The sequence below is a fragment of the Paenibacillus sp. MABNR03 genome (assembly GCF_050455445.1).
Lineage (GTDB): Bacteria > Bacillota > Bacilli > Paenibacillales > Paenibacillaceae > Paenibacillus > Paenibacillus xylanilyticus.
In genome coordinates, this window is record NZ_JBCIYR010000002.1 from 1326443 (window position 1) to 1384113 (window position 57671).

A 57671-nucleotide genomic window follows, 5' to 3' on the forward strand; every position below is an offset into this window, starting at 1 on the left:
AATTTCCTATCACAACAGAGTCAATATGGTGTATAATCTAATGTTATGTGAACGTTGTCACAAAGTTTTAAGTATTTTACATCATAGGAGGCTTAAAATACATCATGAGTAAGTGGGCTTTATTTAAAAATATGACCCGACTGTATTCGGTAACGGTAATGGTTGTTCCAGTAATACTAGGTACCATTGCAGCCTACGCTATGCAGAAGGAATTTCATTTTCTTTTGTTTTTGCTGACGCTAGTGGGCGCGGTGTCAGCTCATATTTTTTCCAATATGGTAAACGATTTATGGGATTATCGCAACGGAACCGATACCCAAGCAACGGAGACAGAAGATGCGATTTCGACGCACTCCGGGTTTCTGACTTCAGGAACCATGACCGAGAAGAGATTTGCGGCAATTACCTGGGGATTCCTAGTGCTGGCTGGGGCTTGCGGTCTCATTCTTACAATTGTCAGCGGTTGGCCGATACTGGCTATTGCGCTGATCGGTGCTTTGATCGCTTATTTCTATGTTGCACCGCCAATTAAATTCGGGTACCGGGGGAAAGGCTATAGTGAAATCGGGATATTTATTTCCTTTGGTATTCTGCCGGTTCTGGGTGCCTACTATGTACAGACAGGAGAGTTTGCGCTTGCGCCGCTGCTGCTGTCCTTACCGGTCGGCATGCTGACCACCATGCTGCTATTTAACCATCATTTTCTGCACTGGCGTGCGGACCGTGAAATCGGCAAGAAGACGCTGGTTGTCATGTGGGGGGAAGAGCGGGCGCTTCGTCTATCCAAGCTGATGACGATCCTTGCTTACATCCTTTTGATCGTAAGTGTGGTGTTCCATGCTCTGCCCGTTTATGGTCTTGTCGCGATTCTTTCCGTTATTCCAATGTACAAGGTTTATAAATCACTGGGCAAAGTTAATCCGTCTGAGACGTATCTGCCGCTTATGGGAGCTTCCCAGCAATCATCTGTGCTCTGCGGCCTGATTATGTGTATAGGGCTGCTGCTCTAGTAGAGTGTATAAATAGGGTCCGGTTCTGCATTAGGCAGGTCGGGCAAGGTCTTCATACTTGTACGAAAATTTGATGAGTTGAGGTATAAGTTGAAAAAAGCAGCAGGTTCAGGGGATACCCTTGCTCCTGCTGCTTTTATGTTATTTGGATTGATTATCGGATTGCGGCACTTCGCATCCATCGTCCGTGCATACACCGCCTGCGTCCGCATTAGGTGCGCTGGACTCAACCATCGTGAATGGGGAGCGATCGTCCCATGCTTTCTGAATGGCATCCCGGAACACGTCATCCGGCTGCGCGCCAGATACGGCAAATTTACGATCGAATACAAAGAAGGGTACGCCGCGAATGCCTAATTGCTCGCCTTCAGCCTGGTCGGCACGAACCTGATCGGCGAATTGATTGCTGGCCAATACCTCGGTGGCTGCATTCGGGTCCAGACCCACTTCCTCAGCCAGTTGAATCAGTACATTGGTGTCACCAGCGTGTTTGCCTTCAATGAAAATAGCCTGGAACAATCGCTCGCTTAATTCAAGCATCTTGCCTTGTGTATCTGCCCAATGGGTCAGACGGTGAGCTGAGAAGGAGTTGGTAGGGATCATCGCATCGATGTTGTATTCCAGTCCGGCCGTGCGAGCATTGGCATTCATCTGAGCATTCATGCCCCGAGCCTGTTCTACACTCATATTGTATTTTGCGGCCAGGTATTCCGCGTTGGTTTTGCCGCTGTTCAATTCAGCATTTGAATCAAGTTCGAAACTTTTGAATTGCAGCTTCACTTCATTACGATGTGGGAACTGGGCGAGTACATTTTCCAAACGGCGTTTGCCAATATAACAGAAAGGACACATAAAGTCGGACCATATTTCAATATTCATCTTGTAAAAACCCCCATCAATATAAATGAAACTAGTTTGGTTACAATTATAAAGCGACTTTCGAATTAACGCAAGCAGGGCTTCGGCATGCCTGAACATAGAAGTGCTACACATGCAGCAGGCTGCTTGTGTAGCACTTTGAGGGTAAATGAATAACGGGATCATGGCTTCAAAGTTATCTGGATGCTTACATGTTTAACACGTAAATACTCATCTTATTTGCCCCGATAAGCCTTGGACCAGTGGTAAGGCTGGATCTCGTCCAGTCTCTTATAGATTAATTTTCCTTCCGGATCATATACGGCGGCTTTGACATCTTCACCCCAGAAAAACAATCTTTCCTGACACACTCCGCAAGGGGCGAGAACCTTGAATTCCGAATTTTCGTCATCACGTGCCACGCAGATCGAATGGGTGACCCGCTCGTTTAATTTGTGTGCTTCCAGATAAGCTCCCGTTTCCATGCATAGATGCGTAGCATCATTAATCACTTCTGGAGCAACGCTGATTAACAGCGAACCGGCCTCGGTATAAACAGCCGCTGCGCCACCCCAGCCTTGAGGGTAGCGATGTTTCACAAAGTTCGCAGCTGCATCGTATAACTTTTGTTCAATCGGCAGATGATCTGGTTGAGTTGTCATTGTACATATCTTCTCCTTTTCATTCCGTTACTTAGGTTAGACATTAGCAGCGGTATCATCTAGGATGCAGGTTCTCCATTGTTCTCTTCGCGGAAGCGCGGAATGAGGTCATACGTAATGACCGTGTCGGAAACATGCAGTCTCTTTGAGGCTTCGTCATGCCCGGAATTGCAGGCGTTAATGTCTGTCTTGGAATGGGTGGACAGATCATAACATGACCCATTCTCATAGATGTAATCGTCCGAGGGAATATAAAATACGGAACCGTCGGTGAATGCACCGCTGCGCAAAACTACTGTTCGGGGAGATCCGTCATAGATGTCGTTCCCCATATGATAGTAGGACTCATCTGTTATACCCAGCAAATGAAGTACGGATGGAGTAATATCCAGTTGTCCTGCAGGTTGATCCAAAGTCCCAGCTTCGGCTCCGTCTGGCAGATGCACCAGTAGGGGCACCTCATTCATGATTTGCTCCAGATCGAGTTCATTTAGAGATCTTCCAAGAAATTGCTCATATTGAGCCTGCTCCTTAATGGAATTATCGTGATCCCCATAAAACATGAAAATGGTATTGTCCCATAATCCCCGGTTTTTCAGATCTTCTACCATGCTGCCCAGCGCAGAGTCTACATAATGAACGGACTGCAGATAGTCGCCAAACATCGTCCCTTCAAACTCGTCCACATCAAGCTGCTGTTTATCCTGCGGGAGTGCATATGGATGATGACTGCTGAGTGTAATGAGGAAGGAATAAAAAGGTTCTGTCACCTCACTGTCCATCTTCTCAACGGATTGTCGGAAAAACGACTTATCGGACAGGGACCAGCCGAGTGGATCATCCTGCTCAAAATCATTTTTACTGTAAAACTTGTCGTAGTTCATGTTCTGATACATGGTGTAACGGTTCCAGAATCCACTCTCGTATGCATGAAATACATTTGTGCTGTATCCATTATCTTTCAGGATTGACGGTAAAGAGTCATACGTATGGTCTGCGTACCGAACGAATGCTGATCCGACGGGCAGTGGATGCAATGAAATATTGGCTCCAAAATCGGCATCCGATGTTCTGCCTTGGCCAGTTTGATGATAAAAATGACTGTAATACTGACTTTCCTTCATCAGTTCGTTAAAATGAGGCGTGATTTCCTGACCGCCAATGCTCTGTCCAATCATAAAATTCATGAAGGCTTCGCCTTGAACGATGATGACATTGCTGTCCTTATACTTACCAAAAAGTGCATCATCACTCGAAGAATTTTTCTGTCTGTCAGCGAAAAAGGACTTGGCCTGCTCGACATCTGCGGGGTCAGCCTCTGGGCCAGAACCGATGTGATCCTTGGCATAGTTGTACAGATCGTATCCGTGAAAAGCGAGAAGCCCGGTGACATTGTACATGGATACGTTCCACCAATTATTATCGAACAGTCCTTTGGCCCACGTTTTGCTGTAAAAATAGATAGGTCCTACGGCAAGGCAAAGTCCCAACACTAGGGCGATGCTGCCGGCAGTGAGTCTGCGCATGCCTTTTTTGCCGCCGCGATCAGAATAACTTCCTAACCTGTTACTATACGGAGTCGCACGTGAAACGCGATATCGTCTGCTGAATAGCAAAATGACCCCATACGGAATAATGGCTATCCAGTCTGCGAAGAACCACAAGTCGCTGACGTGTAAGAGGGTGGCAATGCTGTCTCCCAGAGCGTCAACTTGTCTGGCCTGCATCAATACAGGGATCGTCAGAAAATCCTGAAAGTATCGATAATAAACCATATCGGCATAGATCAGCGCTGTAAGCAGCAGATTAAGCACGACAAGGGACAGAATCATGCCCCGCCGAGGCAGCCACCAGGTCCAAAAGGACAGAAGCAGCAAAGAACCAATGGCAATGACTTTATCCAAGAGCCCCATCGTAATGTTGTAGGCATGCAGGTTGTGATGAAGCCACATGAGTTTAAGCAGCATAAGCACAAGGAAAATAAGATATAACGTAAGTGGATGATTTAGAAGCCTGCGCGGCGTCATGCGGCGTGTAGGCTGTGAGATGACCATCTAGGTTCCCTCCTGGTTGCAGTGTTTTGTTCGAATATTGTTAACGGAATGTAAAATAGGGCTCCATTCATTATAGCGTGGCTTCATGGCATTTCAACTATGCCCAGAGCAGAAGTGCTTCATGCAGGGCAGCAGCTGCAAAACTGGCGCAAAAAAGAGCGCCCCCGCCATGGGAGGCAGGAGCACTCTTTTGTGAACGTTGTGATTATTGTTGTGGTGATTGATTCCGTGGAGGTAATGGTCCCAAATACTGATAGTACTGGGTTTCAATTCGTCCATTAAACAATTTGCGACGCTTGTCTGCTTTGCGGCCGAAAGCATCTTCGAAGGATTTGGTTGAAGTGATGGCAAAAAAGGACCAGGTTGGCATTTCAAGGTAACTGCGTCCTAAGGAACGAATCAGCTTCTGAACTTCCTTCTCTTCGCTCAAACGTTCACCGTATGGCGGATTGGTAATGATCACACCATATTCTCCTTGAGGTCTGGCACGGTGTGCAGGCAGGACGCTTACTTCAATGTCCTTGGCGAAGCCGGCACTTTTGATCGCTGCCTGTGCTACCTCAATCGCTTCCGGATCGATGTCGCTACCCGAAATCTGCAATGGAACGTCGTCACGTACAGCATCGAATGCTTCCTCGCGAGCCTGTTCCCACAGTTCATGGGGGATGACATCCCAGTTCTCAGAGTTGAAGGAGCGACGCAGTCCCGGTGCAATGTTCCAACCGATCATGGCTGCTTCAATCAGCATGGTGCCTGAACCGCAGCACGGATCATAGAAGGGACGGGATACGTTCCAGCGGCTGAGCTGAATAAGGGCTGCCGCAAGTGTTTCTTTCAGCGGAGCCTCGGTTACCAGTTTACGATAACCCCGTTTGTGAAGGCCTGGTCCGGTCGTATCCAGCGTAAGCAGGGCGCGGTCATTCAGCAAAATCACTTCAACGACATATCGGGCCCCGTTTTCCGGGAACCACTCCGTGTTATGTGTAAGCTTCAGTTTCTCAACGATCGCCTTTTTTACGATTCCCTGAGAGGCAGGCACGCTGCTCAGCTGGGATTTGTGAGAGCGGCCCTCGACAGGGAATTCACCGTTGGCCGGAATCCATTCTTCCCAAGGAAGTGCTTTGGTCCCCTCAAATAATTCGTCGAATGTCGTCGCAGGGAACTCACCCATTTTGATAAGAACCCGATCTGAACTTCTCAGCCACAGGTTACAGCGGCAAATATCAATGTAATCTCCAGTAAAAAACACTCGGCCATTCTCGACCGTAACATCCTCATATCCCAGCTGTTTCAGTTCCCGGGCTACGACAGCCTCAAGTCCCATTGCTGAAGTGGCAATCAATTGCAATTGAGCCATGTGTTTCATTTCAACTCCATTTCATGCAGGAGAGGCATGTGCCTTCTTCCAGCTGTATAGTGACGGCGCGGCCTTGCCGCATTCCGTGAAAAAACTTACAATGAGAAATGCGGTAGGCATTCTGCGTTCATCAAGCAGGTTAATGCATCAGTCAAACCGCCTGTGTTGATAACAAACATTCATTATAGAACATTGGCATCCATAAGGAAAGCAGTCCAAGTGTCCAAGGAGGATAACGTGGTGAATCTTACCCCTGACGAATATGTAAATCAATTATTTCAAGAAGATGATCTGTTATTAAAGGTAAAAGAGGCCATTCGTTCAAACGATATGCCTGAAGTTTCGGTTGCGCCGGCTTATGGCCGTCTGCTCACTTTTCTCGCCAAGACATCACGGGCAGAGGCCGTGCTTGAGATTGGTGTACTGGGTGGTTACAGCGGGATTTGTCTAGCGCGCGGATTGGAGGAGGGAGGAACCCTCACTTCATTGGAATTGAAAGAGGAGTATGCAGCAATGGCACGTGGTCACTTGGAGGAAGGCGGCTTTGGGGATAAAGTTGAATATCGAATCGGCCCGGCAGCTGCCAGCCTCGAACAGCTTGAGCAGGAAGGTCGAACATTTGATTTCTTCTTCATTGATGCAGACAAAGAGAACTATCCGGTGTATCTCGACTATGCCATTCGGTTAGCGCGCCCTGGAGCTGTTATTGTGGGAGATAACTGTTTCCTGCGTGGACGTACGCTTAATCCGGACAAGCAGGGGCCGGCAGTACTTGCCGTTCGCCGATTCAACGAACAGATAGCGAGTGATCCGCGCCTCGTAACAACAATGCTGCCCGACTATGATGGTCTTGCACTGGCCTGGGTGAAGTAATTAAGCATACGTATAGCATACAAAAAAAGAGATGAACTCATCCCTCATTCTAGGGGGGCGGTGTTCATCTCTTTTTTTCATATTATAAATGTATAAGAGCTTGATTAAACTTCAGGTGTGCCGTAAGTCTCGAACCATGTTTTGATCGTTTCGAAATCATCACTGAACGACAAGCCAAGCATTAACAAAATGCGTGCTTGTTGAGGGCTGAGGTTGTCCCCCGCAATAACGCCGTTTCCGCCGCCATACACGCTTCCCGAACCTGTACGGGTGGTGGTCACGAAAATAACGCCCTCTTCAACGGCTTTCGTGCGGGCTTGTCCCATTGCTCTGGAGATACCGCCCGCTCCGGTACCGGAAGTTACAATCCCTTTGGCTCCGCCATTTACGAAACCTTCAATTGCTTCCCCGCCTGCTTCTTGATAGGAGATTGCAATTTCGACTTTTGCCAGATCTGCCTTCGTAATTTTGCTCAGATCAAATGCTGGCTTCGCTGTGCCTTCAGGTTTCAATGCACGCGCAGGAGCGCGATAGATTCGAATATTCTCTTCATCAATATAACCCACTGCCCCAAGCATTGGCGTCTCGAATGTATCAGTCCGATAGTCATTCGTTTTGGTTACACCGCGTGCGAGCTGAATCGTGTCATTCAGCATCAATACCGTTCCGAATGAAGTGGTGCGTCCGCTTCCTGCTAGTTTAATGGCATTATACAGATTGGCCTGGGCGTCTGAGCCAATTACAGTCCATGGGCGCATGGAGCCGGTAATGACAACAGGTTTATCACTCTGCACCGTCATGTCAAGGAAATAGGCAATCTCCTCCATGGTATCAGTACCTGTCGTAACGACGACACTATCGTACTGTGCAAGAGCCTTGTCTACGGTCAGGGAAAGATCATAGAGGTCGGCCATGGTATAAGAACCTGAACCGGAGTTTCCGAATTGGAGCGTGCTAACATCTGCAATCTTCTGTTTGTCCGGTAAAGCATCGACCATTTCCTCAATCGGAAGTGTACCTGCTCTGTAATTCTGGAAGCTGGTCGCATCCTCGGACTGGCCGGCAATCGTTCCGCCTGTTCCGATGACGAGCACATTAGGCAATGCGGATTGCTTGGATGATTCCGACACGGCAGGAATGGATGTATTTCGGGCTGGTGCAGACGATGTGGTCTGTACTGCACCTGTTGTTCCGCTCACTTCTACCGTTGCCGCTTGAGCGGCGTAGGTTCCAATTGGGGATAAAGAGATGGTCAGAGCAGTTAGTGCTGCAGTGCTCCATACTGCCCAGGGACGAAGATTTGACTGTTTACTCATGATTAGCACTCTCCTTCAGGTTAGTAGCGTGTGATGTTTGTTTAGAAGAATATGTATCTGATTTCAAAATGATTGTATTTCATGTTAACTAATATGACAACAGAGGAATAATATAGAGTAAACGGTTACAATAGTAGAATTATGGAGTAAACAAACTATTTATGAGGTTTTATGAATAAATATAAAGTGTGAAACGATGTGAAAAAGCGGGGATAGAAAGGTTTACATATTTTTTATGTTATTAAACTTTACATATAAGTCTTTTATCCTGTTTGAAAATAGAATTTTTTAGGATTCATACTGTACTCCCTAGGAAATGAGGCTCAATTATTGCCAAATATTTGTATAACCAGACAGGCGAGTCTATAATATACGGTGTTCCAATATGTAAATAAATATATATTAACGATTGGAGGAAATACGATGAACCAAGCACCCAGAAAGTATGCCAATTACATTCCGATCCGGGAACTGAAAGCGGTGGAGCAGCAATTATTTCCGTTCCAGGTGTACGCTGAACTTCGTTCGAATACTCCAGTCCGATATGATGAGCACCGCAAATGTTGGGATGTTTTTCGTTATGAGGATGTGCAATACGTATTGAAAAATCCGAAGCTGTTTTCTTCTGCACGTGATCGTGCGAATACCAGCATGCTCACGACAGACCCGCCCAAACACAAGCAGCTAAGGGATTTGGTTAATCAGGCGTTCACGCCCAGAGCCATTGAGGCGCTGGCCCCCCGCATCCAGGAAATTGCCGATGAGTTGATTACTCCGCATCTGCAGCAGGGTCAGATGAACCTGGTCGATGATCTGGCGACCCCGCTGCCTGTCATCGTGATCGCAGAACTCCTTGGAGTCCCTGCAGAAGATCGGCAGAAGTTCAAGGACTGGTCTGACGCCTTGGTAAAAGGAGCGCGCGATGACAGTGATGAAGCTTTTCAGGAACTTATGGAAGAGAAGAAGCGAAATCAACAGGAACTGGCTGTCTATTTCAGAGCCATTATGGAAGAACGGCGGCAACAACCGCAGGATGATCTAATCTCTTTGCTGCTCGCGGCTGAGATCGAAGGTCAGAAGCTGAGCGAGGAGGAGCTGGTCGGTTTCTGCATTTTGTTGCTTGCTGCAGGCAATGAAACAACCACCAACCTGATTACCAATGCGGTACGAATTCTGGCAGAACAACCCGAGCTGCAGCAGCGGCTGCGCGAACATCCGGAACATATTGCGTCAGCAGTGGAAGAAACGCTGCGCTATTATCCACCGATTGTTGCGATTGGACGCTTAGCCAGAGAAACGGTCGAGTTGAGTGGGCAGACGATTCAGGAAGGGGAGCAGGTCATTTCGTGGGTTGGCTCAGCCAATCGGGACGGCCAGGTATTTGAGCATGCCGAACAATTTATAGAGGATCGCAAACCAAATCGGCATATGGGGTTTGGCTTTGGCATTCACTTCTGCCTGGGTGCACCACTTGCTCGTTTGGAGGCCAGGGTCGTGCTCAATACTATTCTGCAGCAGATGCAGGGGATCAAACTGGTTTCGGAAACGAAACTGCAGCCAATCCAGAGTGCTTTCGTATTTGGTGTGAAGGAGTATCCAATACAATTTGAGAGTCTTGTGCAGCATTGAGAATGGAATGCCAAAAGCCGCTTTCTTTGTCCCGTGGGGCAATGAAGGCGGCTTTTGTTATCCGTTTTAAATTGGAGGGGGGTCGTATTAGGACTCCCTGATTAGAGCAGGCTTTTTATACAGTTTAAATCGAACCCAAACCATATTGATTAGCAGCAGGCCGCCGGAGACGATAAACAGTCCCTCAATGCCGATGAATCCTGCCATAAAACCACCGATTACGGCTCCAAGCATGTTTCCCAAGGCAAGCGTACTGGTATTGAAACTGAATGCACGGCTGATCATGCCATCTGGGGTGTAGGTTCGGATCAGGGCGTTGACGCTGGGCAGCAGACCACCCATAAACACACCCATGGCGAAACGCACCAGAATGAGCTGCCATACCGTTTGTACGAAGGCTTGTGGTATCAGCAGAAGCCCGGTTCCTATAAGAGAGAAGGTAAGCACCTTGTGTGCGCCTATGCGGTCGCTGAGTTTGCCAAGGATTGGGGACATGGCCATGTTGGATAGTCCTGTGACGGCACCGACCAATCCGGCCCAGAATGCCACGTTTACATCCGATGCATGCAGTTTTTGCACATACAGCGGCAAGAGTGACATGGGGCTTATCATTGCAAACTGCAACAGGAACGTCACGGCAAACAGCGCGGGCAGCTGTGATGACTTGTTCAATTCCTTCAAACCGGACAATACCGATTGTTCCGGCAATTTAGCCGCTTCCTTGCGGTCAAATGTTTCTCTAACCAGGAACATCGCGAGCATGGATGCAGCAAAGATCAAACCGCCAGTAATGTAGAAAATGGGTCGGAAGCCAACGGCATCGGCAAGCAATCCACCAATGAGTGGACCGAGAATCGTGCCGGCTACCTGTCCGGACTGACTGATCCCCATGGCGAAACCCATGCGATCCTTGGGTGTTGTTCCGGAAATCAGGGAGACGGCTGCCGGGTTGAAACCGGAGATCGTCCCGTTGAGCAAACGTAATAAAAGGAGCTGCCATGGGCTTTGTGCAAACCCCATCAGCGCGATTACAATTGCCATCCCGAATCCGGAGCGCAGCAGCATAATTTTACGTCCATACTTGTCGGACAGCTTGCCCCACAAGGGCTGGAACAAAAATGAAGTGAGGAAATTGGCAGCAAATATAAATCCCGCCCATATGCCAATCTCATGCTCACCGACGACGCCTAGATCCTTGGCGAGGTATAGGGACAAAAAAGGCGTGATCATGGTCATACCCGAATTGACCAAGAACTGTCCAAACCAAAGCACAATGAGATTCACTTTCCAAGTTTTCAAAGTGCTTTCACTTCCTTTCTGTAATTCGTGGAAAAAACACCATTCTTTCATTATATCATAATTGGCATATGGATGAGGGGGTGTAAGGAATGTCATAGTATTGTCATCGGAACAGATCTGTACGTGGTTGTTACAGCTCTTCAAAAAGGGCATAATGAGAGTTATGAGTCCAAAAACTATTGGAGGCTTCTTACATGAGCTATAATGATCGTTTGATTCGAGCCAGTTTCAAACAGCAAGTGGACCGTGTTCCCGTGTGGTACATGCGTCAGGCTGGGCGTTATGATCCTGAATATCGCAAAATTAAGGAAAAGTATTCTTTGCTCGAAATTTGCCGTCAACCTGAGCTAGCCGCTGAAGTTACACTCATGCCGGTACGTAAACTCGGTGTGGATGCGGCTATTTTGTACTCGGATATTATGAATCCGGTTGCGTCCTTGGGCATTGATTTTGATATTGTAAAAAACATTGGTCCGGTGATAGATAATCCCATTCGTTCTGCTGCAGATGTGGACCGTCTCCGTCCCATTGACGTTGAAGGCGACCTGCCGCACATTCTGGAAACCATTCGCATTCTGGACAAGGAATTGGACGTGCCGCTCATTACTTTTGCCGGTGCACCATTTACAATTGCCAGCTATCTGATTGAAGGTCGACCATCAAAAGGTTATATTCGCACTAAAACGATGATGTACAGTGAGCCTGAGGTATGGCACAAGCTCATGCAAAAGTTAGGTGACATGGTAATTACATATGTCCGTGCACACATTGCTAACGGGGGCAAGGCATTCCAGCTGTTTGACAGCTGGGTAGGAGCGCTTTCTCCGAATGATTTCAAAACATATGTGCTGCCGACGATTACCCGTATCTTTACCGAATTATCCGATTTGAATGTACCGAAAATTTATTTCCCTGGTGTAGCCTCTGGTGAACTGCTGCCAACCCTGACGGATCTGCAAGCCAATGTCATCGGATTGGATTGGAGAGTTTCCATCACAGAAGGTCGTAAAAGACTGGGTGGCCAATTTGCCGTACAAGGGAATCTTGATCCCTATGTGCTGACGGCACCAATGGATCTGATTAAGCAGCAGGCAAAAGTAATTATTGATGAAGGCATTAAAGAGCCAGGTTATATTTTCAATTTGGGGCATGGTTTGTTCCCGGAAGCTTCTCTGGAGAAGTTGAGAGAACTCACGGCATATATCCATGAATATTCTGCAGAAGTTTTAAAGACGGGGGTGACGGTTAGCAATGACTAATACCGTAGGTGTACTGGTGATGTCTTATGGCACACCTGAAAATATGGAAAGTATTGAAGCGTACTACACACATATTCGGAGAGGCCGACCGCCTGAGCCGGAACAACTGAAGGAACTGACGGATCGTTATGAAGCGATCGTTGGGGGAGTTTTCCCTCTACGTGAGAATACAGATAATCAGGTTAAAGCTCTTCAGGAGACGTTGAGTAAGGATGACCGTGCAAACGGGGTGGAGTTTCGTTGTTATCAAGGACTGAAGCATGCACATCCGTTCATAGAGGATGGCGTGGAACAGATGGCCAAGGACGGGATTCAGACAGCGATTGGTATCGTGCTCGCTCCCCACTATTCAACCATGAGTGTAGGCAGCTATATTAAGCGTGCTCGTGAGAAAGCGGAGGAATTGGGAATTCAGATGTTCTTTGTCGAGAGTTACCATTTGCATCCGAAGCTGATTCTGGCCCTTTCTTCCCGCGTTAGTGCCAAGCTGGATGAATTCGAAGAAGCTGGGGCTAAGCGCGGTGATGTACGGGTGCTGTTCAGTGCTCACAGTCTGCCGGAGCGAATCGTGGGATTGGGTGATCCATATCCACAGCAATTGCTCGAAACCTCTGAAGTCATTGCATCACGTGTAGGCATCAGCAACTGGCAGTTTACATGGCAAAGTGCAGGACGTACAGCTGAGCCTTGGCTCGGGCCCGATATTCTGGATACGCTTCAGGATTTGTCCCGCGAACAGGTTGAGGACGTGTTGGTCGCACCGATTGGGTTTGTATCTGACCACCTTGAAGTTTTGTATGATTTGGATATCGAAGCCAAATCGATTGCCAAAGAGATCGACATGCGTCTGATGCGGATTGATTCGCTCAACAGTGATCCTCTCTACATGGAGACGTTGAGTGACGTCATTATCAGCAAATGGCAGCAAGGGTCGGAAGTCTAATGGAAGACCAGAAACGTCGTGTCGTAGTCGTAGGCGGAGGTCTGACCGGCCTTAGCGCGGCATTTTATATTCGAAAACACTACCGGGAAGCCGGGATTGAACCGCAGATTACCCTAGTTGAGAAAACTTCGTCCATGGGCGGCATGATTGAAACGCTGCACCGGGATGGATTTGTTATCGAAAAGGGACCGGATTCTTTTCTGGCTCGCAAAACCGCAATGATTGATCTGGCGAAAGAACTGGAAATCGATCATGAACTGGTTAGCCAAAATCCGGAATCGAAGAAAACGTATATCATGCAGCGCGGCAAGCTTCATCCAATGCCTGCCGGACTCGTTCTGGGTATCCCGACAGAGTTAAAGCCGTTTCTGAGAAGCGGACTGGTTTCTCCTGCGGGCAAGCTGCGTGCGTTGATGGATTTTTTGATCCCACCTCGTCGTTCAACGGAGGATGAATCCCTTGGTTACATGATTGAACGCCGTCTCGGTCCGGAAGTGCTGGAAAACCTGACAGAGCCCCTGCTCGCCGGAATCTATGCTGGAGATATGCGGCGTCTGAGCCTTCAGGCGACATTCCCGCAATTTGGTGAAGTGGAACGGGATTATGGCAGTCTGATCCGCGGCATGATGACAGGTCGGAAACCTGCTGAGACGCATACGGGAACGAAGAAAAGCGCGTTTTTGAATTTTCGTCAGGGACTTCAAAGCCTTGTTCATGCGCTTGTCCACGATATGCAGGATGTGGATCAGCGACTGAATACATCTGTACAATCGCTGGATGTTCAGACGGGTGACCACGCCAGATACAGTGTGCAGCTCAGTAGCGGTGAGCGAATGGATGCGGATGACGTGATCATTACAGTCCCAACGTATGTAGCATCTGAACTGTTGAAACCCCATGTGGACACATCCGCGCTGGACGCAATAAATTACGTGTCCGTAGCCAATGTGGTATTAGCTTTTGAGAAAAAGGATATTGAACATGTATTTGATGGATCTGGTTTCCTTGTTCCGCGTAAGGAAGGCCGGAATATTACAGCCTGTACCTGGACATCGACCAAATGGCTGCACACCAGTCCGGACGACAAGGTGCTGCTGCGTTGTTATGTCGGTCGTTCGGGAGATGAGCAGAACGTGGAACTTCCCGATGATGCACTGACGGATTTGGTGCTCAAGGATTTGCGGGAAACCATGGGTGTGGAAGCCGTTCCGATCTTCTCGGAGATTACCCGTCTTCGCAAATCCATGCCGCAGTATCCGGTAGGCCATCTTCAGCATATTGCGGCACTGCGTGAGGAACTTGGCAGCAAGCTGCCGGGCGTCTACATTGCAGGTGCTGGTTATGAAGGTGTCGGATTACCGGACTGTATCAAACAGGCAAAAGAAATGTCACTTCAGGCGGTGCAAAAGCTGGCTGCACAACAATTCAATTAACTTAAGGCTGTCTTGATTGCGGATAAACTTTATCTGCAGGAGAGGCAGTCTTTTTTTATGCGGGGAAGCATCCATTGGTGATGCAGGAAATTTGGTTTCATGTGAATTGAGTGATGGAAATCCAGGATATGCCTGATATAATGATAAAGGATTGCTGTAGAAGAAGAGGAGCTGCCTATGTATCCCCCAAGATCGAATCGAAGTAATCAAAAGAAAAAAGAAAAACGTGCTCGCAGACGAATCATCTGGATGATCAATCTGTTTCTGATTGCTGCAATCGGAGGGGTAGGCATATTTTACGCAGCAGGGATACAGAAACAGCAAGCGGAGCCAGCGACGAATGAAGCTGTAGTGGAGCAACAACCGGCTGATCGCGAGGATGCCAAGGGCGGAGAGCAGGTTGAATCTCCTGAAGCGGATTCGGATGTGAAACCGGAAGACTCCGGATTGAACAGCCCCGAGACCGGAACACCTGAAGATGAGAGCGTTTCATCCGGCAGTGAACCGACAGGTTCGGGTGGAAAGAAATCGGAACAGGAGTCAAAATCCGGGTCGAAAGGAACGGAAACGGCCAAACCCTCCGATCCGAAGGAGAATGACAGTTCGGACAATAAGACGACAGTACCGCTGCCTACAGGTTCAGGGAAGAATGTGACCATTAATTTTGTTGGTGATATTCAATTCTCTGGTAAAGTGGCCGAATTGCTGGATAAGAACGGCTACGAGTATCCTTTTGCGAAGCTTGGCAGTCTGTTCAACAACGACGATTTGACCGTAGGCAACCTGGAGACACCCATAACTCTGGGCGGGACGGCTGCCGCAGACAAGACTTATGTTTACAAATCTTCGCCAAAAGCACTGGCAGCAATGGCTGATGCTGGATTTGACGCTGTAAATCTGGCCAACAATCATATTTTGGATCAGGGCGTTGAAGGTCTTGTGGATACGCTAACTTATCTTCAGGAATATGGCATGGCTCATACTGGAGCTGGTATGAACAAGGAAGAGGCCTATGCACCAGCGTATCTGGAACGGAAAGGCATCAAGATTGCGCTGCTTGGCTTCAGCCGGGTTGTGCCTGAAGCGAGCTGGAAGGCAGAAGGCAACCGAGCGGGAGTGGCCGAAGCCTACAATTCCACAGGAGCGGTAAGTGCGATTCAGGAAGCTCGTCAGAAGGCGGATCTCGTCATCGTGATAGCGCATTGGGGAGAGGAACGTGTAAGCACACCCAATGAAGATCAGACCCGGCTGGCACATGAGTTTGTGGATGGGGGAGCGGATCTCGTTATTGGTGGACATCCGCACGTGCTGCAGGGAGTGGAGTTTTACAAGGGCAAGTGGATCGCGTACAGCACAGGGAATTTTATTTTCTCAAAATCAACAACAGAAGAAACCTGGAAAACTGCTGTTTTCCAGGCAGAATGCAGCGCGGAAGCGAAATGCAGCATGAAAGTCATCCCGTATGAGGCGGGACTCGGCCAGGCGATTCCAATGTTAGGTGAAGCCAACAAGCTGTTATTGGAGCAAATGACTCGGCTTTCACCGGGCATTCGTTTTGATGCGGATGGTGTGGCCTCAACAAGCTGATACAAGAATGAAAACGTCTAAGGAGTGGGAAATAAATGAGCAACCTATGTGTAGCGCACCGTGGATTTTCTTCCACAGCACCTGAGAATACAATGGCAGCCTTTCGGCTTGCCATGGAACAGCCCTATGTAACGTGGATCGAACTGGACGTACAATTGTCTCGTGATGGTGTGCCTGTGGTCATTCACGACTTCTCGTTTAACCGGACGACCAATGGAGAAGGGCTTGTACGAGAGACGAATTGGTCTGATATCCAGAAGCTGGATGCAGGGAGCTGGAAGTCCAAGGAGTATACGGGGGAGCGCGTTCCAGCTTTAAGTGAAGTCCTGGACAGCTGCAAGGGGAAGGTACGTCTGAATATTGAGTTGAAAACTCAAGGAGACATGTATCCGGGCTTGCCGGCAGCCGTAATTGAGGAAGTACGAAAAAGAAATATGCAGGATGAAGTCGTCTTTACTTCATTTGAACCTGCTGCGCTCGCCGAAGCCAAGAAACTTGCACCCGAGATCACTACCGGTCTCATCATTGATGCACGCCCGGGAGATCTTTTAGCCAGACTGCGTCAATTGGGTTGTGGCTTCCTCTCCATCGGTTACACGAATGTGGATAAATCGCTGATGCGTGAAATGAAGAACGATGGCATTCAGGTTATGGCCTGGACTGTAGATGACAAAACCATTATGAAGCGCTTGGCGGCCATCGACCCTGAACTCATGCTGTGCACGAATCGTCCGGACGCTTGGCATCAGGCATTGCAGAAGTCGAGCAATCAGGTATAGACGCCAGGGTTAATTATAATTGCAAGGTTACACATAGCATCAGAATATTATAGGTCGTAGCTACTTAACCGAAAACATATGCTTCATATTTGTTAAAGAATCCGATAAAGGTGGTCATATCCCGATGCTCTCAAATATTCGCAACGTATACTGTGTAGGACGCAATTATAGACTTCATGCGGAGGAGTTGGGTAACGCGGTTCCGGATGAACCGATGATCTTCATGAAACCTTCCCATGCGGTTGTACCCTTGAACGGAGAGGCGATCGAACTGCCTGCTTCCCAAGGGGAAGTTCACTATGAGGCTGAACTGGTCGTTCAAATTGGCCGGAGTTATGAACCAAGTGTTGCTTTGGAGGATTTGATTGAATCTTACGCGTTTGGCATCGACTTTACATTACGTGATGTACAGACCGTGATCAAGAAGAAAGGCCACCCGTGGACCGCGGCCAAAGGATTCAAAAATTCCGCACCTGTAAGTGGTTTTCAGGCATTTTCCGGAACAGAAGCGCTGCTTGACAAAGACTTTACGCTGACCAAGAATGGGGTTGAAGTTCAGCGAGGCAACATTCGCAACATGATTTTTGACCTTCAACACATTATTGGTTATGTAGGGCAGCATTATGGTCTTGGCGAAGGAGATGTCATTTTCACCGGGACTCCGGAGGGAGTGGGACCAACCGTAGACGGTGATGTGCTCGAACTCGCTTGGGATGGTCAATCTGTTGGGAAATGTATCATTGCAGCAGTGAAATAAGCTGATCTGTTCCGCATCAAATAAACAGGAAATTATTGAAGGGGCGGGAAACCGCTCCTTTTTTCATGCCCATAAATATAAATGAACACACAGGTGGTACGAAATTATGCCCACTCATACGAGGTGGTAGCACTCTCTAATACGAGTTCTTCCAGCTCCGCAAGTTGTGCCATGTACTGCTCTTCGCTAATACTTCTACTTGCCAGACGGTCATCCAGCTGCTGTCTGAGTTGATTGACCTGCAAAGCCACGACCTGATTGAAATCCCCATCATTTTCTTCGGCAATCGTTTGTAGCGACTTGCCTGCGTAGAGATCCTGATACAGATTTTCTTCTGAGGATTGATTCAGTGCGTTCATCAGCTCATCCTTACTCTCATCCTTGGTATTTATACTTACAATGGACCACTCCGTTAAAGGGATCGGGGAAATGGCTGATTTGCTCCAGGCAGTTCCTGCAAAGGACATGGTTACAATCATCGTTCCCACAAACATAACGCGTTTCATGTTCATTCTTGTCAACCTCATTTCTGTTTTAAAGTACGAATGGGATCGTAGCTTAGTCTTGATGTTTTGAGCTGAGATTAGTTTAACCGGGGAAGCTGAAGTGAAACTTAAATTCGGATAAATAAATCCTAACCCGCAGAAAGTTTGAATATTTTTACTAATTCTTACTTGACAGGTTGGGTTAGTTGGTTATATGATGATCTCAATTATTTTAACACTCATTAAATGAACAGTGAAATAAATTGAATACAGATGCGAGCTGATTGGACCACCAAAGGCTCCCGGGACTACTCCATATGGAATGTCTTCGGGAGCCTTTTTGTGTACTGGCTAACGTTTCGATTGGATAGGAGGAGATGAAATGAGCGAGAGAGATTGGGATGCGTTGGAGAAAACGGATTGGCTGTTTCGCAAAATGGTCAGGCGATTCGTCAAGGAGCGGGATCGCATAACGGTGGAAGGCATCAGCCTGCCGGGCATGCTCATCCTGCATAAAATTATTCGAGAAGGAGAACAGCGGCTGGGGGATCTGGCTGAACAGCTCGACTTCACTTCCGGTGCCATAACCGCATTAACTGACAAGCTTGAGAAAAAGGGGCTTACGATCCGCAGACGCAAGGAAGACGATCGCCGGACAGTCCTGCTGGACATTACCGCTAAAGGCCGGGAGATGTATGACCGCAACAGCAATATCGGTGCCCGATGTATCACGCTTCTGTTTGAGGGGTTTACAGCAGCGGAGCTCGAACTGCAAAGCCAATTTTATGAGCGGGTGATCGCGAATCTGGAAGGGTTCTCAGACACACTGCTGGAGCTGGCGGAGAGCAACACGAGAGACGATAGAGATCCGTCCGTTGACAATGTCCTTGAACAGAAGCAAAAGGGGAATTCCGGGAAGAGCAACTATCTCAGTTACTAACGTTTGACCAGCACTGAAAATCAACAAACCAATCCAAGGGAGAGATGAGAACGATGGGACATTCAACAATTTATCCAACAGGAGCAACGCTGTATAATCCGGAAAAAGCTTGGGGTGGTTACACGGTATATCAGGCAGGTGAAGAAGGCGTTGTATTAATTGATATGAACGGTAAGGAAGTTCATTTGTGGAAAGGTCTGCTCGGATTTCCGGCCAAGATTTTCCCAGGCGGTTATGTGCTCGGAAGCACAGGCAGAAGAGATCCGAAGTTTGGTATTCAGGATAATGTAGATCTGGTTCAAGTGGATTGGGAAGGCAACATCGTGTGGAAATACAACAGCTATGAGCATATTGAAGATCCGGGGTACGAACCATTGTGGTACGCCCGCCAGCACCATGATTATCAGCGTGAGGGCAATCCGGTAGGTTACTATGCACCTGGTCTTGCTCCCAAAACGCAGGGAGGCAAGACATTGATACTGGCTCACAAAAACGTAAGCAATCCGCAAATTTCGGATAAACCTTTGCTCGATGATGCCATTATCGAAGTGGATTGGGAAGGGAATGTGTTGTGGGAATGGCTTCCGAACGAGCATTTTGAAGAACTTGGTTTTGATGAGGCGGCACGCAATGTACTGTACCGTGATCCCAACACGCGCTCATTTGGTCACCTTGGTGGCGGTGTAGGTGATTGGCTGCATATAAACTCAGCTTCCTATGTTGGCCCCAACCGGTTCTATGAAGCGGGAGACGAGCGTTTTAACCCGGATAACATCATATGGGATGCTAGAGAAGCCAACATAATTGCCATTACGGACAGACAGAGCGGCAAGATTGTATGGAAACTGGGCCCGGATTATTCCTCTCCTGAAGCGAAGCATATCGGCACCATTATCGGACAGCATCATGCACATATCATTCCTCAAGGTCTGCCGGGTGAGGGGAATCTGCTGGTGTTTGATAATGGAGGATGGGCAGGTTATGGTCTTCCGAATCCGGCTTCTCCATACGGCTTGAAACATGCTGTTCGTGATCATTCGCGCGTGCTTGAGATTGACCCGTTGACGTTGGAAATAGTGTGGCAATACACATCTGCCGAAGCAGGGTTTTCCGTCCCAACCGATTCGTATAAATTCTACAGTCCATATATCAGCTCCGCCCAGCGTTTGCCTAACGGTAATACCTTGATTACAGAAGGGTCTAACGGCAGATTGTTCGAAGTAACAGCTGAGCACGAGCTGGTGTGGGAGTATATTTCTCCATACAAAGATGGGCGTAATACCAATATGGTGTACCGTTCGTATCGTGTTCCATATCAATGGGTTCCTCAACTGGAGAAGCCGGAAGAGGTGGCGATTGAAGCCATTGATGTATCTGCCTACAGAGTGCAGGGAGCAGCACCCAAAGGCTCTGAATCTGTAGTCAATGTGGAGACAACGCTGCCGTTTGTTGAAGGCGCAGCTTGCGTAGCAACATCGGATGAGGGGAAACAAGGCGGTTAAAGGCTAGCAACGATAAAACGATCGAACGGGGTGCAATATTGTGAAAAAAACAGCCATTTTAAAGGGAGCATGGATCATGCTCCTCTCCATGACATTCATATTATCCGGATGTTCTTCAAACGGAACGATATCCGAAGCGAAGGGCGGCTCCGCCAGTGATGCCGCCAAGGTAAAGATTCGCATCGCGGATACAAGCACTAACCCGACGTTCAGGGTAGCCATTGCCAAAGGCTTCTTCGAAAGCCAAGGTATTGATGCAGAAAGTATTACGTTCGGTTCACCGGCAGAAGGCGTGAATGCACTGTTTATCAAGCAGGTGGACATTGCCTACGGCGCTGACTTCCCTGTGTTGAATGCTCTGGCCAAAGGGGATTATTCAATCATTGCTTCTGCCGGTCAGACGACGGATGAAGCAGCAGCTGCATGGAAGCTGTATGCCAAGGAGGAGATTCAGTCCGGTGCCGACTTGAAGGGCAAGAAAGTGAGTTTTATTCGTGGTACGTTTATTCCGTATCTGTGGGATGAGTATTTGAAGGATCAGGGACTGGCACTTGGTGATGTGACACAGGTTGGTCAAGGTGCCTTCGACGAATCCTACATTGCATTGAAGCAAGGAGAACTGGATGCCACCTGGGTAATCGGCTCTGCTTTAACTGACAAGTTCGATACACTCGAAGGTGTACATCAGCTGACAGATATGTCCCAGACTCCGGTAAGGCTTGGCATGGGACTGGTCGCAAGCAATGAGTTCATCGAGGATAACCCCGAAACGGTAAAGGGTTTTCTTGTGGCACTGGATGAAGCTGCGACATATGCCCAAGCGCATCCTGAAGAGGTAGCAGATCTAATGTATAAAGAGACAAAACAACCCAAGGAGGCTACGTTGAAGGATCTTCCCATCAATCCGTGGGTTGTCGGATTTACTCAGGAAGCCTATGACAGTTTGGCAGGACAGAAGCAATATATGGTGGATAACGGGATCATTGAGCAGGACTTCGATCTTAAAGGCAAGTTGAACCTGGAACTCCTGAAGCAGGCACTGCCCGATAAAGTAACATATACCGAATAACCTAAAACGTATTGGAGGTGTCCTTATGTCCTTACCTGCAGATCGTCACACCATTCATATCGAACAGCTTCGAAAAACCTACAACGCTCCGACAAATGGAGAAGTGCATTACATTATTAAGGATGTTGATCTGGTGATCAAGGGCGGCGAATTCTTCGTTCTGCTTGGTCCCAGCGGTTGCGGAAAGTCAACGTTACTTAACATGATCGCGGGGTTTATCTCCAAGTCGGGCGGACAGCTTAAAATGAATAACAAGGAGATCGACAGACCTGGTAGGGATCGTGCAATGGTGTTCCAACAGGCAGATTCCTCTCTCTTTCCGTGGCTTACCGTAAGGGAGAACGTTGAATTTGGGCTTCGAATGTCCAAGGTGGCCAAGTCGGAGCGGCGTGCGATTTCGGATCGATACATCCAGCTTGTGGGGCTGGGGGGCCATGAAGGGAAATTTCCGAAGGAGCTGTCGGGAGGCATGAAGCAGCGGGTCCAACTGGCACGGGTACTGGCCAATGACTCGTCGATTCTTCTCATGGATGAACCTTTCGGGGCATTGGACGCCATGACCCGGAGAGTCATGCAGAAGGAACTGGTGAATATCTGGAGGGAAACACATAAGACCGTCATTTTTGTTACCCATGATATCCAGGAGGCGCTGTTGCTCGGTGAACGGATCGGAATCATGTCGGTGGGTCCTTCGTCGAATATAACGGATATTTACCATAACGTTCAGTCTTATCCGAGAAATATTGCATCGGCTGAATTTAACACCCTGTACGATCAGATTCAAAGCCATTTTGAAGAATAACTGAGGTGAACTGGACCATGAAATGGTTGGAGAAAAAATGGGTGTCTGTACCGCTGTTATGGGTTACAGTCATCCTGATATGGCAGCTAGGCGCATTGCTCTATGGGCCGGACGTGATCCCTGGTCCATGGGATACTGTGCAGGGTGCCCGCGAATTAATTGCAGATGGTACGCTGATGCAGTATATCGGGATTAGCTTTACGCGTGTACTGGCCGGGTGGGTACTGGGAAGCGTCATCGCCATTCCGGTAGGGCTTCTTATTGGTAAGGTTCACATCATTCGGCTGTTTGCCGAACCCTTTCTTAATTTTATTCGTTTTATACCGCCGATTGCTTTCATTACATTATTCCTGGTTTGGTTCGGCATTGGGGAACAATCCAAAATTGCACTGATCATGTATGCGACATTTTTCATTGTTGTACTGAATACGCTGACGGGTGTTCTGTCCATAGAGGAAGATAAGATTCGTTCAGCCCGTAGTATGGGAGCAAATGAGTGGCAAATTTTGCTGCACGTTGTTGTCCCCGCTACGACACCATACATTTTCACAGGGATTCGATTGGCAATGGGAACTTCCTACATGGCCATTATCGGTGCAGAGATGATTGCTTCAAATGAGGGTGTAGGTTATTTGATCTGGAACTCACGGCTGTTTTTCCGGACGGACTGGATTTTTGTTGGCCTAATCTCCTTAGGTTTTATGGGGTTTCTCACGGATCGCTTATTCAACTGGTTTGGCCGCCGCGTATTGTTCCGGTATGGCGTTGTTGGCGGAGCTAAGCGGGGCTAAACACTTGAATGGAATGAAAAAACGAAAAACTTGCATCATAAGGAAACTCTTTATTTGTTATATCTTATCAAACAAACCTGATTTCGCAGCTTCCAAAGTTGCCAAATCAGGTTTTTGTTATGCCGGCTACGGGAGTTTCGGCATTGGGGTCAAACCGTGGTATAATTGAATTTCAAAAATATAATAAACGTCATGTGGACCCTATATGCTTCCACATGCAGGAGAGATTATGGACTGGATTATCGGCGCCGTATGCGCTTTTATTGTGGCGGGTGCTGCCTACGCGAAGAAGTCGCTAACCTTGTCCGGCTGCCTGGCAGCTGTGATGATGGGGACGATCTATTACGGAGCAGGTAACCTGTTTTGGTTTGGCACACTGTTGTTATTTTTCATTACCTCAACGCTGCTGTCCAAATATCGCAAGGAACGCAAGCAGGAGCTTGAGAAATCGTATGCCAAGACAGGCAATCGGGATGCAGGACAAGTGCTGGCTAACGGTGGAATCGGCATGGTTCTGTGTCTGGGATACTGGATCATACCACACCCGGCTTGGACATATGCGTTTGTTGGAGTCATGGCAACCGTGACATCTGATACCTGGGCTACCGAGCTCGGAAGTCTAAGTCGCAAACCGCCACGTTCAGTTGTGACTTGGAAGGTGCTGACCCCAGGCGCATCCGGAGGCGTGTCATTACTTGGTACAATGGCGGCTGCTGTAGGCGGAGCGTTAATTGGAGTCGGTGCATTTTTCTTTTCATGGATCGCAGGAATTGAGACTCAGGGTCTTCTGATCTGGACGTGCATAGGCCTTGTGGGTGGACTGGCTGGAGCGATTGCCGATTCTTATCTGGGAGCAACGGTTCAGTTAATGTACCGCTGCACTACATGTGGGCGCGAAGTTGAGGTCAGCGAACATTGTGGGCGCACGACAGTGCGAGCACGTGGCTGGGCATGGATGAGCAACGATCTCGTCAATGTCCTGAGTTCGGTGATCGGAGGATGTGTGGCGATTGGTTTGGGCAACATTTTGGCGCTGTAGGGAGGGAGTGCAAGTGAGCACTGTGCATGGAGACAAATCGGAGGCTATTTTGGATGCAGCTTATGGTATTTTTGGCTCAAAAGGATTTTATGAGACAAAAATGTCCGATATTGCGGACGAAGCAGGCATTGCAAAAGGCACCATTTATTTATATTTCAAAAGCAAGGAACAATTATTTATCGCTGTATCCAAGCGGGATTGTAACGGTTTTATCAGCAGGCTTGATTATGCTCTGAAATCTCAGGAGAACACGGGTGACAAGCTTGGCGCTATTGCCAAGACACACCTGACCTATTATTACGAGCGGCGCAATCATACGAAACTGTTTTTTATGGCACCCAACAATGATCCGGACTTGATGAAATTTATGAAGGCATTCATGAATGAGTATATGAGCATGGTTTGTGAGGTGCTGAAAAGTGCAAGCGTACCTGAACCCGTGCTTCTGGCTGAAGCTTACATCGGGATTTTGGACCGATTGAAGATGGACATCATGCTGAATCCGGAGTTCAATGAGGAAGACCTGAATAAACGAATTGCTTTTGCAGCGGCTCTATTTCTGGACGGATGCCGTTCCTTTTTACAAATATAAGTATCATCATGTGCGTGGAATCAAGAGAATATTGAATTTCAATTTACAGAGAAGTGGGTAACGAGCAATGAACATAATGACGGTAGAGCAAATTGCGAAAAGCTATGGCGAGAAAATATTGTTCAAGGATGCCTCGTTTGGCATGGGGGATCAGGACAAGATCGGCGTCGTTGGGGTGAACGGAACAGGAAAATCCACGTTTCTGCGTGTGATTGCAGGCATGGAGCCGGCAGATGAAGGACAGATTGCCATCAGTAATGATGTGCGTATTCAGTTTCTGGCACAGAATCCTGAGTTTAACCCTGATAATACCGTACTGCAGCAAGTATTTGAGGGCGATGGCCCAGAAATGAAAACAATGCGTGAATATACGGAGACGATGGAATTGTTAGAACTCAATCCTTCCGATCCAGCATTGCAAGAACGGTTATTGCGTCTGAACCAGCAGATGGAGCAGCTCCAGATCTGGCAGATGGAAAGTGAAGCAAAAAGCATTCTGTCCAAACTTGGTATCCGTCAATTCGATGCCCTAATGGGAACATTGTCCGGTGGACAGCGCAAAAGGGTAGCTCTTGCGTCTGCACTGATTCATCCCTGTGAGCTTCTCATCCTGGATGAGCCGACGAACCATATCGATAATGATTCCGTCATCTGGCTGGAGCAGTATTTGCAAAAACGCCGCGGTGCGCTCCTCATGATTACGCATGATCGCTATTTCCTGGATCGTGTGGCGAATGTGATGCTGGAGCTTGATCATGGACGTTTGTTCCGGTATGAGGCGAATTACACCCGTTTTCTAGAGTTGAAGGCGGAGCGGGAAGAACGCGAATCGGCATCGGAGCAAAAGCGGCAAAATCTGCTGCGTACGGAGCTTGCCTGGATTCGTCGCGGAGCCAAGGCGCGGACAACGAAACAAAAAGCGAGAATTGACCGGTTCGAACAGCTGAAGGACCAACAAGGTCCTAATCGTTCTGGCTCATTGGAGGTTTCGGTAGGATCCACTCGATTGGGCAAAAAGATTCTGGAGATTGAGCATTTGTCCAAATCGGCGGGCGATCGCAAATTAATTGAAGATCTAAGCTATATTGCCGTACCTGGCGACCGGGTGGGTATCGTTGGACCGAACGGCAGTGGTAAATCGACTCTGCTGCAGATGATCTCTGGCAAACTGGAGCCGGATTCCGGTGAGGTGGTTCTTGGTCCAACCGTAAATTTGGGCTACTTCACACAAGAGCATCAGGAAATGAATGAATCTCTGCGAGTCATTGAATATATCAAGGAAGTAGCCGAGAATGTGCGGACTGCCGATGGGTCGCTGATTACAGCAGCCCAGATGTTGGAACGGTTCCTTTTCACACCTGCATCGCAGTGGACGCCAATCTCTCGTCTGTCAGGTGGAGAGAAGCGTCGTCTCTATCTGCTGCGTGTGCTGATGGCTGCGCCGAATGTACTGCTTCTGGATGAGCCGACCAACGATCTGGATATTCAAACGCTGGCGGTACTCGAAGATTACCTGGATGACTTTCCCGGTGTTGTTTTCGTTGTATCCCATGATCGCTATTTCCTGGATCGTACCGTGGATAAAGTGCTGGCGTTCGAGGGCGATGGTGCCATTCGGGTTCATGTTGGCGACTATAGTGAGTATGCGGAATGGATGCTGAAGAATGCACCGGGAGCTTCTCCGGTGAGCGATAGTGGTTCAGCAGCGAAAAAAGCAGGAACGGATGAGGTTAAGTCTGCTGCAGCAGCAGCCAAACCCAAGCTGAAATTCAGCTTCAAGGAACAACGGGAGTATGATCAGATCGATGAGAATATTGAGAAGGCCGAAGCCAATCTTGTGCGGATTACCACTGCGATGGAGAAATCCTTCAGTGATTCAGCCCGTCTGCAGGAACTGATGGCAGAGCAGGCCGAGGCAGAGCGTCATCTGGACGAACTGATGGAACGTTGGACCTTCCTGAATGAGCTTGCTGAGCAGATTGAGAAAAGCAAATCCTAATTGAATCAATTGAATCGTCATCTTTTAAAATGTGGCTTAACGCTGTGTTTTGAGGGATGGCGATTTTTTTTATATGAAACGTTAACCATATCCATTGCGTTGTAAGTAGTAAGGAAATAGTTCCAGCGAAAGGAGAACACCACATTTATGTACAAAGAACTGAATGAACAACTGGCTGTGCTCAAGGAGAAGGGGAGAATTTACGAGAAGTGGAACAAACGAATGGAGAAGTTGAATGAGGAAGAAGCTGAGTGGCAAACGAAAGTACAGCGGCGCCTGGAACATCTCCAGAAGGAGCAGGATGATGTCGATCGGCTGAATAGCATGACGCTGTCTGCATTTTTTTATAACCTGATCGGTAAAAAGCAGGAGCGCCTGGAGAAGGAGGAAATGGAGCTTATGGAGAGTAAGGCTGAATACGATACAGCTTGCCACATGTTAAACGACATCCATGAGCAGCGCAAGGAAGTGCAGCGCGAACTGGATGAGCAGAGTAAATATCGCTTTTGGGAAAATGATTACAAGGTGTTGTGGGGCAAAAAGGAAAATCAACTTCTGTCAAACAATGATGAACTTAGGCAATTGGCAGAGGATTTGGAGCATTTGCGCGGCGAAATGAAGGAACTTAAGGAGGCAGATCGTGAAGGTGAACGGTTACTGAGTGCACTGAATCGTGCCGGTGATGCGTTGAAGTCTGCAGGGAATTGGGGAGTTTACGACATGATGGGTGGGGGCATGATATCTACTCATATCAAACGCAGTCGTATGGATGACGCGCAATCTGCCATAACCGAAGCTGGAAGACATCTGAAACGATTCCAGAAGGAATTGGAAGATGTAAAAATGGCTGTACACACGGACCTGGAGCTAGGAGGTTTGTTATCCTTTGCAGATTATTTCTTCGACAATCTCTTTGTGGACTGGATGGTACAGGACAAAATACGCAAAGCGGAATCCCAGGTGGAGGATGGTTTGCGTACAGTTCGCCGTACATTGCATGTATTGAAAAATGAAATCCGTGATCATGAGCGAGATTTAACAGGGTTAGAGCAGCGATATCATCAGTATGTGGAGCAGGCCGAATAGGATGGGATATTCAGATAAGAGTAAAAAAAGATGCCAGGCAGCCTGAATGAGCTGTTGGTGGCATCTTCGTTTATTATTGAGGCACGGGCTGGTTGACTACTTGGTTGTGATGTATGCAGCCAGCAACCGGGCCGTATTCAGAACGGCATCCTTGTGTGTACGCTCCATGGAATGGGAAGCGTGAACCCCCGGACCAATCAGCGCAGCACGAATGTTATTCCCACCTCGCAAGGCGGCACTACCGTCAGAGCCGTATTGTGGATAAATATCGACTACGTAATCAAGATTCGCTTGTTTGGCAAGCTCAATCAGTCGGCTTGTCATATCATAATCATACGGGCCAGAGGAGTCTTTGGCACAAATGGATACATCCGTTTCTTTACAGCTGAGATCATCACCCATTGCTCCCATATCTACAGCGATCAATTCACTGATTTCTGCCGGGATATAGGAGGCACCATGACCAACTTCTTCATAGTTCGAAATAAGCAGAGAAATGTTATGTAGTGGCTTCCAGCCTTCCCGATGCGCTGATTCCAAGATGCCGAATAGGGCAGCCACACTGGCTTTGTCATCCAGATGACGTGACTTGATATAACCGCTTGGTGTAATTACCGCACGTGCGTCAAAAGAAATAAAGTCACCCACGCTGATTCCCAGTCCCAGAACGTCTTCCTTGGACGAGACCACTTCATCAATACGAACTTCCATATGGCTCTCCGTACGCTCAAAGGTGCGGGCGTCAGGGTAGACGTGAACAGAAGGATGCAGGGAGAGAATGGTCCCGGTGTATGTCTTGCCGTCACGTGTATGGATGGTACAATACTCATTTTCAATACTATGCATAGAGAATCCGCCAACAGAAGTCAGCTTGAGCGTACCGTAGGAAGTGATGGAACGTACCATGGCACCTAAAGTGTCCACATGTGCACTAAGCCCCACCGTTTTGGATGAATCTTGACCAGGTAAAGTAAGTACGGCCCCACCTTTGTTGTTTAGTTCGAATGGGACATTCAATGATCGTGCTTCTTCCCGGATCATCTCCATAATGTAGTGTGTGTAACCACTTGGGCTTGGGGTATCCAGCAGCTTTTTCAGAAAGGTCAGGACGTAGGATTCATTAATTGTAAAATTCATATAGAGCTTCCTCCTTAATAATAGGTGTTCCGTTAAACAAGAATACAGCCTGTCTGGTAGAATGGGTCAAACCATTCCTTATCCAGCAGGCTGTTCCTTCTTACAACGTATCCGCAGAATTTCCTTTACGCCCACTCTGGATGGAATCGGTTTGAGCAATGCGATCCGGTTCTGTCTCTACAAATGGTTCTGTCGTTGTATAGGAATCGGGTGACGAGTAAGTTGAAGTGGAGTTTTCCAATTCGGATATACGCAGTTTCAATTGCTTGTTCTCGCGCTGCAATCGATATTGGCGGAAAATGCCATAGGATCCTACAATGATTCCGCCGATCAGGGTACAGCCTAAAATCAGCAGGATTAATGGGATTTGAACCGTGTTAAAGAGCAGGTTGACCTGCACGGAATCCACATTAATTACAGCGAAGATTCCGGTAAGAAGTGCAAAAACAAGACCTGCGATGAGGGTCCATTGCATTTTCATGGTGGTGCCTCCTTGTTGAACAATTCAGGAATAGAATGCATTACCCCAAAGAAGGCGCTGTGCATCTGGCTTGATGATAAAATCCCTTGCCCATTCGGGCAAGGGATACAGGTCACATGGAACAGTAGGGTAACCTTATTTGGTCAATTGTTCCATTTGTTCAATCAATTCTTTGAAGACACTCATGGCTTCGCGAATTGGCTGTGGTGAAGACATATCCACGCCTGCTTTTTTCAGAATATTGATGGAGTAGTCACTTCCACCACTCTTGAGGAAGCCGAGATAACGGTCTACCGCAGGCTGACCTTCTTCGAGAATCTGTTTGGAGAAGCTTGTTGCTGCAGAGAAGCCGGTTGCGTATTTATAAACATAAAAGCTGTTATAGAAATGGGGGATACGCGCCCACTCCATCTCGATATCCTTGTCAACAGCCATGCTGTTTCCATGGTATTTGACGTTAAGGTCATAATAAATTTCAGAGAGCAGCTGCGGCGTAAGGGCTTCGCCTTCTTCTGCACGCTCATGAATGATTTTCTCAAATTCTGCAAACATCGTTTGACGGAACACGGTGGTGCGGAATTGATCTGCATAGTATGTTAACAGATACAGCTTTTCCTTTGGATCCGTGGATTTGTTAAGCAGATAATCCATCAGCAGCGCCTCATTGGTTGTGGATGCAACTTCTGCAAGGAAAATGGTATATTGTGCATCCCGATACGGAAGGGAAGTATCCGAATAATACGAATGCAAGGCATGACCCATTTCATGTGCCAGCGTAAACATGCTGTTCAGATTGTCTTTGTGGTTAAGCAAGACGTATGGGTGAGTGCCATATGCACCCCAGCTGTATGCGCCTGATCGTTTGTTTTCGTTCTCGTATACGTCGATCCAGCGGTCATCATAACCCGCCTGCAGAGCATCTGCATAGTCCTTGCCAAGCGGTTTCAAACCATCTTTAACGGTTTGTTTGGCTTCCTCATACGTAATATCCATTTTATACTCATCGACCAGTGGAGCGAACAGATCGTACATATGCAGTTGGTCCACACCGAGCAATTTTTTGCGCAGATCCATATAACGGTGCAGCAGTGGAAGGCTCTCATGAATGGTGTCCACCAGATTGGTGTAAACATCCGTTGGAATGTTGTCCCCGTACAGGGACATCTCCATGACGGACGGATACTTCCGGACGTTGGCATAGAACATGTTTTTGGTGACGTTGGCATTCAGGGCTGCGGCAATGGTGTTCTTCTGTTTGGAATACGTTTCATACACGGCTTTGAAAGCACGTTCACGAACTTCGCGATTAGGATTCTCCAGGAACTGAATGTAACTCCCGTGGGTAAGCTCCACTTCGTTGCCATGTTCGTCCTTGATTTTGGGAAACTTGAGATCAGCGTTATTCAGCATGCTGAAGATCGTCTGTGGTGCCTGGGACAAGTTGCCCACCTGTGCAAGCAGAGCTTCCTCCGTTTTGCTCAGGACATGCGCCTTTTCACGTTTCATCTCTTCCAGCGTGAACTTGAATGCAGACAATTGCTCATCGGCAATGAATGCATCCAGCTGATCATCCGGTAGAGAGAGAATTTCGGGTGTCACAAAGGAAAGAGCTTCGCCAACACGTACACTCAGCTTTTGCGCTTTTTGGGACAGGTTTTGGTATGTAGGATTAGCTGTGTCTTCATCTTGATGCATGCGTGCATACACAAAGAGGCGTTCAATTTTGAGACTGACCTCATCTTCGAGTTCGAAACATGCCTTAAGAGATTCCGGCTTGTTCAGCTTGCCTTGAAATTCGGAGGCTTTCTTGGTCAGAGACGTTACTTCTTCGTATTCCTGATCCCAGGCTTTCTGATCGGCGAACAAATCTTCGAGTTTCCAGGTATGTTCAGTTGGCACCTCGGAACGTTTCAATAATTGACTCATGGGAATCCTCCTTTGATGAAGTTGATGTATAGACCAGTCTGCCCCCGGCTCGCTCGCTTGTGCGGAGAGAGACGAAGGAATCAGACTGAGTACTAGCAAGACAAACAGCGATTTGCGGTATTTCAAGCGGCCTTCCTCCTCACTATACGAACAATCCGGTATAGTATGGCCTCGGGCCTGTTGAAATATTTGAGAGCACTAGGCTCCCATATTGGCTAGGAAATAGACGATCAGGAAAAAAGCAAAACAAATCAGCAGTGTGGCAATGAGAGCCATTCCCCGCCGAAGTCGATCCGGGAGGGAATTGCGTCCCAGAATAAGTACAGCTCCCAGACAAAAGGCAAGGATAATGAAGATGACGACATTGCTTGAGTCAAGCGGCATCCATTACACCTCTTTGAAAGCAGCCATCAATTGACGCCATTCATCTTCGCGGTTCTCAAAATCAGCCTTAGGAAAACGGCGTTCAGCCCAGTGCATCAAGGCAGGGCGGCTGAGAAATGTGTGGCATTCCTCGCCCCATTCTTCGGAAATTTCACGGAGTACGAGATATTTGCCCTGTACCTCTACAGTCATCATATTCCACTTGTCGGTTTTGTATATTTCATGTTTTTTTATCATAGGTAGTCTCCAAACTAACGGTTTTGGTAAAATGATACCGTACCCTACGATTCAAAGCAAATTTTTTCCGCATTTATTGAAAAGATAAATTGCAATGTAGAAAGTCATACAGTATAATTAGGGTATTCGCCATAGATGGCGATATTTTTAGGAGGTTGTTCATTTGAAAGGTACAGTTAAATGGTTTAACGCAGAAAAAGGCTATGGCTTTATTTCAGTTGAAGGCGGCGAGGACGTATTCGTACATTTCTCCGCAATCCAAGGCGACGGCTTTAAAACATTGGAAGAAGGTCAAGCGGTAGAATTCGAAATCACTGATGGAAACCGTGGTCCTCAAGCAGCTAACGTAATTAAATTGTAAGATTTTTCCGTTTATCGGATTTCTTATAAATGATTGGCTTCTAGCTGAATATAAAGAACCCAAGCACAGTCCCCCTCGGGAGACTGTGCTTTTTTGTGTTCATATGTGGCAAAGGTTGTATAGCGCTCATTGCGCACGATTGGTCATGCTGGACAGCAGCTTCAGGACGAAGCCAACAAGTGCAGCGAGTGAGAATGCCATTGCTGTGAGATAGAAAACATGCCTGCCGGCATGATCCAATATCAAACCGCCAAAGGTTCCGCTGAGCAGACCAGAGGCACTGGACCACACAATGGTAAACAGGGCCATTCCTGTTGCACGGTACGCATCGGGAACAAGGCGTGTAATATAGCGGACGGCTGTCACGTAGAAAATGCCGAAGGTAACGCTGTGCATGGTCTGAATCGCAACAACAGCCGCAGGTGTATCCGAGACAGACATTAGCAATAAACGAATGGTGTACATCAGCGCAGCGAACGTGAGGAGTGGAAGCTCCTTATAACGATTGCCATACTTGCTGAGCAGTAGAAAAATCGGAATTTCACTCACGGAAGAGATGAGCAAAGACCAGCCGATTAGCCCTTCACTGGCACCGAGGTCCTTCAGCGTGATGGTGAGAAAAGCCTCGTTCATCCGGTGACCCAGTGCCAGCAGGAAGACACAGCCGAAAAAGCTAAGGACATCCCTCCGTTTCAAGATCGCCCACAGCCCTGAAAGGTCCATTTTACTGGTAGTGCCACAAGGCTCTTCCTGATCCTGTAATCGGAAACTGATCAGAAGTGTAATGGCCGCAAGTGCGATGCACACCCACATCGTCCATCCCGGTCCAAAAGAGCCAAGAAAATACCCGATGCTTAATGCAAAAAATGCGTAGCCGATCGAGCCGAAAACACGAATGGACGTGAAATTGCGGCCATATTTGCTTGCAGTTGTAATCGCCATCGTATCGGCAAGGGGATAAACCGGATAGTAGAAAAAGTAAAACAAGGTTACCAGGATAAATACCTGTCCGAAGGACGTGGCATTTGCCAGCATGACACCTGTAATCAATTGTCCGCCTAGCAGAATAATCATGACTTTGCGGACCGTTTTATAGCGATCACTGGCCATGCTCCAGAACATGTTGGAGAATACCGAAACAAGTGGACCGATCCCGTACAGGTATCCAATTTCAGCCCGGCTGAATCCCAGATGACTGAAATACAGCTGCAAATAGGATACAACCAGTACGGTAGAGCCGAAGATTGTGAACATTAGTGCCCGCAGCCAGTTTTGATCCGGGCGGGCGTTGTGACTTAATTTCATGTTGAGAGACTCCATTCTTCAATGCATTTCAATATTTAGCCTTTAAGTGAAGGTGATTTTCCGGACGGTGCAGCAGACATGGAAGGCTCTTTCTGCGTGCGCCGGATGACAAGCCAGACAATGATCAGTTCGGCAAGCAGGCCAAGAGACTGAGCGACCGCTCCGATCATGCCGTTCCACGCTGGAAATATGGTGACCAGAATGAGCAGTACGATAACCGTACAGATGGCATTGGCTGACTGGGACCGAAACATCGTTTTGGTTTGTCCCCGCAGCAGGATCAATCCATTGCTGAAGTCGAGAAAAGGTGAAATCAGCGGGAATAGTACAAAGGCACGCAGTGTCCACAAGCTTTGCTGCAGCAGGTTGCCTTGAACGCTCATTACATTCTCCAGTACCCAGGGACCCAGAGGTGTGTAGGCAATGGATACAGTCATGGCAAACGGAATAAATCCGGTGACCAGTGCGAATTTTTTCACCAGTTTGGCATCAATCTGATAGAAGTTCAGCACAATTTGATGGATATAAGTAAAAAAGCTCAGCATAAGCTGCATCAGACTGCTGGCTACAGCAAAAGAAGAGATGGCCAGCGCAATTCCGGTTGTTTTGCCAAGTACGATATTGATGACGGGTCCGATGAACAAGGCCACAAAACTGGATAACAAGAGCGGTTTGTAGAAGCGAAAAACGTCTCCCTTGCTTTCAACAGGGTGATCTTCAAGCTTGGCTGGCATGCTTCGCTTGATGCTGTTTCCTTCCAGAAAGCTCACCAGGGCCTCGATCATCATGCCTGCCGCAAAGATGATAGCGCCTACACGACCACTGTTAATGCTGTCTGTATAGATGAAATACAGAGACAGGCCGTACATGCCGCCAAGACGGAATAACATGCCGATGGTCAGCCATTTGGTCCGGTTATTCGTAATAATGATGCCCTGGTAGATATTGCGAATGACGGAGAAAATGCTGACGTACATCAGAATTTCATAAACATCAATCACTTTGGTCAACAGATCGGGACTCACGCCAAACAGATATTTAAAAACCACTGTACCAACAGGAGAGTATACGATAAGGAATCCAATTAGCAGTACGCAGGCAAGAAATATTTTGGTGACGAATGTGAGGGCCTGAAAAGAAAGGCGGTCCCGTACCAGCGCAGAGCAGGTTTGCCGCAGCAGTGTGGAGGGGCGTTCGGTAAGGGTCAGCAGACTGCCGGCAATGGCGTAGCTGGCAATGACCGTCTCCGGGTGGGCAGATCTGGCGAGTGTACTATTAATAATTACGTGAGAAATGGTAACCAAAGAGGCGGATATGCCGAGCGGCACAAAAAAAGCAAATAACCGTCTCCACGAGAGAGGCTCACTTGACGTCATGTCAACGACTCCTTTGATGGATGAAATATGGTTAGTATATCACAAAGACCTGGCAGCGGATGCGATTTTTTGCCGTGATTATGCGGTAGATCATTTGTACAATTAAGGGGTTCATATTATAATGGGATTGGTTAAAAATCGCTCTAATACGTATTCAACCAAGTGGAGGCACATTTATTTTGAGCCAATCTAATCAAAGTCGACATCAATATCCGCGGGGACCGCTGGAATTGATGAGAGGGGTGTACAAGTACACCATTCCGGAAACGCGGAAAGAACTGGCTGCCTGGCGTGCTGAGGCCGAGAAAATTCCGAATGAGGAATTACGCAATCAGGCCCTGGCTAGTCTCAAAGACAAACAGTTTCACTGTGAAGGCGGAACGGTTTATGCTTTGCCTGATATGCCAAAGAGGCACATCCTGATTCCGCTCATTGTTTCTTATCAAACTATTAGTGATTATTTGGACAATCTGTGCGACCGCAGCACATCGATGGACCCGAATGACTTTCGGCTTCTCCATCAATCCATGCTTGATGCGGTAGATCCCGAAGCAACACCAGTCAATTATTATGCGCTCCGAGAGGAGCAGGACGACGGTGGATACTTGCGGAATCTGGTGACAACATGTCAGGAGTTGACGCGTCAGCTGCCTGGATATGCGTCCGCCAAGCCCCAAATTCAGGATCTGGCAGGCCTATACACGGACCTGCAGGTATATAAGCACATCAAGCCGGAACTGAGAGAAACGGCACTGCTCGAATGGTGGTCGGAGCACCGCCACCGAACACCTCAGTTCCGTTGGAACGAATTTGCCGCCGCTACCGGCTCTACGCTGGGCGTATTCATGCTGTTTCTGGCTGCAAGTGATGATCAGCTGACTGAAGAGCAGGCGGCCTCGATCCACACTGCCTATTTTCCGCATGTATGCGCATTGCACATTATGCTCGATTATTTAATCGATCAGGATGAAGATCGTATCGGTGGAGATCTCAACTTCTGCAATTACTACGAGAATGTGGAGACGATGCTGGACCGCATTGCTTTTATTGTGGAGATGGCCCGCAGTGATGTGCAGAATATTCCGGGCAGCGCTTTTCACCGGATGATTATCGAAGGACTGCTTGCCATTTACCTGTCTGATCCCAAAGTCAGCGAACAGCAGGAAGTTCGCGCCGTATCCAAGCGTTTGATGAAGAAGAGTCCAATGACCAGAGTTTTTTTCTTTATCTTCAGTCGCTGGATTCGCAAACACATGTAAGTCAGGCGCATTGTTGCGGAAGCCTGAAGTGAAACTAGAGGAGGAAGAAACATCATGACAGCAGTAAAAAAAATCGCAGTTTTAACGAGCGGTGGTGATTCACAAGGAATGAACGCGGCTGTTCGTGCGGTGGTTCGCAGCGGATTGTTCCACGGTCTCGAAGTATACGGGGTTCAACGCGGGTATCAGGGTCTGTTGAATAACGATATTTTCCCAATGGATCTGCGCAGTGTAGGTGACATCATTCAGCGTGGCGGAACGGTTCTGCAATCGGCTCGCTGCAAGGAGTTCTACACGGCAGAAGGCCAGCAAAAGGGAGCAGACATCCTGCGTGCCCGTGGCATTGATGGTCTGGTTGTTATCGGTGGGGACGGTTCTTACAATGGTGCCAACAAACTGAGCAAACTGGGGATCAACACGATGGGTCTTCCAGGAACCATTGACAATGACATCTCATTTACGGATTATACAATTGGATTCGATACAGCAGTAAGTGTAGTGGTAGATGCAGTCAACAAACTGCGTGATACCATGTCTTCTCATGAACGTTCTTCCATCGTTGAGGTTATGGGCCGCCACTGTGGCGATATTGCACTTCATGCCGGACTGGCGTCCGGTGCCGAAACGATTCTTGTACCGGAAGTTCCATTCGACATGGATGAAGTGGCAGACCGGATGAAAGCCAACTTCGCACATGGTAAACGTCACAGTATCATTATCGTTGCTGAAGGCGTTGGCAGAGGCGAAGATGTGGCCAAAGAACTGATGGAACGCTGCCCGACATATGAGCCGCGTGTAACTGTACTGGGTCACATTCAACGTGGCGGTACGCCAACTCCGTTTGATCGTAACCTGGCCAGCCGTCTGGGTGACTTCGCTGTACGCAGCCTGATTTCCGGTGAGACCGACAAGGGTTGTGGGATTATCAAAGGTGAGCTGGTCCTGACAGATATCGATAAAGTCGTTAACACGAAAAAAGATTTCGACATGAATACGTACGAACTTGCACAACGTTTATCTCAATAAACAACAATCAAAAGAGCACAGCCCGGGTTGACGGCGCTGTGCTCTTTTTGCATCACATGAAATGTGATGTGATGTAAAGTAATGTGAGCTTGCTTACTTTTATCCTTGAACTGATTAATTTGATTGTTCAACCATGCGAACTGCAGTTTTCCGCTGAACCAGGAACAGTCTCCAGAGCAGTGCAGTGGCACCGACAGCAAGGCCGGCAATAAGGCCGATCCAGTATCCAAAAGCGCCAAGCGATGTATACGTGGCTGTAATGTAGCCTACGGGAAGACCAATGATCCAATAAGCCACGAACGTAATCATCAACGCAGGATTAACATCTTTGTATCCCCGAAGTGCACCTTGGGTTGGTGTAGCGATGGCATCCGATATCTGAAAGAAGATGGCATAAATGAGGAAATGCTGAGTTAAGGCAATGACCTCACGTTCGTTTGAATACAGACCTGCAATTTGTTCCCCAAAGACGAGCAATACAACCGCTGTCAGCAGTGATAGTACAATGGCTCCGCCAATACCTAGCAGACTGTACTGCTTGGCATCTCTCAAACGTCCAGCACCCGCCTCGAATCCAACAAGGATGGTAAGGGCCATACATATGCTTACTGGCAGCATGTACAGCGTAGACGCGAAATTGAGGGCAGCCTGATGGGCAGCAATCGTAATGGTGTCAAACCGGCTCATCATTAACGTCACGGCAGCAAAGATCGATGTTTCAAAAAAAGTAGCGAAGCCGATGGGTACCCCGATTTTGAGGAGTTCCTTCCATTTTCCCAGTGATACGCCAGTGAGGTGACGAAATACCCCATACTGGGCAAAAGGCTCAATCCGATGCACAAAGAAGATGCTGATAAGGAAAATAAGCCAGTAGGTACACGCGGTAGCCACACCTGCGCCCACACCCCCCAGCTGGGGAAAACCCCATCGTCCGAAGATGAGTAAATAATTCAGTAAAATATTAACTGGCAGGGAAACTAACGTGATGAACATGGTGATTCGTGTCTGCCCAAGTGCATCCATGAAACTGCGCAGCACGGTATATCCGAATAGTGGAAGGATACCAAAAGCCAGCGCACACAGAAAATATAGGGCAACCTGGGCAACACGCGGTTCCAGCGGCATCCCGTTCAGAATTGGGGTAAGGATCATGGCTCCTATGGCAAGAACGGCAAGACTGACGGCAATGCCCAAATAAAGTGCCTGTATGACACTGTGTCCGATCTGATCCTTGCGTTTGGAGCCAAGCAGATGGGATACCACAGGAGTGATTCCGATGAGAATTCCACTAAGCCCGGTTTGTACCGGCATCCACAGACTCGTACCTATTGCTACACCAGCCAAATCGGCCGGGGAAAACTTGCCTGACATATTGGTATCGAAGAAGGACATGGCAGACAGGGCGATCTGTGTTGTGAATATGGGTAAAAATATGATCAGGAATTGTTTTACTTTTTGCGAAAAACTTGTGGTTGTCATGTTCACTTCGAGTGCCTCGCTATTCATAAGAATGATCATCCAACTGACATATATGGACAGCTATTCATTGTAGTGGATTTTGCCGAATTTGAACAGGGAACAGCTCCAGATAGGTGACAAAACAAATAAAAAACCTCGCTCCGCACAAACGGAACGAGGTGAATAAAGGTGGGAAGAGTGCCTGACTTATCTTTACTTATAGTTCACACCAGAGGTGTAACGATTGGACGCATTCCAGAGCAGGTATTCATCTACATCCATATCTTTCATTGCGCGAATCTGGTCTTCAACTTGTTTTTTGCCGTATTTGATATAGTGCCCGCTGCCAAGCCAGCTTGCCGTAAAGTCTTGAATCCACGGACGAATTACCGGCTTGAGCTCTTTGGTTGGGTCGAGTTTCTTGTGCGTGTCTTCCATGGAACCTTTGATCGTGGTGTAGGGATCCTTGTCAGGGTCCTTCACACCATACCATCCCGTTGAGTAATGGCTTGGATAGACCATTGGTGAGATCACATCCACATTTTCGGATATTTTTACAAAATCCTGACCGATGCCTTCTGCTGCAGGCACTGAGGCTGCGTAGCCGAAGATATCCACCGAAACCCGGACACCCAACGGCGCCAGTTCCTTGCGGGCGTATTGAACAAATTCCGCTACAACGTCAACCCGCGACTTATCCGTTTTGGTGTATTTGAGCTTATCTGCGCGATTCTCAAAGCCTTCTGGAAAACGAACATAATCGAACTGGATTTCCTTGAATCCAAGCTTGGCGGCTTCTTTGGCAATTTCGATATTATAATCCCAGACTTCCTTGCTGTAAGGATTCACGAAACTGTCGCCTTTGCCGTTGGCCCATACCGAACCGTCCTTGTTTCGGAAGGAAAGTTCCGGATTTTTTTTGGCAAGAATCGTATCTTTGAACACGACGACCCGGGCAATCGGATAGACCTCATGTTTCTGCAGCCGTTTCATCAAAGCGTCAATATCCCGGATAAATGACTGGGATTTGCCCATTTCTTGTAGTGATTTGTTCTCCGTAGGGTAGGTTATGTATCCGAGATCGTCCTTGATATCAATGACCATGGAATTAAGCTCCGTGTTATCAATCAGATCGAGCAATTCTTTCATCCGTGCTCCGCCAGCGCTGTATGCTGTAACATAAATTCCTTTAACAACAGGTGCGTCCGGCTGAGGATCAACTTTGGCAGGCGGATGATCTGCATCAATAACGACATGATCTTTTTGTGATTGGATAAGTGCGGTGTTGAAACTGTTCGTTAATGTTTGAAATTGCTGATTTCCCTGATCTGCTGTTGCAGCTGTACCACTGAAGCTTCCTATGGCCATGGCCAGTAAAGCCCAAAACATGTTCATTTCATTCCCACTCCCTTATGTGCATTCCATAATTGAATTATATAATAAAGCCTCTGGGCTTTTAACCATATTAATCAAGTAATGAAACAACACTGGAAAATTGAAAACCGCTTCCTGTGAGGGGGAAACCTCTCAAGAAGCGGCGTAATCAGTCAAAAAATTTATTGAATGTAAATATCGTTCTGATGCTCACAAATACTGTACTGAATGATTTCCATTGCGTCTCCCTGCTCCAGAATGCCCAGCCCATCCCGGAGAACAATAAGTGAATCGAGCTCATTCGGTTTTAAGAAAGGGAGCATTTCCGGACACCATCTGTTGACGATTTCAAACAGTTTTACCGTTTCCATATCCACAATAATCACCCTTTCCTACTCGAATTCCAAAATGGTAAGTCATTCGGCGCGAATCGGAAAAGCATATGGCCTGTGAAAGTGAAGGGCAGATCCTGCTATACATCATATTTAGGAGCCGTGCACAATTATTATACCACAATTATATAAATTGTTAACCGTACATGTGTCTCAACTTCTGCGGAAAGAACCCATGACACCAACCGTTTCGACGATATTCACAAACGCATTGGGATCGGTTTCCTTAATGATGCGTTTAATCTCAACGAGCTCATAACGGGTTGTCACCGTCATTAACATGTCCTTTTCAATGTCGGTATATGCCCCTTGGGTTTTGATCTTCGTGACTCCGCGAGGACGAACCAGCAATTTTTTCAACATGGATTCTGTCTCATTCGTGATGATGTACAATGTCACTTTAATATGACTGATGTGGATCAGATCCAGCACCTTCCCTGTGATATAAATCGATACCATGGAGGCCAAGGCAATGTTCCAGTCATTGTTCAGATAACCCGCGAGCATAATAATTGCCCCGTTCATGCCTGCCATAACCGTACCAATCGGAAAGTCCCGATATCGTGTGAAAATGGAACCGACAATATCCAATCCGCCGGTAGAACCGCCTACCCGGAAGGAGATTCCTGTGCCCAGACCTACCAAAACGCCCCCGAATACACAGCTGAGGAGAGGGTCTGTAGCCACGACAAAAACAGGCAGCAATCCAATAAACCAGGAAGTGGCTGCTACCGATACAATGCTCAATATAATGAATCGTCGTCCAAGAATAAACCAACCCGCAACGAGCAAAGGAATGTTAAGAACAAAATACATTACACTAAGATTTAAATTTGTAAAATAACCAAGAAGCATGGAAATACCGGATACCCCGCCGCTTAGCAGCTGATGGGGGACCAAAAACCAGTTAAAGCCGCAGGCTATAGCTGCAGCACCCAATATGATCACTAAAGAGTGCCAAATTATTTTGGGCAATTTAATCACCTCATTTATATTTAAAACCAGATTGCTGGTAATCTTGATTTGTTTTGTGATATAATAATTTGTGGATATTCTTGAGTAGGGAACTTTTTCCAAATGGAACGATAAAATTTGAAATGTTTCAAACAGATGTATGTAGTTTTAGTCTTATGTTGGGGACCCATTCACGAATTGTGATGATTGTGAAAATAATTTGCCCTTATGGGATACCCTATAAATATTAACGCTACTTAAGAATACAGACAACAAAGTGGATTGTCCACCATGTCCACCCTATAGAAGGAGTATGAATAATTTTGACAAATTTAAATTTCGCAGATTTCAATCTTGAACCACTGGTGCTGCAAGCCATCACCGAACTTGGGTTCGAAGAGGCAACACCGATTCAATCCAAATCGATCCCTATTGCGCTTGAAGGCAGAGATTTGATCGGCCAAGCTCAAACAGGTACAGGTAAAACAGCAGCATTCGGTATTCCGCTGATCAGCAAAATCTCCAAAAGCGACGAAAAAATCCGCGCCCTCATTATGGCACCTACACGTGAACTTGCGATCCAAGTTGCCGAAGAGATCGAAAAACTCACCCGCTTCAAAGGTTTGCGCTCCCTGCCAATTTACGGAGGACAAGACATCGTTCGTCAAATCCGTGCACTGAAAAGAAAACCACAGATTATCATCGGTACACCTGGACGTCTCCTGGATCACATTAACCGCAAAACGATCAAACTTGAAGATGTACAAACGGTTGTATTGGATGAAGCAGATGAAATGCTCGACATGGGCTTCATGGAGGATATTCAATCCATCCTTAAACAAGTTCCGGCTGATCGTCAAACGATGCTCTTCTCAGCAACAATGCCTCCTAACATTCAAAAACTGGCTCAGCAATTCTTGAACAACCCAGAGCACGTATCCGTAATTCCGAAACAAGTTAGTGCACCTCTGATTGACCAAGCTTACATCGAAGTTCCTGAGCGTCAAAAATTCGAAGCACTCAGCCGTTTGCTGGATATGGAATCTCCTGAACTGGCGATCGTATTCGGACGTACAAAACGTCGTGTTGACGAATTGGCAGAAGCGCTTCAAAAACGTGGATACTCTGCTGATGGTCTCCATGGTGACTTGTCTCAAAACCAACGTGATACAGTAATGCGTAAGTTCCGTGACGGCAGCATTGATGTACTCGTTGCAACAGATGTGGCTGCACGTGGTCTCGACGTATCCGGCGTAACTCACGTTGTGAACTTTGACCTTCCGCAAGATCCTGAGAGCTACGTTCACCGTATTGGTCGTACGGGCCGTGCAGGTAAAGAGGGTGCTGCTTGGTCATTCGTTACACCACGTGAGATCGATCACTTGCACTTCATTGAGCGTGTAACACGTCACCGTATCCCTCGCAAACCACTGCCAACGTTGGCTGAGGCTGTAGAAGGTAAACAACGTTTGACAGCTGAGCGTTTGCTTGAGATTGTACAATCCGGTGAACTGAACGAATACAAAGGTATCGCAATTCAATTGCTTGAGCAATATGATTCTGTTCAACTGTTGTCTGCTTCCCTGAAGCTCCTGACAGGTGACAAAAAAGACGCTCAAGTTGAATTGACTCCAGAAGATCCGATTCGTGCTAAACGTCGTAAACCAGATGTTCGCTCCAGCGGACGTAAACCATCTGGCTACAGCGGTAACCGCAGCGGTGGTGGCGGTGGCTACAACCGTGACCGTAACAGCAGTGGTGGCGGACGTGGTGGTTACAACCGCGATCGCAACAGCAGTGGCGGTGGAAGCAGAGAAGGTGGTTACAACCGTGACCGCAAACCGCGTCCAAGCAACAACGAAGGACGTCGTCCTGCGAAAGATTCTTCTTTCGAATAGTATGCAAGGCTGAAATGGGAAATGGGGCAGGTAACTGCTCCATTTTTTTTATTGTGGAATATGTGCAATAATTCCATGCTGTTAATGGCAATGGATTAGAGGGATTGTTGATCTGTTTTCGGGAAGTACTGGCTTTTCCTATCTATAATAAGGTATATTAATATTAGACTTCAGGTTAGACGCAAGGCTGCGGAGGAGGAGAAATGTTTGGAATTTAAAGGAGCTATGGGTGGGATCTACCGGCTTACAGAGTGGATTACAAGACTGGCCGCAACCAATCTGTTGTGGGCTATTTGTTCGTCTCCATTCTTGTTTTTCTTGATTATGAAACTGCTCGTTATGCAGCAGAATCTCGCAAATGAATCATTGCAAATGAACTGGGCTATAGCTATTGTGGCACCGCTTACACTTTTTCCGGCAACTTCGGCCCTGTTCACGGTCGTACGCAAATGGAATATGGGTGACACAGATGTGCCGATCTTCCGTACTTTCTTTGTAGGCTACAAAGAGAACTACAAGCAAAGTTTAATTGGGGGCATATTTTATACCCTGTTGTTTGCCATCATGTATCTGGATTATACAGTATACATGACACAGTTCCGCAATATGCAGCTGGTGGGAATCATTATGCTTGTGCTGCTTTTGCTTTTGTTTGTATCCCTGTTTAACTTTTTCTCGATGGTTGTACACTATCATATGTCAATCGGACTCATTATTAAAAATGCAGTGCTCTTGACACTGATCAGACCGTTTCGTGTGTTCTCTACATTGCTTGGAAGCGGGCTGTTGTTTTACATTGGATTCCGGTATCCGGTATTGTTTATCTTCTTCATTATCAGCATTATTGCCTGGTTTGCCTTCTTTAACTTCTACGCGACCTTCATGAAGATGCAGGAGCAGATGGAAAAAATGCAGCAGAAGAAGGAAGAAGAGGAGGCTGCTAAGGCCGGCGATTCTGTAGAGACCATCGGTGATGTTGAAGCAGCTGAAGTGAAAAACGATAATCTGCAAAAATAAAACATGAGTCATCACCATTTACTTTTTACACAGTTAGGGATATAATAATTGTACATCCTGCGATGTACGTTTCGGTTATTCGTTGTTTTGAACCAATGATGATGTCTTCGGGAGATCTACACAGAATGTTGCTGAAACGCCCTGTCTATACGACATGGGGACTTCAAAAAGCATTTTTGCGGTCACCCACCTGCCAAGCAGGTTCATAAGACAATGTAGCCGGACGGCATAGGCGGGTTCCTATGTTACAAGTACAGCACCCTGACTCTTTCCTCTAATCCAGGAATTGCAGGGTGTTTTTTGTTTGAACTTTTTATGTTTTGACCCGTGTATTTCTGTTAAAAGCACTGTATGCCCTTTTGTTACTACTTGAACAATGTTACACTAGAATACATAAATGGAACGGTTACATTCAAAGGAGGAAGGGTCTTGACCTTAAAGAGAACGCTCGTCGGTATCATCCGCAGTATGGAGGGAACCAGCGATCGAGCCAAGGATCCAAAATTAAAAACACGTTATTATAATTTATCCAAAGACAGAGCCTGGGAAGAGGTTTCTTCGACACTGAAAAAGATTCCGGGTTATAAGGTGCTTCACGAGGTTCCTTCGGTTGGAGAGATTATTCTGGAGAAACGGACGACGTTTGGACGGACCATGGATATTACGGTTTCAGTTATTTCGGTTAGTCCGGTTCGCAGTGCGGTGGATATGTATTCAGCTTCACGCGGTTCACTTGGAGACCTGGGTTCCAATTATCGGACGATCATGAACCTGTTCTCTGTATTGGATAAGAAGCTCGCCAAATATAAGGCAAACGATTGAAATAGATGGATGGATAAACAAACAAAAAGCGAGAGAAGGTGAACCTTCCTCGCTTTTGTTCTGAACATGGAGTCCTTTTACAGCAAAGCTTTAACAGCTGCAATTGCTTGCTCGAAGTTAGGGGATTCTGTCATCTCAGGCAGATATTCCACATATGTAATCCGGTCTTCGGTATCCACTACAAAGATGGAACGCATGTCCAATTGGAATTCCTTGATCAGAACACCATAGTTTTCACCGAATGAGCGTGTTTTGTAATCGGACAATGTTACAACGCGGTCTACACCGGCTGCTCCGCACCAGCGTTCTTGTGCAAACGGGAGGTCTACACTTACCGTTAGAACGACAACATTGTCACCGAGGTCTCCAGCTTCGACGTTGAAGCGGCGGGTTTGGGCATCGCATACTCCCGTATCGAGTGAAGGAACAACGCTGATCAGTTTGATTTTGCCTGCGTAGTCTTTCAGGGATGCATCTTCAACCAGATTTTTACTCAAAGTAAAATCGGGTGCTTGATCGCCCACTTTCAGTTCGGGTCCGATCAATGTAATAGGGTTGCCTTTGAATGTGGCTGCGCCTGTACGTTCTTGTGCCATAATAATGTTCCTCCTTTAAATTGGTGATCCGTGCCAAAATCCATTATAATCTTTTATGAAAGGCATTGTCCAATTCAGACGAACAATCAATACAATGGATCGGAATTAAAGGCAGATCTGAACAGGGTGGAGTGAAAGAAGAAGCTTATGATATTTTTACGGTATGAAAATTGGAGAAGTTACTTAAAGTTTTTCCCGCTGACGTCAATTTTTTTGATAGCCAACGTCGTTATGTTTATTTTACTTGCTGTCAATGGTGGATCGACAAATACAATGACGCTGCTCAAGTTTGGTGCTTTGACAAATCATGAGTTTTTCTCTGGAGAATGGTGGAGGTACTTCACGTCCATTTTCCTTCATGCGGGTTTCAGTCATCTGTTATTTAACAGTTTCGCGCTAGTTGTATTTGCGCCACCGATGGAACGCTTACTTGGTTCAGTGAGATATGGCTTGCTGTATTTGGGTGGAGGTATCTTGGGTAACATTCTGGCGGTGGCATGGTATAACACTGCTGGAGAGGTTACGATTTCGGTCGGTGCTTCAGGAGCGATTTATGCTATCTATGGTGCGTTTCTGTATGTTGCTTTGTTCCAGCGGACGATGATGGACGAAGCCTCCCGCAAAACGTTATACACACTGCTTGTGTTCGGTATTATTTTCTCTTTTGCCATGTCGGGCATTAGCTGGATGGCTCATTTGGGTGGTTTGTTAGGTGGATTCTTCATTTATGGACTTCTCATCCGTTTGTGGAAGCCGCGGAAGTTCAGGAAACAGTAAACACGTAAATAAATGATCTGAAGACGGAGTGCAGGCAAGATCTAAGTAGGGTATAGCAGATTGGAGAGATCAGGCGAGTGGAATTAAGACAGTTGCATTACTTTTTAAAAGTGGCACAAAAGGAGCATGTGACCCAGGCAGCAGAAGAGCTGCATGTCGCACAGTCCGCGGTGAGTCGCCAGATTCATCAACTGGAGGAGGAGCTGGGAGTTGACCTCTTTATGCAAAAGGGGAGAAATTTGCAGTTGACCGCAGTTGGGCAGCTCTTCTGCAAACGAATTGAAGGCATACTGAAGGATCTGGACAAAGCAGTCGGAGAGGTTCATGAGTTTTTGGACCCGGAACATGGTGAAATTCGCATTGGTTTTCCTCATAGTCTTGGTATTCACCTGATTCCTTCGGTTGTGGCCGCATTTCGTCAGCGTTATCCCAACGTCAAATTCAGATTTAAACAGGGCATGTTTCCCACACTCATACGTGATGTGTTGTCTGCTGAGGTGGATCTAGCCTTTATATCTCCTTTTCCGGAAAAGCATGATCAGGTTGCGGGTGATATCGTGTTAACCGAAGAGTTGCATGCGATTCTCCCCCCGAATCATCCGCTTGCGGGCGAAGATGAGATCGCGCTTGACCAGCTCAAGGATGATAAGTTTGTTTTGTTCAGCAAAGGATACTCACTGCGCCCGATTGTCTGGCATGCCTGCCTTGAGGCTGGATTCACGCCGAAAATTGCCTTTGAAGGTGAAGAGACGGATACAATTCGAGGATTGGTTGCTGCGGGAATGGGAGTGAGTCTGCTGCCCGAAATGGCGCTATTTCAGACCAATCCGCTGCAACCGGCTCATGTGGCGATCTCTCATCCCAAAGTAACACGAACAATCGGGCTGATCCATCGCGCGGATGACAAACTGCCACTTGTGGCACAGTCCTTTCGTTCGTTTTTGCTTAATTATTTCGGTTTACAACAAAACAATACCCCATCCGAATAACGGTGGGGTATTGTTTTGTTATGGTTGTATTTAATTTAGTCACGACTGTTGAAAATCCCGATGTAACGGATCAATTCGAGTAGTGAAATCAGTGCAGCGGCAACGTAAGTCAATGCTGCAGCATTCAGTACCTTGGCAACGCCTTTTTCCTCTTCGTTACGAATGTAACCTTCCGATACCATAATTTCACGAGCACGATTGCTTGCGTTGAACTCTACCGGCAGCGTGATGAGCTGGAAGGCAACGGTAACGGAGAAGAAGATAATACCGAGACCAACAAGGTTCATTGCGTTGAAGATGAAACCGGCGATCAACAGAAAAGGTGCAAGTCCGGATGCGAAGTTCACAATCGGGAAGATCCGGTGGCGAAGTGCCAGCATCGGATAGCTTTCCTTGTGCTGTATCGCATGGCCGACCTCGTGACAGGCAACGGAAACAGCTGAGATTGAATTTTCATAATATACAGGTTCGGACAATCGAACAACCCGATGAATTGGATCATAGTGATCGGAGAGTGCACCGCGTACCGGTTCGATTGGAACATCATGCAGACCGTTTGAGTCCAACATGTGGCGAGCGGCGTCATAACCGGTCATACCGTTCAGGTTTTTGACATCAGACCAACGGTTGAATGTACTCTTAACGCGGAATTGCGCCCATAAGGAGAGCAAAAAAGCGATAATGATCAAAACGAACATACCGTTATTAAAACTCATATTCATTCCTCCGCTTTCTAATAGTAAGCTACATCATGGTGTTCTCAAGCAAGATTTTCAAGGCTTCCATCGTACCGGCGCTTTTCGTGAGCAGGCCTGCCATCATCTTGCGTGCTTGTACAGGCTTCATCTCCCCAAGCAGCGGTTTGAGTTCATTAACCTCTCGTTCGAGTTGTTGAACATGGAGCTCAAGAGTTGTCAGTTTGCTGGCAACCTGCTCTTCCGTGCTAACGAGGCTCCACTTCTCAAGAGATTGCTTGATCTCGTCGAGACTATATTTCTCTTGTTTCATCTGTACAATACGTTCGAGCCTAGTTAAAGTTTCATTACTATAGAGACGATAGTTCTTTTCTGTCCGCTCTTCAGGAGCGATCAAACCAAGCTTCGTGTAGTAATCAATCGTCCGTTCACTCACACCAGCGGTCTTGGCAAGTTCGCCAATCCGAAACAGTTTCATATCCCCAATGGTATTCACCTCGCTTGCCAGTTCTAATGTAGGGAATTGTAGATTCACCTGCGGCTTTACAGACTCCGCCCCATTCTTTTCTTCCTATATAGTTATGATACATGATCTTTAACCATACAGTCAAACGTTATACTTTAACGCCCAGTAAAACTGCGTTTCTATAACTATGTACTCATAGGACATGAATATGTACTTAAGTGCAAGAAAAAGACGTATGACTTTATTCCCAGAAATAATTTTCGGTTTTGTTTAAAATACTCTTGTCAACTTTCCTGTCTTCTGCTTATAATGACATTAAGAGTTTCACGTTATGTGAAGAAACTTAACATACGAGGGAGTGGGGTACATGAGAAAGAAATGGTTGGTTTCGGTGTTATTAATGCTTACTTTACTGGCTTTCCCGGTCAGCGCGTTTGCTGCAGCGGAGGGGCCGACTAACATCGAACTTCAAAGCGGTCTGAACTCAGCCTTTACGTTTCTGGCTGTTGTGCTGGTTTTCTTAATGCAAGGGGGATTTGCTTTATTGGAAGCAGGTTCGACACGAATGAAGAATGCAGGACATATTGCGGGTAAGACGATCCTGACATTGGGAATTTCGGTTATTGCTTTCTGGGCTCTCGGCTTCGGTCTCGGCTTCGGTAATGGTAACAGCTTCTTTGGAACAACAGGATTTTTCCTGAGTGGTGACCAAATGGCTGCTTCCTTCGAATCACTGGCCTTCTCCGATGTTCCACTTACCATAAAATTTGTATTCCATCTCGCTTTTGCGGCGGTATCTCTGGCCATTGCCTGCGGTGGTATGGCTGAACGTGCAAAAATGAGCGTATATATTGTTTTCGGAACACTTTATACCATTATTATGTATCCGGTTGTTGCTCACTGGGTATGGGGTGGCGGCTGGCTCGCAGAGCTGGGTATGCAAGACTTTGCAGGTTCCACTGTCGTTCACTTGACGGGTGCTACGGCTGCGTTGGTAGCTACAATTCTTTTGAAACCACGTATCGGTAAATATAACAAAGACGGTAAACCTAACATCATCCCGGGTCACAACCAAGTGTATTCTGTACTCGGTGTAATCATCCTCTGGATTGGTTGGTTTGGCTTTAACCCAGGTAGTACGTTGTCTGCCATGGGCGATGGATTCTTCGGTTATGTTGCATTGACTACAAACGTAGCTGCTGCTGCTGGTGGTGTTGCTGCACTGCTGATCTCGTGGGCAGTTCTGGGTAAATCGGATATTCCAAGCATGCTGAACGGTGTTCTTGCAGCACTCGTAGCGATTACAGGTGCTTGTGCCTTTGTAGAACCTTGGGCAGCTCTGGTCATCGGTGCATTGGCAGGTATCATTACATTCTTCACGGCTCAATTCTTTGATCGCAAAGGAATTGACGATCCAATCTACGCTTTCTCCGTTCACGGTATCGCTGGTATGTGGGGAGCGATTTCCACAGGATTGTTCGCAACTCCGGAGCTTGCTGAGAATGCAGGGGTAGGTCAAGCGGGTCTGTTCTACGGCGGTGGATTCCACCAGCTCGGAGTTCAACTCCTAGGTCTGGTAGGCGCATTTGCCTTCGTACTGATTGTCTCCTTCATTATTCTTGGCGGAATGAAAGTCATTATGGGTATCCGTGTTACAGAAGAAGAGGAAACCATGGGTCTGGATCTTAGTGAGCACGGTACTTACGGGTATCCTGAGCAAATGAAAAACATTGAAGGTAAATCCAATGGAGGCGGTACGTTCAGCTCCTGAGGTGAATGATGACTGAATCACGCTTCAAGGAGGCTGGACATGATGGAACCTATCCCGTTTATAAACCATTCTTGGTCCTATCAGGGGATCGATGGTGCGGCTTCTTCCGAGGAGCTGCGCCGGGCGCGTGTAGTTTTGCAGAATGAGCTCCAGGAATTGTTGTCCGCTTCCTTGTCGCCGATCGAGTGGTACCAAACGGTAAATGAACTGCATGACCGGATATATCGGAAAGCAGTAGAGTTATGCATCCAGGGGATGGTAGAGGACGGCTTCGGTCGGCCTCCCGTCCCCTATGCCTTTATCGTATTTGGCAGTTCGGGCAGGGAAGAAGCAACATTATGGAGCGATCAGGACAATGGCATGATTATCAGTGATACCCCGCATGAGGGGAAAGAAGCGTATTTTGCCGAACTTGGACGACGAATGGCTGATATGCTTGAGGAATTGGGTTATGCCAAATGTGAAGGGAAAGTCATGTGTTCGGAGCCGTTATGGCGTAAGACACTTGAATCCTGGAAGGAGCAGCTCAGGGAGTGGAGATCAGATCTGGCATGGGAACCTGTGCGGAATCTGATCATTGCTTCGGATATGCGTTTTGTGGCAGGGGAGCGAGGTCTGGCAGAGGAATGGGTTGCGGCGTTCTATGATGGATTCAGAGCCGTTCCTGAGCTATCTGATGCTGTTCTGCGCAATACGGTTAAACACAAGGCGACACTTAATATTCTCGGTCAGGTGGTCACGGAACGATTCGGTGAGCATGCAGGCGGATTTGACGTCAAATATGGATTATATATTCCGCTGGTGAACAGTGCGCGTTTTTTGGCATTGCAGCATGGAATTAGGGAAACGTCCACACTTAAACGAATTCAGAGACTGGTTTCGCTGGAAGCTGTCCCTTTGACCTTACTTGATGCAGCCGGTCGGGCCTTCATGATTGCACTCAAGTTTAGACGCAGCACACCTGTTGTAATCAGAAGTGGATTGCAGCAGAGCAGTGGGTTTCTGGATGAGAAACAAATGAAACAAAAACAAATGCATTATGAGCTTCGGGATACGTTAGGGCAGGTGCGACGCGTGCATCGTGCACTGCAAAGACAACTTCGTTTTGCAGAAAGGAGACGTCCATGAGAGAGCCGGCAAGGGGCAATACTGGATTTTGGAATTCGCTGCGTCAGGGAGGGGTACCTTCTGCCATCGCTTCCATTATGGGGGCCCCAACGGCGCAACACATGGCGTTCATTCGCTCAATGATGAGGGAGCAGCGCAGACCGGAAGTTCTTCATACGCCGCTGAATGAATTGGATGCTGTTGTATTTGATCTGGAGACGACAGGTTTTTCTCCCCAGCATGGAGATGAGATTCTTTCATTCGGCGCTGTGCGCATCAGTGGTGGTGTGGTGCTGGAAGGGGAACATTTTTATACGCTCGTGCAGTCCAAAACTGCGGTTCCCGAACATATTACTGAGCTTACAGGCATTACGCAGCAAATGACTATTGAAGCACCTTCCCTGTTGGAGGGGTTGCATGATTTTATGTCATTTGTTGGAGGCAGTGTACTGGTTGCACATGCAAGTGCACATGATCGGGCCTTTCTGAATGCAGCACTGTGGCGCACCTCCAAGGTCAGGCTGACACATCGGCTGATTGATACCATGATGCTGGCTCGCTGGCTGGAGCCGGGTCGACCAGGTTATGGTCTGGATGAATTGCTGGAATCAAGAGGTATACCAATTTATGGACGACATCATGCCTTGGAGGATGCCAAGATGACGGCGCAGCTGTGGTCATGCTATCTGGAGGATATGACTCGTAAAAATGTAGAAACATTGGGTGACTTGTACACTCACTTAAGTCACGCATAATTGTGCCGGCTGAAGATGATATAACTTTTGCTGTTCCGCCTTGCTAGGGTAATCAAGATTAGACTGGATCTGATAGCCGTTTAAGCGCATCTGTTGGTCAGGCCTGACTGTCAGGTTAGGAGAGCCGATCAGATACACCTGAAGTAATCCGGCGTAAGCTGGAAGGGCGATAAGATCCTCGATGGACGGTACTGGCTCGGTTCGTGGATGGGAGTGGAAAATGCCGATGAGCTGGGGCTCATGGAATACACACCGAATCCACGCTGCATCATCCAGACTAAAGTGATGCAGCGGGTTAGGCGCTACGTTACGAATTGGCTGAAACCGACTGATTCGTATGCCGCCCGCTGCGGCTTCACCCAGCACAACCCCGCAGGCTTCCTGCGGCAGCGAAGTGTACATGTGCTTCAACATCTCTTGCTCTACGGAAGAAGGGATGAAGAATGTGTTTTGCTGTCCATGAAGTGCTGCCATTTTGTATTCACCCCTCTCTCTTTGGCTCCTGCTTAGGCAGGAGTCCTTTTTTTGTTTCAATTTGTGTGATCCCTGATTGTAAAATTTTAAAGGAAAAGGGTACAATAATAAAGAAAGTATTTTGAATCAATGGAATAAGGGTTCCACAATGCGCAAATGCCGATAAGAGAACTTGACTTCTCACAATGAAGTAAATAAGTCATTAATATGCTGATACTATAAAAGGGTGGCTGGCCATGAAACGGAACATCTACATACTCCTTGGTGTTATATTGCTGATTGGGGTTGCGCTCGCTCAAAATGCGGATAATGGGATCGCTGCAGTGTTTAAACAAGAGGAACCGCTTCCTACTGAAACGGGACCGAGAGCGGGATTGCTGGCTCCAGGGTTTTCTCTGAAAGGCATGGATGGAAAAACGTATACCGCAGGAGGAGCCAAGGAAAAGGCTGTATTTGTCAGCTTCTGGGCTTCCTGGTGTGAACCTTGTAAGGAAGAAGCGCCTGCGCTTAATGCCTTGGCTGCGAAGTACAAAGACAAATTAGATATGTATGGAGTCAATGTGACCCCTTACGATAAACTAAAAGATGCAAAGGCTTTTGTGGAGGAGTACAAACTGACGTTCCCCATTTTGCTTGATGAAGATGGTGCAGCCTATGCAAAGTATAATGGTGTAGCTTTTCCCACAAATGTATTGATTGATAAGAATGGTGTGATCCAGGAAGTTATTCTCGGCATTTTGCCTGAAAAAGAACTGGAACGCAAGATTAAGGATGTAATCAACTAAGTACATGCAATAAAAAGCGCCTGACTCCATATGATTCTGGAGACAAGCGCTTCTTTTATTTTCCGGGAAATAAGCCACTAATGGTTGCTTAATCCGTGAAAGGCGGTATGGACTACACCCGGCTCGTCCTGTAATTTTTCCTGAAGCAAAGCATAACGGAAACTGTGAACAAGGGCTTCCCAGCTCGCTTCAATGACGTTTTCGGAAACGCCGACAGTATTCCATGTATTCTCTGTATTTTTGGATTCAATTAATACACGTACTTTGGCTGCTGTTGCATCTTTCTCGTCCAGCACACGCACTTTATAGTCGGAGAGGTGCATGTTGGCTAGCGAAGGGAAGTATTGGACGAGTGCTTTCCGAAGGGCATTATCCAATGCATTCACCGGACCGTTGCCCTCAGCAGCGGTATAAACGCTTGTTCCAGCCACATTCAGTTTCACAAATGCTTCGGAGACAACGGATTTGCCGGCTGTTTTTTCCACAAGCATTTTGAATGATTCAAATGTAAACAGTTCCTTCATATCTCCGTTCGCTTCGCGAATCAGCAGCTCCAGGGAAGCATCTGCCCCTTCAAACTGATAACCCTGATGCTCCAGATCTTTGATTTTCTCGATGATCTGGCGTGAATTGGCACTGCTTGGATCGAACTCCAGTCCGAGTTCCTGAGCTTTGGAAACGATGTTGCTCTGTCCGGCCAGTTCGGAGACGAGTACACGCTGTTTGTTCCCGACAAGTTCAGGCACGATATGCTCGTAGGTACGGGAATCGCGCAGGATGGCAGAGACGTGAATGCCGCCCTTGTGGGCGAAAGCTGCATTACCTACATAAGGCTGATTGATCGGCATGTTCACATTGGCAATCTCGCTGACGTAACGGGCTACATTTGTAAGTTGTCTCATGGAATCCTCGGACACACATTCATATCCGAGCTTCAGCTGCAGGTTCGGAATAATGGAGGCGAGATTGGCATTGCCGCATCTTTCTCCATAACCGTTCATTGTGCCTTGAACCTGTCTGGCACCGGCTTGTACAGCACTTAGCGTATTGGCAACAGCGAGCTCACAGTCATTATGTGTGTGAATGCCGAGATGAGCTTGAGGAAGGGTTCCAGAGAGTCTGGAAACAATCTCATACACTTCATGTGGCATCGTACCACCGTTGGTATCACACATCACGAGCCAGTCTGCCCCTGCCTCATGAGCTTTGGTTAATACAGCTTGGGCATACTCCGGATTGTGCTTGAATCCATCGAAGAAGTGCTCAGCGTCGAAAATGACTTCCATTCCATTTTGTTTCAAATAAGCAATCGAATCATAGATCATGGACAGATTTTCTTCCAAAGTGGTCTGCAGGGCGGTATGCACATGGAAATCCCACGATTTGCCCACCAATGTTGCTGCCTGTGCACCGGATTCGATCATCCGTTTCAAGTTGGCGTCTTCGCTGGCAATGCTTCCTTTACGACGAGTGCTGCCAAAGGCAACTACCTTGGCATTCAGGTTTAACTCCTTAACTCTTTTGAAAAACTCAATGTCCTTGGTGTTGCTGCCCGGAATTCCGCCTTCAATATAATGAGCACCCAGGTCGTCGAGTTTCTTGGCAATTTTGAGCTTGTCATCTGCCGATAAACTGACACCCTCCCCTTGTGTGCCGTCACGTAAAGTCGTATCGAAGATGGAAATGGCCTTTGACATGAAGATCCTCCTTTGAAATAAAGCGCTTTTTTAAAAAGTTTAATTGTAAGTTGGGAAGCGTGCGAACTAATTTGCGGACGAATCCTTCGATTCTGCAACGCTACACTGTGTTAAACTAGGTGCGTTGATTTGTCCTAAAGTCGTGAATTTGTATAATTAGTTATTATAGCACCATTATGGACAAATGCTACACAGAAATCGCAGTTTCATGTAACAAATATCAAATTACGAATATAAGATATGAGATCCATGTCAAAATTTATGATATATTTAAGTTTAACTGATAAATGGGATATATGGAAAATCGGAGGGGGATATTTGACTATTGTATGGGAGAATATGGTTTTAGCCTTGATTGCCTCTGTTCTTTTTGTAAGTGTGGGATGGTTGATTATTCGCTCGATCATCAAATCCAACCGAAAATAAAATCACGTGACTGATTTTACATAATGACCTTGGTATAATAGAAATAGATTATATGATGTTTCATTAAATAAGATGCACGAAAGGGCGGAGGAACATGTCTTCAGATGGAACTCATTACACCAATGTGGATCGATATTATCCTGCCGCCGGAAGGGTCATTTTGCATGTTGACATGAACGCTTTTTATTGCTCGGTGCATGAAGCTGAAGAGCCGGAACGATACAGAGGTAAAGCAACAGCTGTTGCAGGCAGCAGCGAAGTGAGAAAAGGCGTGATTGTAACGTGTTCTTACGCTGCTCGGAGCAGAGGCATCTCCACAGGCATGGTAGTAAACCAAGCGATGAAGAAATGTCCGGAATTGATCGTCATTCGTCCCGATTTTCATTTATATCGTCGCTACTCAAGAGAATTTATGAAAATAGCCTATCGCTACACACCGCTTTTGGAGGCGACTTCCATTGATGAGTGTTACCTGGATATCACCGGTTCAAAACAATTCGGCACACCCATGGAAATTGCGGAGAGTATCCAGCGCAGAATTCGGGAGGAACTGGGATTGCCGTGTTCCATCGGAATTGCACCCAATAAATTGCTGGCCAAGATGGCCTCTGATCTGAAGAAACCTAACGGCATTTCCATCTTGCGAATGAGGGATGTACCTCAAATCCTTTGGCACAGACCCTGTAATGAGTTGTTTGGGATTGGCAAAAAGACGGCTGAGAAGCTGAAAAAGCTGGGCATAGAAACCATTGGACAGCTTGCAAAATCGGATGAACGCATGCTGACGGATGTTTTTGGCATTAACGGTACCTGGCTGAAAAATTCGGCGAATGGCATTAACCATTCATCCGTTCAGGCAGAACGGGAAGCGAACAAATCCATCGGGCATACCACTACACTTCCTGCGGACATTAGCGAGATGGAGGATGTACACCGGGTACTGCTTAATATAAGTGATCAGGTGGCCAGGCGTTTGCGCAAGCATGAGATGCTGAGTCAGGGCATACAGATTACGATCCGTACACCGGACATGAAGACCATCACGCGATCACGAATGATGGAAGTCCCTACGGAGGATGCAACGATTATATACCGGGAAGCCTGCGCTTTATTTGCGAAGCATTGGAGCGGGGGGAAGCCTGTACGAATGCTGGGAGTAACGCTGCAAAATCTGATTCCTCGTGAGGAATCCGTTGTACAGCTTGATCTGTTTGAATATGAGCAGAAGCCGAAAAAGGAAAATCTGATTCGCATTATGGATCAGCTGCGTGACAAATTTGGAGAGAATGCTGTTGTAACCGCGGGCATGCTCGGAGATGACCCTTCCGTGTTGCTTCGCAACCATAAGGTGAGGGGCACCTCACTGCAAAAAGATAACTTGCAAAGTCTCGATTAAATAGGGCATAATATAGTCTTGATGTTGTGAAAATAATTTGTAATTACTTTTACTTTGTATTAATATGTTTCTAGATAAAAACACTGTACGTTTTGAATTTTAGGAGGAGAGATTGTAATGAGTAAGTATACTTGGGTTGAAAAAGACACATGTATTGCATGTGGTGCTTGCGGAGCAACAGCGCCTGACATTTATGACTATGACGATGA

General features: G+C 47.2%; 55 protein-coding genes and 1 other RNA gene (1 of these 56 cut by a window edge). 33 read left to right on the forward strand and 23 right to left on the reverse strand.

The window, feature by feature from the left end; genetic code table 11:
- Window positions 1-104 precede the first annotated feature (104 nt).
- Window positions 105-1010: a prenyltransferase gene (locus AAIH57_RS14885; protein ID WP_175399716.1), complete on the forward strand. Its 906-nt coding sequence runs from the start codon at window positions 105-107 to the stop codon at window positions 1008-1010.
- A gap of 141 nt (window positions 1011-1151) precedes the next feature.
- Here AAIH57_RS14885 and AAIH57_RS14890 read toward each other — a convergent pair whose 3' ends face one another.
- The 4 genes from AAIH57_RS14890 to AAIH57_RS14905 all read right to left on the reverse strand — a co-directional run bounded on the left by AAIH57_RS14890 (window position 1152) and on the right by AAIH57_RS14905 (window position 5941).
- Complete coding sequence (locus tag AAIH57_RS14890) at window positions 1152-1889, reverse strand: DsbA family oxidoreductase (protein ID WP_430022088.1); 738 nt, start codon at window positions 1887-1889, stop codon at window positions 1152-1154.
- Window positions 1890-2104: 215 nt separating this feature from the next.
- Window positions 2105-2509: a cytidine deaminase gene (locus AAIH57_RS14895; RefSeq protein ID WP_175399861.1), complete on the reverse strand. Its 405-nt coding sequence runs from the start codon at window positions 2507-2509 to the stop codon at window positions 2105-2107.
- A gap of 80 nt (window positions 2510-2589) precedes the next feature.
- On the reverse strand, window positions 2590-4584 hold the full coding sequence (locus AAIH57_RS14900) for an LTA synthase family protein (protein ID WP_175399718.1): 1995 nt from the start codon (window positions 4582-4584) through the stop codon (window positions 2590-2592).
- Between the two features lie 205 nt (window positions 4585-4789).
- Window positions 4790-5941 (reverse strand): THUMP domain-containing class I SAM-dependent RNA methyltransferase, encoded by a 1152-nt coding sequence (locus AAIH57_RS14905; RefSeq protein ID WP_175399862.1) that lies wholly within the window; start codon window positions 5939-5941, stop codon window positions 4790-4792.
- A 240-nt stretch (window positions 5942-6181) separates the two neighbouring features.
- On the opposite strand from AAIH57_RS14905, the gene AAIH57_RS14910 reads away from it, so the two are divergent.
- The gene (locus AAIH57_RS14910; RefSeq protein WP_175399719.1) at window positions 6182-6814 is read left to right on the forward strand and encodes an O-methyltransferase; all 633 of its coding nucleotides are present in this window, start codon (window positions 6182-6184) and stop codon (window positions 6812-6814) included.
- A 104-nt stretch (window positions 6815-6918) separates the two neighbouring features.
- Here AAIH57_RS14910 and AAIH57_RS14915 read toward each other — a convergent pair whose 3' ends face one another.
- Entirely contained in the window at window positions 6919-8130 is a 1212-nt protein-coding gene (locus AAIH57_RS14915) for an asparaginase (protein ID WP_175399720.1), read from the reverse strand.
- Window positions 8131-8553: 423 nt separating this feature from the next.
- On the opposite strand from AAIH57_RS14915, the gene AAIH57_RS14920 reads away from it, so the two are divergent.
- Window positions 8554-9759, forward strand: coding sequence for a cytochrome P450 (locus AAIH57_RS14920; RefSeq protein ID WP_175399721.1), 1206 nt, complete (start codon window positions 8554-8556; stop codon window positions 9757-9759).
- 87 nt (window positions 9760-9846) lie between these two features.
- Here AAIH57_RS14920 and AAIH57_RS14925 read toward each other — a convergent pair whose 3' ends face one another.
- Window positions 9847-11058 (reverse strand): MFS transporter, encoded by a 1212-nt coding sequence (locus tag AAIH57_RS14925; RefSeq protein WP_246311166.1) that lies wholly within the window; start codon window positions 11056-11058, stop codon window positions 9847-9849.
- 194 nt (window positions 11059-11252) lie between these two features.
- Here AAIH57_RS14925 and hemE point away from each other — a divergent pair, with 194 nt between their 5' ends.
- The 6 genes from hemE to AAIH57_RS14955 all read left to right on the forward strand — a co-directional run bounded on the left by hemE (window position 11253) and on the right by AAIH57_RS14955 (window position 17816).
- On the forward strand, window positions 11253-12317 hold the full coding sequence (hemE, locus tag AAIH57_RS14930; RefSeq protein ID WP_430022089.1) for a uroporphyrinogen decarboxylase: 1065 nt from the start codon (window positions 11253-11255) through the stop codon (window positions 12315-12317).
- Window positions 12310-13260, forward strand: a complete 951-nt coding sequence (gene hemH, locus AAIH57_RS14935) for a ferrochelatase (RefSeq protein ID WP_430022090.1) — start codon at window positions 12310-12312, stop codon at window positions 13258-13260. Before hemE ends, hemH begins: the two co-directional genes overlap by 8 nt.
- Window positions 13260-14693 (forward strand): protoporphyrinogen oxidase, encoded by a 1434-nt coding sequence (hemY, locus tag AAIH57_RS14940; RefSeq protein ID WP_430022091.1) that lies wholly within the window; start codon window positions 13260-13262, stop codon window positions 14691-14693. Before hemH ends, hemY begins: the two co-directional genes overlap by 1 nt.
- A 177-nt stretch (window positions 14694-14870) precedes the next feature.
- The gene (locus AAIH57_RS14945; RefSeq protein WP_430022092.1) at window positions 14871-16280 is read left to right on the forward strand and encodes a CapA family protein; all 1410 of its coding nucleotides are present in this window, start codon (window positions 14871-14873) and stop codon (window positions 16278-16280) included.
- A 35-nt stretch (window positions 16281-16315) separates the two neighbouring features.
- Complete coding sequence (locus tag AAIH57_RS14950) at window positions 16316-17059, forward strand: glycerophosphodiester phosphodiesterase (RefSeq protein ID WP_175399726.1); 744 nt, start codon at window positions 16316-16318, stop codon at window positions 17057-17059.
- Window positions 17060-17183: 124 nt separating this feature from the next.
- Entirely contained in the window at window positions 17184-17816 is a 633-nt protein-coding gene (locus AAIH57_RS14955) for a fumarylacetoacetate hydrolase family protein (protein WP_430022093.1), read from the forward strand.
- A gap of 104 nt (window positions 17817-17920) precedes the next feature.
- On the opposite strand, the gene AAIH57_RS14960 is transcribed toward AAIH57_RS14955, so the two are convergent.
- On the reverse strand, window positions 17921-18328 hold the full coding sequence (locus AAIH57_RS14960) for a hypothetical protein (RefSeq protein ID WP_430022094.1): 408 nt from the start codon (window positions 18326-18328) through the stop codon (window positions 17921-17923).
- A gap of 355 nt (window positions 18329-18683) precedes the next feature.
- Between AAIH57_RS14960 and AAIH57_RS14965 the strand changes: the two genes are divergently transcribed.
- From AAIH57_RS14965 to AAIH57_RS15005, 9 genes are all read left to right on the forward strand, one after another.
- Window positions 18684-19241 (forward strand): MarR family winged helix-turn-helix transcriptional regulator, encoded by a 558-nt coding sequence (locus tag AAIH57_RS14965; RefSeq protein WP_430022095.1) that lies wholly within the window; start codon window positions 18684-18686, stop codon window positions 19239-19241.
- Between the two features lie 53 nt (window positions 19242-19294).
- Window positions 19295-20743, forward strand: coding sequence for an aryl-sulfate sulfotransferase (locus AAIH57_RS14970; RefSeq protein WP_430022096.1), 1449 nt, complete (start codon window positions 19295-19297; stop codon window positions 20741-20743).
- A 76-nt stretch (window positions 20744-20819) separates the two neighbouring features.
- Entirely contained in the window at window positions 20820-21812 is a 993-nt protein-coding gene (locus AAIH57_RS14975; protein ID WP_175399864.1) for an ABC transporter substrate-binding protein, read from the forward strand.
- A 25-nt stretch (window positions 21813-21837) separates the two neighbouring features.
- Window positions 21838-22614: an ABC transporter ATP-binding protein gene (locus AAIH57_RS14980; RefSeq protein ID WP_430022097.1), complete on the forward strand. Its 777-nt coding sequence runs from the start codon at window positions 21838-21840 to the stop codon at window positions 22612-22614.
- 17 nt (window positions 22615-22631) lie between these two features.
- On the forward strand, window positions 22632-23405 hold the full coding sequence (locus tag AAIH57_RS14985; protein ID WP_175399732.1) for an ABC transporter permease: 774 nt from the start codon (window positions 22632-22634) through the stop codon (window positions 23403-23405).
- 229 nt (window positions 23406-23634) lie between these two features.
- Window positions 23635-24444: a DUF92 domain-containing protein gene (locus AAIH57_RS14990; RefSeq protein WP_430022162.1), complete on the forward strand. Its 810-nt coding sequence runs from the start codon at window positions 23635-23637 to the stop codon at window positions 24442-24444.
- A 13-nt stretch (window positions 24445-24457) separates the two neighbouring features.
- The gene (locus AAIH57_RS14995; protein ID WP_175399733.1) at window positions 24458-25036 is read left to right on the forward strand and encodes a TetR/AcrR family transcriptional regulator; all 579 of its coding nucleotides are present in this window, start codon (window positions 24458-24460) and stop codon (window positions 25034-25036) included.
- Window positions 25037-25103: 67 nt separating this feature from the next.
- A complete protein-coding gene (locus tag AAIH57_RS15000) occupies window positions 25104-27035 on the forward strand; it encodes an ABC-F family ATP-binding cassette domain-containing protein (protein WP_430022098.1) in 1932 nt (643 codons plus the stop codon).
- Between the two features lie 147 nt (window positions 27036-27182).
- The gene (locus tag AAIH57_RS15005) at window positions 27183-28121 is read left to right on the forward strand and encodes a hypothetical protein (protein ID WP_430022099.1); all 939 of its coding nucleotides are present in this window, start codon (window positions 27183-27185) and stop codon (window positions 28119-28121) included.
- A gap of 96 nt (window positions 28122-28217) precedes the next feature.
- Here AAIH57_RS15005 and AAIH57_RS15010 read toward each other — a convergent pair whose 3' ends face one another.
- The 5 genes from AAIH57_RS15010 to AAIH57_RS15030 form a co-directional block, all read right to left on the reverse strand.
- Entirely contained in the window at window positions 28218-29258 is a 1041-nt protein-coding gene (locus AAIH57_RS15010) for a M42 family metallopeptidase (RefSeq protein WP_430022100.1), read from the reverse strand.
- A 100-nt stretch (window positions 29259-29358) separates the two neighbouring features.
- On the reverse strand, window positions 29359-29739 hold the full coding sequence (locus tag AAIH57_RS15015) for a LapA family protein (RefSeq protein WP_430022101.1): 381 nt from the start codon (window positions 29737-29739) through the stop codon (window positions 29359-29361).
- Between the two features lie 135 nt (window positions 29740-29874).
- Entirely contained in the window at window positions 29875-31665 is a 1791-nt protein-coding gene (gene pepF, locus AAIH57_RS15020) for an oligoendopeptidase F (RefSeq protein ID WP_175399866.1), read from the reverse strand.
- Between the two features lie 198 nt (window positions 31666-31863).
- Window positions 31864-32049, reverse strand: coding sequence for a hypothetical protein (locus AAIH57_RS15025; RefSeq protein ID WP_430022102.1), 186 nt, complete (start codon window positions 32047-32049; stop codon window positions 31864-31866).
- A 3-nt stretch (window positions 32050-32052) separates the two neighbouring features.
- Window positions 32053-32286 carry a hypothetical protein gene (locus tag AAIH57_RS15030; RefSeq protein WP_056700248.1) on the reverse strand — a complete coding sequence of 78 codons (234 nt, stop codon included), beginning with the start codon at window positions 32284-32286 and terminating at the stop codon, window positions 32053-32055.
- A 163-nt stretch (window positions 32287-32449) separates the two neighbouring features.
- Between AAIH57_RS15030 and AAIH57_RS15035 the strand changes: the two genes are divergently transcribed.
- Entirely contained in the window at window positions 32450-32647 is a 198-nt protein-coding gene (locus tag AAIH57_RS15035) for a cold shock domain-containing protein (RefSeq protein WP_095288023.1), read from the forward strand.
- A 126-nt stretch (window positions 32648-32773) separates the two neighbouring features.
- On the opposite strand, the gene AAIH57_RS15040 is transcribed toward AAIH57_RS15035, so the two are convergent.
- Together AAIH57_RS15040 and AAIH57_RS15045 are read right to left on the reverse strand one after the other, a co-directional pair.
- Window positions 32774-33952, reverse strand: a complete 1179-nt coding sequence (locus AAIH57_RS15040; protein ID WP_430022103.1) for an MFS transporter — start codon at window positions 33950-33952, stop codon at window positions 32774-32776.
- 35 nt (window positions 33953-33987) lie between these two features.
- Window positions 33988-35328, reverse strand: coding sequence for a multi antimicrobial extrusion protein MatE (locus tag AAIH57_RS15045; protein WP_175399740.1), 1341 nt, complete (start codon window positions 35326-35328; stop codon window positions 33988-33990).
- 179 nt (window positions 35329-35507) lie between these two features.
- Here AAIH57_RS15045 and AAIH57_RS15050 point away from each other — a divergent pair, with 179 nt between their 5' ends.
- Window positions 35508-36587 (forward strand): tetraprenyl-beta-curcumene synthase family protein, encoded by a 1080-nt coding sequence (locus AAIH57_RS15050; protein ID WP_175399741.1) that lies wholly within the window; start codon window positions 35508-35510, stop codon window positions 36585-36587.
- Between the two features lie 54 nt (window positions 36588-36641).
- A complete protein-coding gene (gene pfkA, locus AAIH57_RS15055; RefSeq protein ID WP_175399742.1) occupies window positions 36642-37613 on the forward strand; it encodes a 6-phosphofructokinase in 972 nt (323 codons plus the stop codon).
- Between the two features lie 114 nt (window positions 37614-37727).
- Here the strand turns inward: pfkA and AAIH57_RS15060 are convergent, their stop codons facing one another.
- From AAIH57_RS15060 to AAIH57_RS15075, 4 genes are all read right to left on the reverse strand, one after another.
- On the reverse strand, window positions 37728-39119 hold the full coding sequence (locus AAIH57_RS15060; protein WP_430022104.1) for an MATE family efflux transporter: 1392 nt from the start codon (window positions 39117-39119) through the stop codon (window positions 37728-37730).
- A gap of 165 nt (window positions 39120-39284) precedes the next feature.
- Window positions 39285-40466 (reverse strand): putative glycoside hydrolase, encoded by a 1182-nt coding sequence (locus AAIH57_RS15065; protein WP_430022105.1) that lies wholly within the window; start codon window positions 40464-40466, stop codon window positions 39285-39287.
- A gap of 161 nt (window positions 40467-40627) precedes the next feature.
- A complete protein-coding gene (locus AAIH57_RS15070) occupies window positions 40628-40816 on the reverse strand; it encodes a hypothetical protein (protein ID WP_170948057.1) in 189 nt (62 codons plus the stop codon).
- A gap of 174 nt (window positions 40817-40990) precedes the next feature.
- On the reverse strand, window positions 40991-41812 hold the full coding sequence (locus AAIH57_RS15075) for a YitT family protein (protein ID WP_430022106.1): 822 nt from the start codon (window positions 41810-41812) through the stop codon (window positions 40991-40993).
- 302 nt (window positions 41813-42114) lie between these two features.
- Between AAIH57_RS15075 and AAIH57_RS15080 the strand changes: the two genes are divergently transcribed.
- The 4 genes from AAIH57_RS15080 (at window position 42115) to AAIH57_RS15095 (ending at window position 45528) form a co-directional block, all read left to right on the forward strand.
- The gene (locus AAIH57_RS15080) at window positions 42115-43689 is read left to right on the forward strand and encodes a DEAD/DEAH box helicase (protein ID WP_175399745.1); all 1575 of its coding nucleotides are present in this window, start codon (window positions 42115-42117) and stop codon (window positions 43687-43689) included.
- A 207-nt stretch (window positions 43690-43896) separates the two neighbouring features.
- Entirely contained in the window at window positions 43897-44706 is an 810-nt protein-coding gene (locus AAIH57_RS15085; protein WP_175399746.1) for a YesL family protein, read from the forward strand.
- 51 nt (window positions 44707-44757) lie between these two features.
- Window positions 44758-44949, forward strand: a non-coding RNA gene (gene ssrS, locus AAIH57_RS15090) — 6S RNA.
- A gap of 186 nt (window positions 44950-45135) precedes the next feature.
- A complete protein-coding gene (locus tag AAIH57_RS15095) occupies window positions 45136-45528 on the forward strand; it encodes a DUF1499 domain-containing protein (protein ID WP_154896022.1) in 393 nt (130 codons plus the stop codon).
- 77 nt (window positions 45529-45605) lie between these two features.
- Here AAIH57_RS15095 and tpx read toward each other — a convergent pair whose 3' ends face one another.
- Window positions 45606-46124 (reverse strand): thiol peroxidase, encoded by a 519-nt coding sequence (tpx, locus tag AAIH57_RS15100; protein WP_175399747.1) that lies wholly within the window; start codon window positions 46122-46124, stop codon window positions 45606-45608.
- A 147-nt stretch (window positions 46125-46271) separates the two neighbouring features.
- Between tpx and AAIH57_RS15105 the strand changes: the two genes are divergently transcribed.
- The gene (locus AAIH57_RS15105) at window positions 46272-46901 is read left to right on the forward strand and encodes a rhomboid family intramembrane serine protease (protein ID WP_430022107.1); all 630 of its coding nucleotides are present in this window, start codon (window positions 46272-46274) and stop codon (window positions 46899-46901) included.
- 77 nt (window positions 46902-46978) lie between these two features.
- Complete coding sequence (locus AAIH57_RS15110) at window positions 46979-47890, forward strand: LysR family transcriptional regulator (protein ID WP_175399749.1); 912 nt, start codon at window positions 46979-46981, stop codon at window positions 47888-47890.
- A 35-nt stretch (window positions 47891-47925) separates the two neighbouring features.
- On the opposite strand, the gene AAIH57_RS15115 is transcribed toward AAIH57_RS15110, so the two are convergent.
- Both AAIH57_RS15115 and AAIH57_RS15120 read right to left on the reverse strand, forming a co-directional pair.
- Entirely contained in the window at window positions 47926-48606 is a 681-nt protein-coding gene (locus AAIH57_RS15115) for a zinc metallopeptidase (protein ID WP_175399750.1), read from the reverse strand.
- A gap of 28 nt (window positions 48607-48634) precedes the next feature.
- On the reverse strand, window positions 48635-49063 hold the full coding sequence (locus tag AAIH57_RS15120) for a MerR family transcriptional regulator (protein WP_095288009.1): 429 nt from the start codon (window positions 49061-49063) through the stop codon (window positions 48635-48637).
- 355 nt (window positions 49064-49418) lie between these two features.
- On the opposite strand from AAIH57_RS15120, the gene AAIH57_RS15125 reads away from it, so the two are divergent.
- Genes AAIH57_RS15125 through AAIH57_RS15135 form a run of 3 tightly spaced genes read left to right on the forward strand, consistent with a single transcriptional unit; the run spans window position 49419 to window position 52684 of the window.
- Window positions 49419-50822: an ammonium transporter gene (locus AAIH57_RS15125; RefSeq protein ID WP_430022108.1), complete on the forward strand. Its 1404-nt coding sequence runs from the start codon at window positions 49419-49421 to the stop codon at window positions 50820-50822.
- A gap of 33 nt (window positions 50823-50855) precedes the next feature.
- Window positions 50856-51950, forward strand: a complete 1095-nt coding sequence (locus tag AAIH57_RS15130) for a DUF294 nucleotidyltransferase-like domain-containing protein (RefSeq protein WP_430022164.1) — start codon at window positions 50856-50858, stop codon at window positions 51948-51950.
- Complete coding sequence (locus tag AAIH57_RS15135) at window positions 51947-52684, forward strand: exonuclease domain-containing protein (RefSeq protein WP_430022109.1); 738 nt, start codon at window positions 51947-51949, stop codon at window positions 52682-52684. The genes AAIH57_RS15130 and AAIH57_RS15135 overlap by 4 nt, the downstream gene beginning before the upstream one ends.
- Here the strand turns inward: AAIH57_RS15135 and AAIH57_RS15140 are convergent.
- The gene (locus AAIH57_RS15140; protein ID WP_175399754.1) at window positions 52670-53158 is read right to left on the reverse strand and encodes a Mov34/MPN/PAD-1 family protein; all 489 of its coding nucleotides are present in this window, start codon (window positions 53156-53158) and stop codon (window positions 52670-52672) included. The genes AAIH57_RS15135 and AAIH57_RS15140 overlap by 15 nt on opposite strands.
- Window positions 53159-53394: 236 nt before the next feature.
- Between AAIH57_RS15140 and AAIH57_RS15145 the strand changes: the two genes are divergently transcribed.
- Entirely contained in the window at window positions 53395-53943 is a 549-nt protein-coding gene (locus AAIH57_RS15145) for a TlpA disulfide reductase family protein (RefSeq protein WP_430022110.1), read from the forward strand.
- A 77-nt stretch (window positions 53944-54020) separates the two neighbouring features.
- Here the strand turns inward: AAIH57_RS15145 and cimA are convergent, their stop codons facing one another.
- Window positions 54021-55640: a citramalate synthase gene (gene cimA, locus AAIH57_RS15150; protein ID WP_175399756.1), complete on the reverse strand. Its 1620-nt coding sequence runs from the start codon at window positions 55638-55640 to the stop codon at window positions 54021-54023.
- 520 nt (window positions 55641-56160) lie between these two features.
- Here cimA and AAIH57_RS15155 point away from each other — a divergent pair.
- Both AAIH57_RS15155 and AAIH57_RS15160 read left to right on the forward strand, forming a co-directional pair.
- On the forward strand, window positions 56161-57462 hold the full coding sequence (locus AAIH57_RS15155; protein ID WP_430022111.1) for a DNA polymerase IV: 1302 nt from the start codon (window positions 56161-56163) through the stop codon (window positions 57460-57462).
- A gap of 117 nt (window positions 57463-57579) precedes the next feature.
- On the forward strand, window positions 57580-57671 hold the 5' end (the start) of the coding sequence (locus tag AAIH57_RS15160) for a ferredoxin (RefSeq protein ID WP_062322102.1). Its footprint extends 151 nt past the window's final position; only the first 92 of its 243 coding nucleotides appear in the window; its start codon is at window positions 57580-57582; its stop codon lies beyond the right edge, outside the window.

What these genes read in the sequence shown, in the direction of transcription:
- AAIH57_RS14885 (WP_175399716.1), top strand. Translation starts at nt 105, where the DNA reads ATGAGTAAGTGGGCTTTATTTAAAAATATGACCCGACTGTATTCGGTA.
- AAIH57_RS14890 (WP_430022088.1), bottom strand. Translation starts at nt 1,889, where the DNA reads ATGAATATTGAAATATGGTCCGACTTTATGTGTCCTTTCTGTTATATT.
- AAIH57_RS14900 (WP_175399718.1), bottom strand. Translation starts at nt 4,584, where the DNA reads ATGGTCATCTCACAGCCTACACGCCGCATGACGCCGCGCAGGCTTCTA.
- AAIH57_RS14905 (WP_175399862.1), bottom strand. Translation starts at nt 5,941, where the DNA reads ATGGCTCAATTGCAATTGATTGCCACTTCAGCAATGGGACTTGAGGCT.
- AAIH57_RS14915 (WP_175399720.1), bottom strand. Translation starts at nt 8,130, where the DNA reads ATGAGTAAACAGTCAAATCTTCGTCCCTGGGCAGTATGGAGCACTGCA.
- AAIH57_RS14920 (WP_175399721.1), top strand. Translation starts at nt 8,554, where the DNA reads ATGAACCAAGCACCCAGAAAGTATGCCAATTACATTCCGATCCGGGAA.
- hemE (WP_430022089.1), top strand. Translation starts at nt 11,253, where the DNA reads ATGAGCTATAATGATCGTTTGATTCGAGCCAGTTTCAAACAGCAAGTG.
- hemH (WP_430022090.1), top strand. Translation starts at nt 12,310, where the DNA reads ATGACTAATACCGTAGGTGTACTGGTGATGTCTTATGGCACACCTGAA.
- hemY (WP_430022091.1), top strand. Translation starts at nt 13,260, where the DNA reads ATGGAAGACCAGAAACGTCGTGTCGTAGTCGTAGGCGGAGGTCTGACC.
- AAIH57_RS14945 (WP_430022092.1), top strand. Translation starts at nt 14,871, where the DNA reads ATGTATCCCCCAAGATCGAATCGAAGTAATCAAAAGAAAAAAGAAAAA.
- AAIH57_RS14950 (WP_175399726.1), top strand. Translation starts at nt 16,316, where the DNA reads ATGAGCAACCTATGTGTAGCGCACCGTGGATTTTCTTCCACAGCACCT.
- AAIH57_RS14955 (WP_430022093.1), top strand. Translation starts at nt 17,184, where the DNA reads ATGCTCTCAAATATTCGCAACGTATACTGTGTAGGACGCAATTATAGA.
- AAIH57_RS14960 (WP_430022094.1), bottom strand. Translation starts at nt 18,328, where the DNA reads ATGAACATGAAACGCGTTATGTTTGTGGGAACGATGATTGTAACCATG.
- AAIH57_RS14965 (WP_430022095.1), top strand. Translation starts at nt 18,684, where the DNA reads ATGAGCGAGAGAGATTGGGATGCGTTGGAGAAAACGGATTGGCTGTTT.
- AAIH57_RS14970 (WP_430022096.1), top strand. Translation starts at nt 19,295, where the DNA reads ATGGGACATTCAACAATTTATCCAACAGGAGCAACGCTGTATAATCCG.
- AAIH57_RS14975 (WP_175399864.1), top strand. Translation starts at nt 20,820, where the DNA reads ATGCTCCTCTCCATGACATTCATATTATCCGGATGTTCTTCAAACGGA.
- AAIH57_RS14980 (WP_430022097.1), top strand. Translation starts at nt 21,838, where the DNA reads ATGTCCTTACCTGCAGATCGTCACACCATTCATATCGAACAGCTTCGA.
- AAIH57_RS14985 (WP_175399732.1), top strand. Translation starts at nt 22,632, where the DNA reads ATGAAATGGTTGGAGAAAAAATGGGTGTCTGTACCGCTGTTATGGGTT.
- AAIH57_RS14990 (WP_430022162.1), top strand. Translation starts at nt 23,635, where the DNA reads ATGGACTGGATTATCGGCGCCGTATGCGCTTTTATTGTGGCGGGTGCT.
- AAIH57_RS15000 (WP_430022098.1), top strand. Translation starts at nt 25,104, where the DNA reads ATGAACATAATGACGGTAGAGCAAATTGCGAAAAGCTATGGCGAGAAA.
- AAIH57_RS15005 (WP_430022099.1), top strand. Translation starts at nt 27,183, where the DNA reads ATGTACAAAGAACTGAATGAACAACTGGCTGTGCTCAAGGAGAAGGGG.
- AAIH57_RS15010 (WP_430022100.1), bottom strand. Translation starts at nt 29,258, where the DNA reads ATGAATTTTACAATTAATGAATCCTACGTCCTGACCTTTCTGAAAAAG.
- AAIH57_RS15015 (WP_430022101.1), bottom strand. Translation starts at nt 29,739, where the DNA reads ATGAAAATGCAATGGACCCTCATCGCAGGTCTTGTTTTTGCACTTCTT.
- pepF (WP_175399866.1), bottom strand. Translation starts at nt 31,665, where the DNA reads ATGAGTCAATTATTGAAACGTTCCGAGGTGCCAACTGAACATACCTGG.
- AAIH57_RS15025 (WP_430022102.1), bottom strand. Translation starts at nt 32,049, where the DNA reads ATGCCGCTTGACTCAAGCAATGTCGTCATCTTCATTATCCTTGCCTTT.
- AAIH57_RS15030 (WP_056700248.1), bottom strand. Translation starts at nt 32,286, where the DNA reads ATGATAAAAAAACATGAAATATACAAAACCGACAAGTGGAATATGATG.
- AAIH57_RS15040 (WP_430022103.1), bottom strand. Translation starts at nt 33,952, where the DNA reads ATGAAATTAAGTCACAACGCCCGCCCGGATCAAAACTGGCTGCGGGCA.
- AAIH57_RS15045 (WP_175399740.1), bottom strand. Translation starts at nt 35,328, where the DNA reads ATGACGTCAAGTGAGCCTCTCTCGTGGAGACGGTTATTTGCTTTTTTT.
- pfkA (WP_175399742.1), top strand. Translation starts at nt 36,642, where the DNA reads ATGACAGCAGTAAAAAAAATCGCAGTTTTAACGAGCGGTGGTGATTCA.
- AAIH57_RS15060 (WP_430022104.1), bottom strand. Translation starts at nt 39,119, where the DNA reads ATGAATAGCGAGGCACTCGAAGTGAACATGACAACCACAAGTTTTTCG.
- AAIH57_RS15065 (WP_430022105.1), bottom strand. Translation starts at nt 40,466, where the DNA reads ATGAACATGTTTTGGGCTTTACTGGCCATGGCCATAGGAAGCTTCAGT.
- AAIH57_RS15070 (WP_170948057.1), bottom strand. Translation starts at nt 40,816, where the DNA reads ATGGAAACGGTAAAACTGTTTGAAATCGTCAACAGATGGTGTCCGGAA.
- tpx (WP_175399747.1), bottom strand. Translation starts at nt 46,124, where the DNA reads ATGGCACAAGAACGTACAGGCGCAGCCACATTCAAAGGCAACCCTATT.
- AAIH57_RS15105 (WP_430022107.1), top strand. Translation starts at nt 46,272, where the DNA reads ATGATATTTTTACGGTATGAAAATTGGAGAAGTTACTTAAAGTTTTTC.
- AAIH57_RS15115 (WP_175399750.1), bottom strand. Translation starts at nt 48,606, where the DNA reads ATGAGTTTTAATAACGGTATGTTCGTTTTGATCATTATCGCTTTTTTG.
- AAIH57_RS15120 (WP_095288009.1), bottom strand. Translation starts at nt 49,063, where the DNA reads ATGAAACTGTTTCGGATTGGCGAACTTGCCAAGACCGCTGGTGTGAGT.
- AAIH57_RS15125 (WP_430022108.1), top strand. Translation starts at nt 49,419, where the DNA reads ATGAGAAAGAAATGGTTGGTTTCGGTGTTATTAATGCTTACTTTACTG.
- AAIH57_RS15135 (WP_430022109.1), top strand. Translation starts at nt 51,947, where the DNA reads ATGAGAGAGCCGGCAAGGGGCAATACTGGATTTTGGAATTCGCTGCGT.
- AAIH57_RS15140 (WP_175399754.1), bottom strand. Translation starts at nt 53,158, where the DNA reads ATGGCAGCACTTCATGGACAGCAAAACACATTCTTCATCCCTTCTTCC.
- AAIH57_RS15145 (WP_430022110.1), top strand. Translation starts at nt 53,395, where the DNA reads ATGAAACGGAACATCTACATACTCCTTGGTGTTATATTGCTGATTGGG.
- cimA (WP_175399756.1), bottom strand. Translation starts at nt 55,640, where the DNA reads ATGTCAAAGGCCATTTCCATCTTCGATACGACTTTACGTGACGGCACA.
- AAIH57_RS15155 (WP_430022111.1), top strand. Translation starts at nt 56,161, where the DNA reads ATGTCTTCAGATGGAACTCATTACACCAATGTGGATCGATATTATCCT.